This window comes from Pseudoalteromonas sp. GCY, assembly GCF_016695175.1.
Lineage (GTDB): Bacteria > Pseudomonadota > Gammaproteobacteria > Enterobacterales > Alteromonadaceae > Pseudoalteromonas.
Window position 1 is genome coordinate 1858187 of record NZ_CP068023.1, and the last position, 57671, is coordinate 1915857.

The 57671-nt window shown below is 42.0% G+C and carries 49 protein-coding genes and 4 tRNA genes (2 of these 53 running past the window's edge); 39 read left to right on the top strand and 14 right to left on the bottom strand.

Annotated elements, in window-relative coordinates:
- Together JJQ94_RS13490 and JJQ94_RS13495 are read left to right on the top strand one after the other, a co-directional pair.
- Positions 1-1976 carry the 3' portion of a TonB-dependent receptor gene (locus tag JJQ94_RS13490; protein ID WP_099029671.1) on the top strand. 265 nt of this gene lie to the left of the window's left edge, so the window shows 1976 of its 2241 coding nt (coding positions 266-2241); its start codon lies off the left edge, out of view; the stop codon is at positions 1974-1976.
- Between the two features lie 104 nt (positions 1977-2080).
- Complete coding sequence (locus tag JJQ94_RS13495; RefSeq protein WP_099029670.1) at positions 2081-4762, top strand: ATP-binding protein; 2682 nt, start codon at positions 2081-2083, stop codon at positions 4760-4762.
- A gap of 70 nt (positions 4763-4832) precedes the next feature.
- Here JJQ94_RS13495 and JJQ94_RS13500 read toward each other — a convergent pair whose 3' ends face one another.
- Complete coding sequence (locus JJQ94_RS13500) at positions 4833-5669, bottom strand: hypothetical protein (protein ID WP_099029669.1); 837 nt, start codon at positions 5667-5669, stop codon at positions 4833-4835.
- Between the two features lie 134 nt (positions 5670-5803).
- Between JJQ94_RS13500 and JJQ94_RS13505 the strand changes: the two genes are divergently transcribed.
- From JJQ94_RS13505 to JJQ94_RS13515, 3 genes are read left to right on the top strand one after another with little or no spacing between them, the layout of a single operon-like run.
- Positions 5804-6193 (top strand): hypothetical protein, encoded by a 390-nt coding sequence (locus JJQ94_RS13505; protein ID WP_099029668.1) that lies wholly within the window; start codon positions 5804-5806, stop codon positions 6191-6193.
- On the top strand, positions 6175-7167 hold the full coding sequence (locus tag JJQ94_RS13510) for an NAD(P)H-quinone oxidoreductase (protein ID WP_099029667.1): 993 nt from the start codon (positions 6175-6177) through the stop codon (positions 7165-7167). The genes JJQ94_RS13505 and JJQ94_RS13510 overlap by 19 nt, the downstream gene beginning before the upstream one ends.
- Before the next feature lie 57 nt (positions 7168-7224).
- Positions 7225-7653, top strand: a complete 429-nt coding sequence (locus JJQ94_RS13515; RefSeq protein ID WP_099029666.1) for a GNAT family N-acetyltransferase — start codon at positions 7225-7227, stop codon at positions 7651-7653.
- 226 nt (positions 7654-7879) lie between these two features.
- On the opposite strand, the gene JJQ94_RS13520 is transcribed toward JJQ94_RS13515, so the two are convergent.
- From JJQ94_RS13520 to JJQ94_RS13535, 4 genes are all read right to left on the bottom strand, one after another.
- A tRNA-Val gene (locus JJQ94_RS13520) sits at positions 7880-7956 on the bottom strand.
- A 12-nt stretch (positions 7957-7968) separates the two neighbouring features.
- Positions 7969-8045 (bottom strand) — tRNA-Val (locus tag JJQ94_RS13525).
- A 124-nt stretch (positions 8046-8169) separates the two neighbouring features.
- Positions 8170-9165, bottom strand: coding sequence for a DUF3080 family protein (locus JJQ94_RS13530; protein WP_099029665.1), 996 nt, complete (start codon positions 9163-9165; stop codon positions 8170-8172).
- Entirely contained in the window at positions 9140-10498 is a 1359-nt protein-coding gene (locus JJQ94_RS13535) for an MATE family efflux transporter (RefSeq protein WP_099029664.1), read from the bottom strand. The genes JJQ94_RS13530 and JJQ94_RS13535 overlap by 26 nt, the downstream gene beginning before the upstream one ends.
- 175 nt (positions 10499-10673) lie before the next feature.
- Between JJQ94_RS13535 and JJQ94_RS13540 the strand changes: the two genes are divergently transcribed.
- Complete coding sequence (locus JJQ94_RS13540) at positions 10674-11315, top strand: riboflavin synthase subunit alpha (protein WP_099029663.1); 642 nt, start codon at positions 10674-10676, stop codon at positions 11313-11315.
- 124 nt (positions 11316-11439) lie between these two features.
- On the opposite strand, the gene JJQ94_RS13545 is transcribed toward JJQ94_RS13540, so the two are convergent.
- Both JJQ94_RS13545 and JJQ94_RS13550 read right to left on the bottom strand, forming a co-directional pair.
- Complete coding sequence (locus JJQ94_RS13545; RefSeq protein WP_010604612.1) at positions 11440-11643, bottom strand: CPXCG motif-containing cysteine-rich protein; 204 nt, start codon at positions 11641-11643, stop codon at positions 11440-11442.
- Between the two features lie 70 nt (positions 11644-11713).
- Positions 11714-12568: a fructosamine kinase family protein gene (locus JJQ94_RS13550; protein WP_099029662.1), complete on the bottom strand. Its 855-nt coding sequence runs from the start codon at positions 12566-12568 to the stop codon at positions 11714-11716.
- A 125-nt stretch (positions 12569-12693) separates the two neighbouring features.
- Here JJQ94_RS13550 and JJQ94_RS13555 point away from each other — a divergent pair, with 125 nt between their 5' ends.
- The gene (locus tag JJQ94_RS13555; RefSeq protein WP_099029661.1) at positions 12694-13386 is read left to right on the top strand and encodes a DUF445 domain-containing protein; all 693 of its coding nucleotides are present in this window, start codon (positions 12694-12696) and stop codon (positions 13384-13386) included.
- A gap of 71 nt (positions 13387-13457) precedes the next feature.
- Here JJQ94_RS13555 and JJQ94_RS13560 read toward each other — a convergent pair whose 3' ends face one another.
- The gene (locus JJQ94_RS13560; RefSeq protein WP_099029660.1) at positions 13458-13802 is read right to left on the bottom strand and encodes a DUF3718 domain-containing protein; all 345 of its coding nucleotides are present in this window, start codon (positions 13800-13802) and stop codon (positions 13458-13460) included.
- 452 nt (positions 13803-14254) lie between these two features.
- Here JJQ94_RS13560 and JJQ94_RS13565 point away from each other — a divergent pair, with 452 nt between their 5' ends.
- The 5 genes from JJQ94_RS13565 to JJQ94_RS13585 all read left to right on the top strand — a co-directional run bounded on the left by JJQ94_RS13565 (position 14255) and on the right by JJQ94_RS13585 (position 19431).
- Positions 14255-15637 carry an amidohydrolase gene (locus tag JJQ94_RS13565; RefSeq protein WP_099029659.1) on the top strand — a complete coding sequence of 461 codons (1383 nt, stop codon included), beginning with the start codon at positions 14255-14257 and terminating at the stop codon, positions 15635-15637.
- 12 nt (positions 15638-15649) lie between these two features.
- Positions 15650-16879, top strand: coding sequence for an amidohydrolase family protein (locus JJQ94_RS13570; RefSeq protein ID WP_099029658.1), 1230 nt, complete (start codon positions 15650-15652; stop codon positions 16877-16879).
- A 517-nt stretch (positions 16880-17396) separates the two neighbouring features.
- Entirely contained in the window at positions 17397-17696 is a 300-nt protein-coding gene (locus JJQ94_RS13575; RefSeq protein WP_099029657.1) for a hypothetical protein, read from the top strand.
- A 644-nt stretch (positions 17697-18340) separates the two neighbouring features.
- Entirely contained in the window at positions 18341-19042 is a 702-nt protein-coding gene (locus JJQ94_RS13580) for a hypothetical protein (RefSeq protein ID WP_099029655.1), read from the top strand.
- A 35-nt stretch (positions 19043-19077) separates the two neighbouring features.
- Complete coding sequence (locus JJQ94_RS13585) at positions 19078-19431, top strand: hypothetical protein (RefSeq protein ID WP_099029654.1); 354 nt, start codon at positions 19078-19080, stop codon at positions 19429-19431.
- Between the two features lie 68 nt (positions 19432-19499).
- Here the strand turns inward: JJQ94_RS13585 and JJQ94_RS13590 are convergent, their stop codons facing one another.
- Genes JJQ94_RS13590 through JJQ94_RS13610 form a run of 5 tightly spaced genes read right to left on the bottom strand, consistent with a single transcriptional unit; the run spans position 19500 to position 21515 of the window.
- Entirely contained in the window at positions 19500-19829 is a 330-nt protein-coding gene (locus JJQ94_RS13590; protein WP_045989037.1) for a TusE/DsrC/DsvC family sulfur relay protein, read from the bottom strand.
- A 5-nt stretch (positions 19830-19834) separates the two neighbouring features.
- Positions 19835-20089 carry a hypothetical protein gene (locus tag JJQ94_RS13595; protein ID WP_099029653.1) on the bottom strand — a complete coding sequence of 85 codons (255 nt, stop codon included), beginning with the start codon at positions 20087-20089 and terminating at the stop codon, positions 19835-19837.
- On the bottom strand, positions 20086-20445 hold the full coding sequence (gene tusC, locus JJQ94_RS13600; RefSeq protein WP_099029652.1) for a sulfurtransferase complex subunit TusC: 360 nt from the start codon (positions 20443-20445) through the stop codon (positions 20086-20088). The genes JJQ94_RS13595 and tusC overlap by 4 nt, the downstream gene beginning before the upstream one ends.
- Positions 20442-20795, bottom strand: a complete 354-nt coding sequence (tusD, locus tag JJQ94_RS13605; protein ID WP_010604621.1) for a sulfurtransferase complex subunit TusD — start codon at positions 20793-20795, stop codon at positions 20442-20444. The genes tusC and tusD overlap by 4 nt, the downstream gene beginning before the upstream one ends.
- 54 nt (positions 20796-20849) lie before the next feature.
- On the bottom strand, positions 20850-21515 hold the full coding sequence (locus JJQ94_RS13610; RefSeq protein ID WP_010604622.1) for a Bax inhibitor-1/YccA family protein: 666 nt from the start codon (positions 21513-21515) through the stop codon (positions 20850-20852).
- Between the two features lie 297 nt (positions 21516-21812).
- Here JJQ94_RS13610 and JJQ94_RS13615 point away from each other — a divergent pair.
- The 22 genes from JJQ94_RS13615 (at position 21813) to JJQ94_RS13720 (ending at position 51357) form a co-directional block, all read left to right on the top strand.
- Positions 21813-21903: transfer RNA gene (locus JJQ94_RS13615), tRNA-Ser, on the top strand.
- Between the two features lie 42 nt (positions 21904-21945).
- Positions 21946-22036 (top strand) — tRNA-Ser (locus tag JJQ94_RS13620).
- A gap of 182 nt (positions 22037-22218) precedes the next feature.
- Positions 22219-22596 (top strand): hypothetical protein, encoded by a 378-nt coding sequence (locus tag JJQ94_RS13625; RefSeq protein WP_099029651.1) that lies wholly within the window; start codon positions 22219-22221, stop codon positions 22594-22596.
- Between the two features lie 121 nt (positions 22597-22717).
- Positions 22718-23176: a GAF domain-containing protein gene (locus tag JJQ94_RS13630; protein WP_099029763.1), complete on the top strand. Its 459-nt coding sequence runs from the start codon at positions 22718-22720 to the stop codon at positions 23174-23176.
- Positions 23176-23454 carry a hypothetical protein gene (locus JJQ94_RS13635; RefSeq protein WP_010371557.1) on the top strand — a complete coding sequence of 93 codons (279 nt, stop codon included), beginning with the start codon at positions 23176-23178 and terminating at the stop codon, positions 23452-23454. The genes JJQ94_RS13630 and JJQ94_RS13635 overlap by 1 nt, the downstream gene beginning before the upstream one ends.
- A gap of 15 nt (positions 23455-23469) precedes the next feature.
- Entirely contained in the window at positions 23470-24120 is a 651-nt protein-coding gene (gene proQ, locus JJQ94_RS13640) for an RNA chaperone ProQ (RefSeq protein ID WP_099029650.1), read from the top strand.
- Positions 24121-24130: 10 nt separating this feature from the next.
- Positions 24131-26170, top strand: coding sequence for a carboxy terminal-processing peptidase (gene prc / locus JJQ94_RS13645; RefSeq protein WP_099029649.1), 2040 nt, complete (start codon positions 24131-24133; stop codon positions 26168-26170).
- A gap of 233 nt (positions 26171-26403) precedes the next feature.
- Positions 26404-27891, top strand: coding sequence for a Na+/H+ antiporter NhaC (gene nhaC / locus JJQ94_RS13650; protein ID WP_099029648.1), 1488 nt, complete (start codon positions 26404-26406; stop codon positions 27889-27891).
- A gap of 130 nt (positions 27892-28021) precedes the next feature.
- Positions 28022-30607: an aminopeptidase N gene (gene pepN, locus JJQ94_RS13655; protein WP_099029647.1), complete on the top strand. Its 2586-nt coding sequence runs from the start codon at positions 28022-28024 to the stop codon at positions 30605-30607.
- Positions 30608-30829: a DUF2835 domain-containing protein gene (locus JJQ94_RS13660; protein ID WP_099029646.1), complete on the top strand. Its 222-nt coding sequence runs from the start codon at positions 30608-30610 to the stop codon at positions 30827-30829.
- A gap of 249 nt (positions 30830-31078) precedes the next feature.
- Positions 31079-33178 (top strand): DUF1302 domain-containing protein, encoded by a 2100-nt coding sequence (locus JJQ94_RS13665; RefSeq protein ID WP_099029645.1) that lies wholly within the window; start codon positions 31079-31081, stop codon positions 33176-33178.
- 11 nt (positions 33179-33189) lie between these two features.
- Positions 33190-34557, top strand: coding sequence for a DUF1329 domain-containing protein (locus tag JJQ94_RS13670; protein ID WP_099029644.1), 1368 nt, complete (start codon positions 33190-33192; stop codon positions 34555-34557).
- 78 nt (positions 34558-34635) lie between these two features.
- Complete coding sequence (locus tag JJQ94_RS13675; protein ID WP_236596627.1) at positions 34636-35637, top strand: WD40/YVTN/BNR-like repeat-containing protein; 1002 nt, start codon at positions 34636-34638, stop codon at positions 35635-35637.
- Positions 35637-37958 (top strand): efflux RND transporter permease subunit, encoded by a 2322-nt coding sequence (locus JJQ94_RS13680; RefSeq protein WP_045989048.1) that lies wholly within the window; start codon positions 35637-35639, stop codon positions 37956-37958. The genes JJQ94_RS13675 and JJQ94_RS13680 overlap by 1 nt, the downstream gene beginning before the upstream one ends.
- Positions 37959-38169: 211 nt before the next feature.
- Positions 38170-43008, top strand: coding sequence for an NAD-glutamate dehydrogenase (locus JJQ94_RS13685; RefSeq protein WP_099029642.1), 4839 nt, complete (start codon positions 38170-38172; stop codon positions 43006-43008).
- Positions 43009-43145: 137 nt separating this feature from the next.
- Positions 43146-44156 (top strand): quinone-dependent dihydroorotate dehydrogenase, encoded by a 1011-nt coding sequence (gene pyrD / locus JJQ94_RS13690; protein ID WP_099029641.1) that lies wholly within the window; start codon positions 43146-43148, stop codon positions 44154-44156.
- A gap of 121 nt (positions 44157-44277) precedes the next feature.
- A complete protein-coding gene (locus JJQ94_RS13695; protein WP_099029640.1) occupies positions 44278-44805 on the top strand; it encodes a cell division protein ZapC domain-containing protein in 528 nt (175 codons plus the stop codon).
- Between the two features lie 90 nt (positions 44806-44895).
- On the top strand, positions 44896-45279 hold the full coding sequence (locus JJQ94_RS13700; protein WP_099029639.1) for a zf-TFIIB domain-containing protein: 384 nt from the start codon (positions 44896-44898) through the stop codon (positions 45277-45279).
- 92 nt (positions 45280-45371) lie between these two features.
- A complete protein-coding gene (gene rlmKL, locus JJQ94_RS13705; protein WP_099029638.1) occupies positions 45372-47483 on the top strand; it encodes a bifunctional 23S rRNA (guanine(2069)-N(7))-methyltransferase RlmK/23S rRNA (guanine(2445)-N(2))-methyltransferase RlmL in 2112 nt (703 codons plus the stop codon).
- On the top strand, positions 47476-47706 hold the full coding sequence (locus JJQ94_RS13710; protein WP_045989052.1) for a glutaredoxin family protein: 231 nt from the start codon (positions 47476-47478) through the stop codon (positions 47704-47706). Before rlmKL ends, JJQ94_RS13710 begins: the two co-directional genes overlap by 8 nt.
- 1 nt (position 47707) lies before the next feature.
- A complete protein-coding gene (uup, locus tag JJQ94_RS13715; RefSeq protein WP_010371512.1) occupies positions 47708-49624 on the top strand; it encodes an ATP-binding cassette ATPase Uup in 1917 nt (638 codons plus the stop codon).
- 8 nt (positions 49625-49632) lie between these two features.
- Positions 49633-51357, top strand: a complete 1725-nt coding sequence (locus JJQ94_RS13720) for a DUF3466 family protein (RefSeq protein WP_099029637.1) — start codon at positions 49633-49635, stop codon at positions 51355-51357.
- Between the two features lie 115 nt (positions 51358-51472).
- Here the strand turns inward: JJQ94_RS13720 and JJQ94_RS13725 are convergent, their stop codons facing one another.
- Entirely contained in the window at positions 51473-51982 is a 510-nt protein-coding gene (locus JJQ94_RS13725; RefSeq protein ID WP_099029636.1) for a DUF2062 domain-containing protein, read from the bottom strand.
- Here JJQ94_RS13725 and JJQ94_RS13730 point away from each other — a divergent pair, their 5' ends adjacent.
- The 5 genes from JJQ94_RS13730 to kdsB all read left to right on the top strand — a co-directional run.
- Positions 51983-54208, top strand: a complete 2226-nt coding sequence (locus JJQ94_RS13730; protein ID WP_236596629.1) for a DNA internalization-related competence protein ComEC/Rec2 — start codon at positions 51983-51985, stop codon at positions 54206-54208.
- A 62-nt stretch (positions 54209-54270) separates the two neighbouring features.
- The gene (gene msbA / locus JJQ94_RS13735; protein ID WP_099029635.1) at positions 54271-56010 is read left to right on the top strand and encodes a lipid A export permease/ATP-binding protein MsbA; all 1740 of its coding nucleotides are present in this window, start codon (positions 54271-54273) and stop codon (positions 56008-56010) included.
- On the top strand, positions 56011-56994 hold the full coding sequence (lpxK, locus tag JJQ94_RS13740) for a tetraacyldisaccharide 4'-kinase (RefSeq protein ID WP_099029634.1): 984 nt from the start codon (positions 56011-56013) through the stop codon (positions 56992-56994).
- Positions 56984-57181: a Trm112 family protein gene (locus tag JJQ94_RS13745; RefSeq protein WP_010371492.1), complete on the top strand. Its 198-nt coding sequence runs from the start codon at positions 56984-56986 to the stop codon at positions 57179-57181. The genes lpxK and JJQ94_RS13745 overlap by 11 nt, the downstream gene beginning before the upstream one ends.
- Positions 57169-57671 carry the 5' portion of a 3-deoxy-manno-octulosonate cytidylyltransferase gene (gene kdsB / locus JJQ94_RS13750; RefSeq protein ID WP_099029633.1) on the top strand. It continues 259 nt past the right edge of the window, so 503 of the gene's 762 nt are visible here — the first part of the coding sequence; it begins with the start codon at positions 57169-57171; its stop codon lies beyond the right edge, outside the window. Before JJQ94_RS13745 ends, kdsB begins: the two co-directional genes overlap by 13 nt.

Sequence of the window (57671 nt, forward strand, 5' to 3'; positions counted from 1 at the left end):
CTCCAGCAGTCAGCATTCGAGGTGTTGGACTAGTCGATTACAATACGGCTAACACTTCTCCGGTTGGTGTGTATTTAGACGGTATATCTGTTGGGTCGGCGAATAACCAAATTATCAACTTGTTTGATATTGAACAGGTTGAAGTGTTGAAAGGTCCACAAGGTACACTTTTTGGTAGAAATACAACTGGGGGGGCAATTTTAGTGCGCACGGCGCGCCCAACAGATGGTGACTTTGCTTCTGTCAGTGTGGGGGGCGGTTCTGATTCTTTAACAAGAGCACGGACAATGCTCAATTATAGCCTAAATCAAAATAGCGCGATGCGACTTGCCGCGAGCCACAATAACTATGAATACACAACGTATAACCTCCAGCCTGACGCTCCTGAAGCGTATATGGAACAAAATGATGTTCGATTAAGTTATTTTGGCGAGTTTGATAAGTTCAGTGTTTTTGTGAAATTAGATTATGCTCATTGGAATGGACTGGTTCAGCCAGTCGGGAATATCGGATTATTCTCAAACCCTTTGAATGGTTCATTATGTTCTCCAGCGCAAGCGGGCACTAGCAACTGCGTTGATGCGCTTGGCTTTAATATTGGCAGTGACGATTTTTGGGCTGTGCGGGTCAATAATTATCAAAAACATCACAGTATAAGCAAAGGCGTTACAACAGAGGTCGGGTATGTACTGGATGATCGGTCTCAACTTATTTATCTTGGGGCTTTCAATCGCTTAGATAGGATACATGGATTTAATTGTGATGGAAGTCCATTTTCATTATGTGAAGGTGAGTTAGGGCTTAAAAATGAAAAGCTGGTGAATGAGCTCAGATTTGAGCAAAGTATGGAGACCGGCTTTCTAACGGTAGGCTTATTTCAACTAGAAGAGCGTATTTACCAAGATAATTTCAATGACTTATTACGTGATTTTAGGGGAACCCCTAATGGTGCAAGTGCGGCGACCTTTTTCTATGACAATGATATCAAAGTAAAATCAATAGCTTTGTTTGGTCAATATGAATATGAAATCAGTGAACATACTGATGTACTTGTAGGAGTAAGGTACAGCGATGAAAAGGTGAATTATGACTCTTTCTCTTACCTAAATGTGCCATTCGGAGATAACCTCGCTGGCATTTTAGTCCCTGCCTACGACATTGAGGGCAAAGAATCCGATAGTAATTTGTCTGGAAAATTGTCAGTTATCCATAAAGTTAAACCGGATAAAAGTGTTTATTATAGTTTATCTAATGGTGTAAAAAGCGGCGGCTATAACGGTGGCTTCCTTATTTCGAAGGATGCTGCGATACAGGCAAGTTATGGCCCCGAAGAACTAATCGCTCATGAAATAGGAGCAAAGCTGTTATTTAATGAGCTTAAGCTTCGTACAAATTTGGCCGCTTTTTACTATGATTATAAAGACCAACAGGTATTTATGAATCAGGCTTCAGAAGTACCTGGAGCACCGCCTTATCAGTTACTTGAAAACGTAGGTAAGTCAAAAATCTATGGTGCTGAGATAGAAAACACTTGGTATCTATCGGAGCAAACTCAAATAGGCTTGGATATAGGGTATATACCTGAAGCTAACTTTGAGGAGTTTATCGATCCAGTTGGTGTTGTATTGACCGACAATCGCTTACCGTTTACATCCGAATGGAATATCTCTGGACAAATAAATTATGCATTTAATTGGGATGAAGTTAGTATAAAAAGTAGAATAGCATTTGATTATCAAAGCGAATATTACTTTGACCAAAACGAATCTCCCTATGCTAAGCAGCCCAGTTATATGCTTTGGAATGCCAATCTACAGATGGAATATAGAGACTGGCAGTTAGGTATTTGGGGTAAAAATCTTCTAGATAAAGAGTATAGCCACCTTAAATTTGACCTAAGTAGCTTTTTGGGAATGTTGGAAGACTTTAAAGGTGAGGGAAGAAGGATAGGCATGGATGTAACATATCGCTTTTGATTTTGTTTGAGCACTATATAGAGATAAGTCACCTGACTTGGGGGTAGAAAACTTGCAGATCAAATACCGAACCACAGGTAACTTTACTAAGGTAACTGGCTAGAATGCGTTTACTACTGATCATTTTCAGCATAATTCTGTTTTCTAGTTTCGCCTATGCAGAACAAGCTGTGTTGAAATTGACGCAGCCTTGGCAATATCAAAATCTACACCATGTTGGAAAGGCTTATGAGGCAAGTTCCAGTACAAGGTTTCCTCAAAGCTGGGATGAGTTGAGTGCATGGGAATCTATTCACGAGCCACTAAAGAAGAGAGCGCTGTTTTCTGGTCGTTATTTCTTGGTTACTAAAGTCAGAAATGAAACGCCATTGAATGAATTTGTGCTCTATCCATACAATACGGTGTTGAGCAAAATTGAGTCAAGGATATATACACCAGAAACGGTCTTGCGAGTTTTTTCTGGGGGGAAGGTCGAAAATGAATTTGCATTTCATTATGGTAATCAAGTCACGTTAGAACCGAACCAAGATTATTATATCGTTACGCTCTTCGAGAGTGATTTCTTTTACACCCCTGTAAAATTGACCATTGAGCCTCTGAGAGACTTTCAGCAGAAAGTGGTCTATGAAAACCTTATCATGACGCTTTGTTTTGGTGTCGGCATTGTTCTTGGGCTATATAACTTATTAATTTACATCGGCTCTAAAGATATTACTCATTTTTATTACGCATTATTTACTTGTGTGTGGGTGTTTGCGTGGAGCCATTTCTTTCATATTCCCGACGAGTTATTTGGGTTTTACTCTGCAAACTTGCATTGGTTAGGTTTTGCGCTTGCGCCATTAACCAACGCGTTATTTTATATCCATCTTTTAAAACTCAAGGATGTTCATCCAAACTATGTGTCGATTTCTATCTGGCTCGGCGTGATAGCGGCGCTTGGACTACCGTTTTGTATTCTTTTCCCTGGTTTTGGCTTTATTTGGGCAACATTAGTAACGGGGTTAGCGCTCTGTTTCGGACTATTTGTCGGTATTAAACGCTGGGTTGAGGGCTTTAAGCCAGCTCGCTATTTTGTGATGGCATATATCGCAATGGCGATCCCCAATATGGTGGGCAATTTAACTAACTTAAGTTTGCTGCCTGAATCGTCGAGTAACTTATATCTTTACGGTTTAATAGGTACTGCGCTTGATGCATTACTGTTGGCTTTCGCGGTTGCGGACAAATTTAGAATTACCAGTGAAGAAAATATAGAACTCAATAAAAACCTTGAAGCAAAGGTGTTAAAACGTACTTATGAGTTAGAGCAGGTGGCCTCAGAGCTTAGAGATGCTAGTGAGGCAAAAAGTCGATTTTTGGCGAACATGAGCCATGAAATAAGAACACCAATGACGTCAATTATTGGTTACGCCGATGGCATTATGCTCGGAGATATTAAGCCGCATGAGCGTAATCACGCAATCTCCGTTATTTTACAAAACTCACGTCATGTACTTGGACTAATTAATGACATTTTGGATATGTCTAAAATTGAGGCTAATAAACTAGAAGTTGAGTTGGTGGAGTCAAACCTTTTTCAAGCAATTGCGCATGTCGATTCGTTATTGGGTAAGCAAATTAGAGATAAAGGGCTTGAGTTTGCATTGAATTATCACTTTCCACTGCCTGATTTTGTGGTTATTGATCCCACTCGATTGCGGCAGATATTACTAAATCTCACATCTAACGCAATGAAGTTCACGACGGTTGGTAAAATCTCGATTGATGTGGCGTGTCAAAACGAGCGCCTTATGATCACGGTACGAGATACCGGGATAGGAATGACAGCGGATGAGCAAAAAGAATTATTTAGTGCGTTTTATCAAGCCGACTCTTCCACATCAAGGAAATATGGTGGGACAGGACTTGGACTAAATATCTCCAAAAGCTTAGCGAGAAAGTTAGATGGTGATATTTCGGTAGAAAGTGAGGTAGGTTCAGGTACTGCCTTTACTCTTACTGTTGGCCTATATACCACCGAGAAAACAAAGTGGGTGCAAAGTCTCGCTCAAATTGGCGATGTTCGTGAACAAGGCACAATACCTGATGAAATAAATCAAGAGCTTAAAGGCGAAGTGTTATTAGCCGAAGATAACACAGACAACAGTAAGCTTATTAAGCGTATTTTAGAGCGTATGGGCTTATCTGTGACGGCGGTTGAAAATGGTCAGCTAGCGGTACAGGCGGTACTAGATGGTGATTTCGATTTGATATTAATGGATATCCAAATGCCGGTAATGGATGGTGAGCAGGCATTTAGCTTTATCCAAGCAACTGGGTGTAGCACACCTGTGATTGCATTAACTGCCAACACCATGCAGCATGAAATTGATCGCTATTTAAAGCTTGGGTTTAGTGATCATTTAGCAAAGCCAATAGATAGAGTTGTATTTAGCCAAAAGATTGCCTATTACTTAGATATTCAAGTTGATGAAGATGTAGATCTACCTGAAGCGGAATTTTATCAGTTAAAACAGCAATATATTTCAGGGTTGCATGAGCAAATCATTCAGATAAAAAATCAAGCGAAATATCAAGACTACGAAGCTTTGGCAAAGACCATTCATGCAATTAAAGGTACGGCTGCAATGTTTGATTGCATTGATATTCATAAAATAGCAAACGAGTTGGATGTTAAATTAAAGAATAAGCAGCTTGAGTGTATCGACGAGCGAATAGCGGAATTACTCAATGCAATGTCTTCTGCGATTGAGTCAGAAAAGCAGGAAACCAAACAAGCTTAGTTTTCTATGGCATATCAATATTTATAGCGGATAGGGATGATAGGAGAGTGAAAGGGTTTTATACAACACTTTATCTTAATGGCTGCAGACTATAGATTTGAGCTTTATTTAAGTCAGGGAAATCCTTCCGCTGCTTATAGTTCGCGTATAGATTGGAAAATATGGTGGTTTTGGACAGTTTATCTAGGCTCGCAATAAATAAACGCCCACTGTTACTGTCTCCCGATATTACAGTGCTTTTACAGCACTGCTGAAATGAGGAAATAAGTGTTCTGATTGTGTTCCTATTGCCCATATCCTGTAGTGCAATTTCTGCTTCTATAAAGAATGCAACCCCACTCCAATAGACTCTTTGCTGTGCATTTAATGACCACATTTGTTCGCTCACTGTTTTAAGCACTCCTTTATTCAGTCGCGTATTTTTTGCGCCTCGGCTGAGCCCTGAGATTAATCTTGTACGAAACTCTTCAATATTAAAAATATCGTCCTCTAGCATAATGACATTTTGTAAATAGGTAGCAAGTCCCTCTGCAAGCCAGAAATCTGAGTGGTCCAGCAAAGGATGATAAAGGTGAGCAATTTCATGGTACAAGGTCCAATCTTTAATCAGCACTCGGCTTGAGGTAAATCGTTTGATTTGAACTAGAATGGCGTCGGGTTTGCCTCGTTGAACTGTGCCCCATGGTACTGGCTCAGATGCGAATAAGACCGGTTCGATGATAAATGGAAGCGTTTGCTGTTGTAGTACTCCCAAGGAATGCTCTGTTGCTTTAACACCGCGTTTTAGCCAAGTTTCCACATGTTGTCGATCACTGCTACTTATCCAGCCTCTGTATTCGATTTCAATTTCGGTTGCCTGTGTAGATACAATTAAATTGAACGACAGTATTAGCATTAATAATTTCATTATTTTCTCTACAAGGGGTACTTCGTAAATAGACCTGAGAACGCATCATTTCATTCTTGATGTTGAGATTATCTCAACTGATCTCTTTAGTTGATTGTGTAAAACTGAACAAAACAACGTTAAAGGGAAATAAGATGAAAATCACCGCACTTAGTTTATTGTTATTGAGTCCAGTTGCTTTGGCAAACCCACTTTTAGGTACTTGGGAATTTGTTGAGGGAAAATATGCCACCACAGATGGGATTGTATCAGCGCAAGCGCCTAGCTTGACGTCGATAAAGCTAATCACTGAGGCTCACCACAGCTACATTACGCAAAGTGAAGGAAAGTTTAAATACGCTGGTGGAGGGAGTTACAAAATAGAGGGAGATAGATTTATCGAAACCTATGAATATGGAAATGTTACTTCCTTACTTGGTCGAACGATGTCATTCAGCTTCAAGGTTGATGGTAATTTATGGCATCATGAACTGTATGAAGATGGTAAGTTCGTTGAGAAGGAAGTATGGAAAAAAGTTCAGTGATCCCAAAGAAGATGCGTTATATCAGTCACGCATCTTCTCAGCTTCAAATCCGATACACCGAAACACCAACGTTGAGTGCAAAGCAAGTGCTAATCAAGGTGCATGCGTTTGGGGTTAACAGAGCAGACATTTTGCAAAAACAAGGGAAATATCCTGCGCCTGAAAGCGATAGTGAGATATTGGGCCTGGAAGTGTCTGGAACGATAGTTCAAGTGGCGTCTTCTGAGCTTGAACATTTACTTGGTGATCAAGTGTTCTGTTTAACCTCTGGCGGCGGCTATGCTGAGTATGTGGTTGCACAAAGTGAATTACTCATGCCGCTAACAAAAGGCTTGTCACTGAGCTATGCGGCAGGCTTAGCAGAAGTATATCTTACGGCCTATGATGCGATTGTGCGAACTGGGCAGCTAAATTCTAATGGGGTTTTACTTTGCCATGGCGGTGCTTCGGGTGTTGGCAGTGCTGCCATAAGGATTGCAAAAAGGCTTGGCGCAACGGTCATTACTACCCAAAGTAGCAAGGAAAAGGCCGACTACGCAAAGTCTCTGGGTGCAGATCACACTATTAATTATTTAGACTATGATTTTGCTGAAGAAATGAAAAAACTTGGTTTGAAAGCGAATGTCATTCTTGATCCAGTAGGCGGTGAATACCTCAGAGCGAACCTAAGAGTTGCAGCAATGGATTGTCATTGTGTGATGCTCGCAATGCTAGGCGGAAGGTATACAGAACTAGACTTTGCCAAGTTACTTGCGAAAAGGTTCAACTTGCATGGAAGCACATTAAGAAATCGCTCTTTGGAATATAAAAGGGAATTAGTGAAAGATTTTCTGAATGAATTTGGCCCAGACCTGGCAGATCAGATGATGACGATACCAGTGTATAAGGAGTTATATTGGGAGGAAATTGAGCAAGCCCACGATATTCTTGAACACAATCAAAATCTCGGGAAGGTAATAGTTAGAGTTAGTTGACTGTTTATTTATACAGTTGTTATTCTATCCCTCTTAGTGATTAGAGGAGTGAATATTTTGACGTTCAAAATTGAAGAAAAGGCACCGTGCCCAGAGGAATATTGTAGTTTGCGAATTGCCGCGGGATTATCCGCAAAATCTCTAGAAGCAGCTACAAGGGGGCTGCCCAACTCATTATATGGGGTTGCAATTCGACATAACGAACAACTTGTGGCAATGGGCCGGGTGGTTGGAGACGGAGGTTGTAATTTTGAGGTCGTCGATGTTGCCGTCAATCCGCTTTATCAAGGGCAGGGATTAGGGCGTACAGTAATGGAATATATTGATGGTTACTTAGCAGCAAATGTTTTGCCGGGCTCTTATGTTTCAATGATTGCGGACGAGCCTGCTTTTTATGAAAAACTGGGTTATCGCCTTGTATCTCCAGCGAGTCAAGGAATGACAAAGAAGTTCACAGTAGACCCCATTAAAAGCTCTAAAATTTGAATTCTCAACTTTTTTCTTGGTATATAAGAAATTGCGAGTGGCGTTACTTCTAGATATAGATAACTTTTGAAGGGTTACAACTGAGTGGATCCGAATTATCGACCCTTGGTGCGGGTTATAGAGAATAGGTAGTGCTTTTTCTTTAAGAGTGGTACAACCGAGTGGATTCGAGTTATCGACCCTTGGTGCGGGTTATAGAGAGTAGGTAGTGCTTTTTCTTTAAGAGTGGTACAACCGAGTGGATTCGAACCACCGACCCCTACCATGTCAAGGTAGTGCTCTAACCAACTGAGCTACGGTTGTATAATATGATGTTGGTACGACCGAGTGGATTCGAACCACCGACCCCTACCATGTCAAGGTAGTGCTCTAACCAACTGAGCTACGGTCGTACAATAACATTTGCTTATTAATTGTTTTCAGGTCTGTGCCTGTCAACGCGTTGTAATATATAGTGACTGAGCTAACGGATCAAGCGGCTTTCCGTAATTTTTTGATTGTTTGCCTTTTTTTTGTTCATACTGGAGGGATTTCACACAGCTTGTAAAATTTTTGCCACCATTTTACGTGTACTTTTGCAGAATCTTTAAGATTATCCAAGTGTTGTTGAAGCGTGAGCGGATCGGCAAGGTTATTATTTTGATACAATAGGTGAATAGGCTGCCAGGCAGCGATCAACTCTTCCATAGAACGAGAGAGCATCGCCTGATAAGGCTGAAGAACGGATAAATAATATTTGTTGAAGATATTGTTTATGATCTGTGCCTGCTTTTTATTTCCACCGCTTTTGCAAATGCCATCTCTTAGCCTAAGTTGTTGTAATTGGCGTGTAGTCGCATTATTCAGCTGAGTCTGTTTACGGACGCTTGTAACCAAGGATGAGATAAATCGCTGAGAGAGCACCTTTAAAGCGGGTGTGAGTGTGGTTGGGCTGAGATTTTCTGGCGTGTCCATGTTTATTGCAAGCTCTGCGAGTTCGTTAACGGCCTCTAGCATGTTGCTGTGGGCTGCTGGCAGCTCTAGTGGTACTTCTTCAGCGATTAACAAGCTCAAACTTGCCAACTCTCTTTCAAATGTCATCATATGAAGAAAGTAACGTGGAAGCTGTTGTTTCTTTTCCTGTAATGCTTGAGTTAGTGTTTGTTTCAGCTCGTCGCTTGTGTTTGGGTGCTGAATGCAGTGAGGCGCTTGCTGAATAAATAAGATGTTGTATTTCAAGCGCTCGCTTGGGTAACTTACTTTCCCTAATTGATTATTGTGCGCAGCGATAAGATTTGTGACTTTGCAGTGTCCAGCGGTCGCGATGTCTAACATAGAGATAGTTAGCTCACTTGTCGGCAATGGTACTTTTTGTACCTCCGGATTATAAAGTGGCACTGGGAGTACCACCTCTATGTCAGTTGCGCTCGCCAGTCGTTGTTGATAATCAACAGCAATATCGGTCGGCTGCTTGCTGCAACCGGCCAAAGTAAAAAGTAATAGCGTACTAGCTATTCGCCTGACTAATCTCAAATTTCACCCGTTTGTTTACGCATGTCACCAATAATACTGCCGCCGTACTCAAGCCAATAATAATACCAATCCAGAAGCCTTGAGGACCCATCGCAGGCGTTATTAAATCTGTCTTTGCTAATACGTAGCCTAAAGAAAACCCAATTAGCCAATATGATACAAAGGTAACCCAAGATATTGGTTTAGTATATTTGAGCCCTCTTAACACACCATTTGCCGAGACTTGTAATGCATCGGGTAATTGATACAAACAAGCGAGCACCATAATGCTGGTTGCAAGAGCGGCTACTTCAGTATTGTTTGTATAGAGCCAAACAATCTGATCTCTTCCTATATACGTAATGAGTGCGACAAATAGAGCAATTAAGGTGGCCAAAAGAAACGCGGTATTCACTGAAAGCTTAAGTTGGTCTAAGGCACCTTGTCCAGTTAGATTGCCGATCCGTATTGCAATAGCCATCGACAAACTTAATGGCATCATAAACAGCATTGTAGTGACGCTAGCTGCAATTTGGTGACCGGATACGGAAATAGGACCTAGATCTGCAATAAATAATGGAATACAAGCAAATAGCGTAACTTCAAAGAAGGTTGCCAATGCAATTGGAAAACCAAGTGCTGCAACATATTTCATCATAGATAGACTTGGCTTGGTAAAACCGCTGATGAGCGCCTTTCCATCTATGTATTTACTTTTCAAGCTATACACCCATTGAGCAATTGCCATTGACCAAAGCACGATAGATGTAGCTAGGCCACAGCCCGCACTACCAAGCGCTGGCGCGCCAAATTTACCGTAGATGAAAATATAGTTAGCAACGACATTGATACAAAGACCAACAATACTGATGTAAAAAGCAGGCTTTGTTTGCCCGACCCCTTCGGTGACATTGCGGTATACCGTAAAGATCAAAAAGCCCAATAGACCCCATTTCACAAAATCAATATAGCCTTGAGCCAGGGTCTGAACATTCTCGCTTGCCCCAATATTTGAAAAAACCATAGAAGTAAAGTTCGCTAAAACTAAACCGACGGTAAAAAGTGCTAAAGCAAGATACAAGCTTTGCTGGAAAAATCGTTTGATCCCTGCGGTGTCATTAGCACCATGGCAATGGGCAACAATACTCGTAAGTGCTAGCAAGATCCCTTGTAAACTGAAAATCAAAGGGTTCCAAACACCCGTAGCAATAGAAAGAGCCGCTAAGTCCTCAGCACTGACTTGACCTGCCATCATCGTATCAACGACGGTCATTAAGACTAAAGTAACTTGAGCGAGAAAAACGGGGATCGCAAGTTGAAGCAAGCGTCTGGCTTCCCAAGTTGAAAAATTCATGGTGAGATACTACTTAAGGCGTAAAAGCGTTAGTTTATTTTAGTGCTTTGTTTTTAGCAAAACTTTGCGGCTAGCAGTCACAACTATTTTTATCTAGTCGGATATTCAATACAAATTAAGTACATCTCTTAGTGCGATTTCGCTACAATCTCAAGGATAAATTAAGAGGGTAGATATGTTTACAGGAATTGTTCAAACAAAAGCGACGGTGGTGTCGGCAAAGCAGGTCGATAATATTTTAAAATTAGTTATTTCTGTTGGTGCTAAATACCTCGATAAGCTGACCTTGGGTGCGAGCATAGCAATTAACGGATGTTGCTTAACGGTGGTGCACTTCGAACAGCCAGAAAATGACGTGGTAGGGCAAGTTTGCTTTGATGTGATTGATGAAACATTGAGACTCACTAATCTAGGTGAAGTACGCAGAGGGTCACAGGTAAACTTTGAGCGCTCGATGACGTTTGGGACAGAACTCGGCGGACATATAATTTCAGGGCATATTCAAACAAGCGCGAAGATCAGTGAAATACATCAAAACGAAGGCAACTGTAGGATGCACGTAGCCTTGCCAGAAGCGTGGCAAAAGTATGTTATGTACAAAGGCTTTATCGCGGTAAACGGTGCGAGTTTGACAGTGGGGGAGCTTGATCACACCGGCTTTTGGTTACACCTAATACCTGAAACGTTAGCGCTTACAAATTTGGGTACTATGGGTGTGGGAGATACTGTGAATATAGAGGTTGACCAACAAACCTACACGATTATTAATACCGTTGAAAACTACATGAAGAAGCAAACTTTATTGAAGCACAGCTAGTACCTTGGCCGAGTAATACCCTTTGCGTCTATCTTGAGGCACAAAAAGTACTGGCTGAGGTTGTGCCAACTTGATAGGCAGCCCGCAAATGAGCTGCTCATCATCTATAGTGCTTCTGCTTTGGTTAAAACACTTGTTCGTCGTCGCTATCAACCCTAAGTTCAAGCTTATTGTGCAGTTGGTCTAAGTGCATATTTAGGTGTATTGGATTGCAACAAGCCGCACAGTCTTCGTAGTAGTCCTGATCGCCTTCACTCGTATCAAGATTGACAAAAATATGATGTCCACAATGAGGACATTCAATACGTTGTTGATATAGGTTTTTCATTGGCCCTCCACATGAATTGGCCAAACTAAATACCTTTTAACTATAGCGCATTGTGACGAAAATATGGCAGTTATTTGAGCAGCGCTTGTACTTGTTCTGCCGCGTCCCGTATGTACTTGCCAGCAAACAAGTTTGCTTGCACTAGAAGAGGATATAAGCGATAAATGTCTAAACGCTCAGCCGCATTTTCTGCGAGTGGATAGATAGACTCGTAACCACGATAAAAGTCATCTGGTAGTGGAGCGAATAACGAAGCCATCGCAATATCAACTTCTCTATCACCATAATAACAAGCAGGAGAAAATAGCACGGGTTTTTGATGGCTAAAGCCAATGTTACCATGCCAAAAATTACCATGAACCAGAGACGGTTGAACTTGGTGCGGAAGGAGTGGCTTAAGCTGCTCCACAAATGTGTCAATATCAGTGAGGATAATCCCTTTTTCAGCAAGCAGTTGCAGTTGCCAACCAATTCTTTCCTCAGCAAAAAAAACTTCCCATTTTTTGTGCCACTGATTTGGTTGCGGCAGCTCATGAATATAATTATCTTCTTCTAGGCCGTACATTTCCTGTTCATGACGTTGGTGCATTTTAGCAAGGCTTTGACCGCACTCAAGCCAGTTTTCATTGCGATGATCAAGTTCTAACCATTCCAGCACAATAAAGCAGAACTCAACACTCGTACCTAGGGTAATTGTATCGGCCACAAGGAAATCAGAGTCGCGAATAAGCTTTTCACGATTAGATGCTTCACATTCAAATCGCTCTAAAGCCTGAATTGGAGCAACTTTGACCAAAAATTGATGGGTATCGTCTGCAATCTTATAAAGTTTTTTAGACCCATAACTTTTTAAGGTTTGCTTTGAAGTAAACTCAAAAGTGTCATGGAGAGATTCAGAGATTTGTTGGTTGACTTTGTTCCACATAAGTTAGATCCAACATATTCACTTACTCTAAAATATGGTTGAAATTCTCAAGATCACAAATACTTGAGGCCTTTTTCTAAAAAAAATAAAATATCGCGTCTGTCATTTTATCCAAGGGAAGTACATTGAATAAAAATATCATCACCAATTTACTCGCGATACTGCTAACAAGTACTGGCTTCGCACTAGAAAACGACGTGTTGTTTTCGGTTGGATTGTTTGCACTATCTGGTGCACTGACGAATTGGTTAGCGGTACATATGTTATTTGAGAAAGTGCCTTTCCTCTATGGTTCAGGGATTATTACGCTTAAGTTCGAATCGTTTAAAGCGTCGATTAGAGCGCTCATTTTGAGCGAGTTCTTTAGTAGAGAAAAACTAGAAAAGTTTCTCGACAAGGAGCATCCAAAGTTTGACTTGGCGCCGATCGCCAATAAAGTCGATTTAAATCCTGCGTTCGACCGTTTGTTAAGTGTGATTGAAGCGTCTCAATTTGGCGCGATGCTGCAGATGTTTGGTGGGACTGAAGCTGTACAACCGCTGCGAGAGCCATTTATAGAGAAAATGCGATTAGCAATAGTGGAGCTCGGTGAACAGCCAGAGTTTGATTCTGCAATTGGTGAGGCGCTCAGTAATGGCCTACTTGGTGATGATTTACATCAAACCATTGAAAAAGCGGTGGATGAGCGACTTAATGAGCTAACGCCGAAAATGGTAAAGGAGATTGTACAAAACATGATTAAGACTCACTTAGGTTGGTTAGTTGTGTGGGGAGGCGTCTTTGGGGGTCTATTTGGGTTATTGGCTACAATTGTGTAGCTGAGCTGAGAAAAAGGCGCAGTCAGGGATTGCTACGCCTTGCTTTTTTGTTTACAAACATGTCGACATGACTACTTAGATCCTGAGACAAAAATGGTCTTTTTATCTAGTTTAGCGATGTCTTTAATACTGGTTTCTACATGACTGTCTACACCAAGGAAGTCCGCAGCCTTATTAAACCCGTAGGTTGCTGCAAATTTGCCAACTGGCATATCATTGCAGTGTAGTTTTTCTTCTACAACACGTCTTTTTAGGTGGTTCTCTTTAATGGTGTGGAACAAGTGAATCTTATTGTCTTTGACTACCGACATACAAACTTTAGTCGCTTTACTATTATCCGCAGCAACAAAGTCTGCAGCAGATGCGGTACCTGCGATCAGAAGCGAGGTTGCACATACTAAATTGAACAGTTTCATGGTTAGCTCCTTGGCTATCTCTAGGACACGTTCTTAGTATTACTAAAGTTGCCGCAGAATGCTGTAAATCAAGTAATTCCGAATGTAATAGAGTATGTCAAATGTGTGCAGGCTTTCTATCTATCTGTAAAGTATTAAATTATTTTGTTTCTTAGGATACAAATAGCAAAAACTTTTTTCACCATAAAATACTATTATCGATAATTTAACATTTCATTCTTAGATTTACTTCCTCTTTGTTACTTGTGCCTCTTGATGTGTCAAAACGTGTCAATATTGACGCTAATTTACATTCCGTTGTGGCAACTAAGGCTTTTCTAAATTACTCACTGATGACAATATGCGATATAATATCCGGACGTTCGTCGTAATTACTTGTCACTAAAACTCATAATTGCGTAAAGTGCGATGGCATGAGTTAAAGTCACAAAAAAACAATAGAGATGACAAAAATGTATAAATTTGCTCCCTCCATAGTCGTAGCTGGCATTGCCGCGGCTTTGATGGGCTGTCAGGATAACGGCCCACAAAAAGAAAAAGTTACCATAGAGAAAAACCCTTATCCAAGTACTTACAAGCCTGTACCTTCTCAGTCAACCCTAATCACTAATGCTACCGTTCTTACCGGAACGGGTGAAAAAATAGAACAAGGTGATGTATTTATTGTTGACGGTAAAATCAAGCAAGTTGGTAAAGACCTATCTGTCACCGCAGATATTACCATTGAAGCTGAAGGTAAATGGGTAACACCTGGCATTATCGATGTACATTCTCATTTAGGGGCTTACCCCAGCCCAAGTGTAGAATCGCACAGCGATGGCAATGAAATGATTAACCCTAATACTTCTCAGGTATGGGTTGAGCACTCTGTATGGCCGCAAGATCCAGGCTTTAACCGAGCTAGAGAAGGTGGGATCACCACGCTACAAATCTTACCTGGCTCTGCAAACCTATTTGGTGGTCGTGGTGTCACCTTAAAGAATGTACCAGCACCAACAATGCAAGCAATGAAATTCCCAGATGCGCCATATGGGTTAAAAATGGCATGTGGTGAGAATCCAAAGCGTGTATATGGCTCCAAAGGTGTCGCCCCTTATACTCGTATGGGTAACATGGCAGGATACCGTGAAGCTTGGATTGAAGCTGGTGAATATAAGCGTGCGTGGGAACAGTACGAAGCCGAATATGCTGCTGGATTGAATCCGGATGCACCAAAACGTGATATCAAGTTCGATACGCTTCGTGGTGTGCTAGATGGCGAAATCTTGATCCATAACCATTGTTACAAAGCGGAAGAAATGGCAATGATGATCGACTTGTCTAAAGAGTTTGGTTATCACGCTGGGACCTTCCACCACGGTATTGAAGCATACAAGATTGCAGATCTATTAGGTGAAAACGGTAACTGTGCTGCGCTTTGGCCAGATTGGTGGGGCTTTAAGATGGAAGCCTATGATATGGTTCAGGAAAACGTTGCAATTGTTGATGCAGTGAAAAACTCATGTGCAATTGTTCATTCGGATTCAGATACCACAATCCAACGCTTGAATCATGAAGCCGCAAAAGTGATGAACACGGCTAACCAGTCTGGCTTTAACATCAACGAGCAGCATGCAATTAAGTGGATCACCTCGAACGCTGCTAAATCGTTAGGCATTCAGGATAAAACTGGGTCGCTTGAGCAAGGCAAACAAGCCGATGTAGTAATTTGGAACACCAACCCGTTCAGCGTGTACTCTCGTGCAGAGCAGGTCTTTGTAGATGGTGGTAAAGTCTATGACCGTCACGATGAAAAATATCAAGCGGTTAGTGATTTTATGTTAGGTCAAAAGTAAGGAGTTGATGAGATGAAAACCATGAAACTAACCATGATCACTAGCGCCTTGCTAGCTCACTCTGTTGCTTTTGCCAATGTTACCGCAATTACTAATGCAACGATCCATACCGCGACAGATACTGGCGTACTTGAGGGTGCGACTTTAGTTATCGAAAACGGTAAAATAAAAGCGATTAACCCAGATAACGTGACTGCTGATGTAACGATTGACGCCAGCGGTAAGGTTGTTACTCCAGGTTTTATCGGCTCAATGAACCAACTTGGTTTAGTTGAAGTTGGTGCTGTTGCTGCTTCTCGAGATGCTGGTGATGACGATGCCGGCGTAGACTTTGACGCAAGCACCGCGTTTAATCCACGTAGTAGTTTAATTGCCTATGCAAGAAAAGGCGGTGTAACGCAAAATTTTGTTGCACCTTGGGGTGGTAAAAGTGAGTTTGCAGGGCTTGGTTTTGTTGTTGACTTATCTGGTGAATTTAACAGTGTGACCGACAAGCAAACAGCGTTAATTATTCATCTGGGTGCCAAAAGCAAAGGGTCTCGTGCAAAAGCGTTAGATAACGTTGTTAAAAAGCTTGAAGCACAGCAAGAAAAGCTCGCTAAGAAAGATAAAAAAGACGAGGGAAAACCGAGTTCAGAAGAACAAGTGTTAACTCAAGTGCTTGCGGGTGATATGCCTGTGATAGCAACACTTTCAAGAGCGTCGGATATTCTTGAAGCGATTAAGCTAAAAGAAAAGTTTGGTTTAGATCTGATTATTCAGGGTGCAGATGATGCGGTAGTGGTCGCCGAGCAATTAGCTGAGGCGAAAGTACCTGTTATTTTGAGTGCGGTATCAAACTTACCAGCTAGCTTTGACTCAATGCATGCAAGTCTAGATAACGCAGGTAAGCTTGAAAAAGCGGGTGTCAATGTCATCCTGTCAATTGGTGGTGACGGTAGTCATAACGTCTACCAGCTACGCTTTGATGCGGGTATTGCTGTAGCAAATGGCATGAGTCATGAAGGTGCACTTAAGGCGCTTACCGCCAACCCTGCGAAAGCACTGGGCATTGATGGCGGTGTGATTGAAGCTGGTAAACGTGCAGACATCGTAATGTGGAGTGCGGATCCTTTCGAATTCAGCACCACAATCGATAAAATCTGGATCAATGGTGAGGAAGTGTCTACTGAATCACGCCACGATAAACTAAGAGACAGATATACGACAGATTCTGATATGCCAAGGGCGTATACGAAGTAACGTTGTCAAGAGTAGCTTAAAAAGCCTAAAATTATCTAAGGTTTTAGGCTTTTTTAAATTATGAATAACTCTGCATGGTGTTGCTATTTCTCAAACAGGTTTTTGTACTCGCGAATTCAAGTCCGAAGTGCTCTACTCGCTAAATTAGGCTGCTTTGCGTAATTCATCGAATATCACCGCTGATTTCCTAAACCCTAGACATTTTCTCGGCCTCGCATTGAGCGCCTGTTTTATATGCGCAATTTGCTTAGACTTTCACCCCAGTTTGCGCACTTTTCCATTAGCCTGAAAAGCAACTATATAGGCGCCTGTTTCTTTCTGTTACTAGTCGCGAAGTTTAGATTGAGATTATCAGGTGTCGCCACAAAGAGTTGAAATCTCTATCTTAATTATATTTTTGTACAAGCTGTAATAATAATCTCAAATCTTTAATTTTCTCTTTTTATTAATATTGACGGTGTTTGATTTTTAGTCTATTTTTGGTTTGATTTTGAAATAAATATTTAAGGATAAATATATGGAAAAGACATTTGAAATCAATAATTTTTTAATCTACTTTGCTTTTGTATTAGTCTTCAGCTGTAATACTCAGGCCAACTCTGAACAAAACACTGATCTTAAACATCTCATGACAGCCTGTCATGGGTGTAGTGAAAGCTATAGTCAATCTGCCGCTAAAAGTGCATGGGAACCGGGGGAAAGTGGCACTGTTTTCGTATTTAATTACCCTGCAAGAACACTTAAAAAGTATTATGTATATTATGAGTGGATCCAAGTTGACCCTTATCAGCGAGTTCCAATAAAGAGTGAGAGCTGAAGTATTATCGTCTGGAGAAAGAGAGTATGGGCAAAATATTGTTCAAGTCTTTAATGATTTTAAAGAACGCTCTTTAACCTATGAAGTATACCAAGGTTCTCTCCATACTGATATAGTTGTTAGCTCAAGTCCTTATGGTAATAACGCTTTTGACTTTGTTCGGAGTTCACAAATGCGAGATGAGCTATTTGATACGCACTTTCGGCTTGGATACAATAGAGTGTCAACCTTAGTTAATAGGGTTACTTCTGCTCTAAACATAAAAAGGTTTGCTATACTTTCAGAGAAGTTTGATTTTAATATCATTTTTCCAGATGGCTCATATGTAAAAGTTGAACCTAACCTACATAGACAAACCTATAACATAGTTGAAGTTAAAGATGGAGACGGCAACACCATCCCTGTCACGCCCCCCAATACACCACAGTATTATCAGCATAGGCAATGGGCTCGTTATGAAAATTTTAAAGAGTATATGTCAGAGCTAGGCCTAAGAATGCGACAAGCTGAATTGTCTCGTTCTTGCCCGAGAATAAAGACGAGTTGCACTATTTCCTCTGACAATAGTCGGATGACCTGCTTAGCGTCTTGTAGTTAGTCAGGGACTTTGTAACTCATTAATATTATATATAAAAGGAATAATTATGAATATTAACTTTAAGATCTCATTTGTATTTATCTTATTTTTCAGTTTTATTTGCCATTCAAGCACAGAGAAACTGAGTAGTAATCAATTTAGATTATTAGGTGGTTGCCATGGATGCCAAGATATTGAGGCTAGAAGTGTTGCAATAGAAATATTAGGTATAGGCAATAATGGCATTGTTTTTATTTATGATTTTGTAAATAGAAACCTGAGCAAGGTCGAAATTTATCATGATAAAGCGAGTGTTGAGGGTGAGCAAGTTTACATACCACAATACAGAGTGCTTTCATTAACTGAAAAAGAGTCAATGGCGCTTGAACCACTAGAATCATTATTTCTGGAAAGCTTGAATTATGGTAGCTATTTGAGCGAGTCTCCCTACTTGATAGCAGCTCATCAGGTTGAAGGGGATTGGAGCAAGGATAATGCAAATGATTTTATCTTAACATCGGCGATGAGAAGTAGCTTAAATAAGGAAATTATTGTTAATCTAAAAAGTCGTATCAAGCCTTTGCTAATTTCAATTAGAGATATTTTGGATATGGATACCAATGAACTTGTAGATTTAAAGCTCCTTCATAAATTAGTGTTTACCGATGGAAGTTATGTGCTTGCGGTTGAAAGTGAGCAAAGTGACGGCGAGGATTTTAAAGTACTTAAAGCTTACGATAGCCAGCATAACGTGTTGAAAACGTACTAAGAGAACTGATTCCAAATGCTTAATTAGGAGCTAATATGAAAAAATATCTTTTAGGGCTACTATTAATATTTCTCTCATTAGTGAGCTTTATAGCATACTGTGGTTTTCAAGCTAAATATAATGTCTTAACCAGCTGTCATATGTGCTCCGAGCTAAAAAAACAAAGTGAGGCAATTAGAGCGCATAAGGGGCAATTAGGAGAAAAGGTTTATGTCTATGACTATAGCTCACGAAGCTTGTCAAAATATCAAATAGCATCTAAGTTGGTATTGACGGACAATGGCGTTGTGGATATTGATTATGCAGTGCCTGAACCATTGTCTATAGATGAACGGTTGGCTCAAGTAATGATTGATAAAGTTTTTGATGGGGTAATTGCTTCAAACTAATTTTAACTTATTATGATTAAATATGAAGCTTATGGAGTAATAAGCTTCATATTTTTTATCAAGTATTATCAAATACATTTGGCGGGTTTTGGCAATCCTGCTATTTTTGTTGCTTGTTTGGCTGGGCCTTTTGGAAATAACTTATATAAATAGATGCTATTACCTTTATCTTCGCCTAGTGCTTTAGCCATTGCCTTTACCAGCATGCGGATCGCGGGGCTGGTGTTGTATTCGAGATAAAAATTTCTCACAAACTCAATGACTTCCCAATGTGCATCTGAAAGCTCAATATTTTCTTCTGCGGCTAGAAGTGGTGCTAAATCTTTAGTCCATTGAGTATGATCTAGCAAATAGCCTTGTTTATCTGTCTCGATAGTTTGGTTGTTAAATTCTAACATGATGATTACCAAGTAATTGAATTGTTCATAGTAATGCTCAGCTCAACCCAATCTTTGTCAGAAATAAGCTTTACTCCGGCTTCTGGGACAATGCCTCTGGCATTCGCACAGGTTTGCAACATCACCACATTTGCATCCCCAGCTGAGATACGCGTTTGCCCAAAGCAGCCATCATTACATAATAAAATTGTGTCGTGATGGGATACAAACTGCAGCTGATCGCATGCTTCGATACTAGAAATAATATGTAGCGTACTCATAGCGTCACCACAAAGTCATGTTGTTTGATTAACGCAAGGATTTCACGTTGATTTTTGATTTCAGTAGCAACAGCAAGGGAGTGTGGCGATATGTTAAATTCCTCCATCGCTGACTGACAGGCATAAACCCGCTCGACATCATAAATTTCCAGAGTTTTTAATTGCTTAAACATGTCTTTTAAACCCAGTGTGGGCGCATTGAGGGTTTTCTGGAGCGATAGCACAGCAGAACCGATAAAAAGCCAACTTACTTGTTGATCAATCGCTGCATAGATTAGTGCGACATCGAGCGCTTCTTTCAGACTATTTTGGTCAAATGGACTGGTCTGAGAAATAATTAACACGTTTTTACTCATTTAAACTGCATCCACTTATCAGACTTACTCGAGATCATGGCAAACTCCGCAAGGCCAGCAACGGTGAAAGGGCTAACGTCTTCGATGCTAACGCCGCGTTTTTCTGCTGCTGTGACACACAACAAGAGGGGGATCCCTTTATCTTTGATGCGTTGCCAAAGTGCGTTGACTTGCAATTCGTCGGAAGCGTGTACGATGTTTTGACTAGCGTGATAAACACCATCTTGGTATAGAAAGATACACGCGATTTGATGGTCACTTTTAATAGCGGCATCGACATACCGTTCTAGTAAAGTTAACTTTGACTGTGCAGCTACGCCAAAGTGCACTGATATGGCTATTTGACTCAAATTTTACTCATAAAAAAAGCCCCTAATGGGGCTTATTTTATCAGAAATTCTGAGTTAGTCATCCGACGCGCCTAAAAGGGCAAGGATACTGGTAAATAAGTTATAAATACTTAAATACAAGCTCACAGTTGCAAGCACGTAGTTTGTCTCGCCGCCGTTGATGATGCGGCTTGTATCATAAAGGATAAAGCCAGACATTAATAAAACAACTGCCGCGTTAATTGCCATAAACGCGATGCTCGATCCAATGAACAAGTTTACTAGGCTTGAGATAATAACCACGATTAAACCAACCGTTAAAAAGCCACCCATAAACGAGAAGTCTTTTTTCGTAGTTAGTGCATAAGCTGATAAACCGAAGAAAATTAACGCTGTTGTGCCAAGTGCTTGTGCTATCAACATGCCACCATTTGGTAGTGCAGCATAGTGATTAAGCATAGGCCCAAGACCGAAACCTAAAATACCAGTAAATAAGAATACAAGACCGATAGCAGAAGATGAGTTTGCTTTTTTACCGATAACAAATAGCAAACCAAATGCAACTAATGAACAAACGATACCAGTAAACGCTGGTAATGCCATCGTCATTGAAATTGCGGCTGTTACTGCACTGAACGCTAATGTCATTGCCAATAGGAAGTAAGTGTTTTTCAACACTTTGTTTGTTTCCATTGTCGACATGACAGGTTTTGCAGTGTTGTATGAATGATTGAATGCCATGATTCAAGCTCCTTAATAAAACATGCTGATCCCAAATATAACTGAGATAAGAGTATCAATTGTTATATGTTGGGGCAATGGTTTCTGGATCAATATCTGTCGTTAATTGGGTCTCTACGGTAATATTTACTCGATACGTAAGACTTTGAATATTTTCAAAAGTTCGCTGAAATATCAAAAATACGCATAATTTTGACTGGTTCTTAGACGATTGAGCCAAATTTTACGCAAACGATCAAATAATTGAAAAAAAAGCTTCACAACCGCATAGGGATTCTCTATTATTCGCCCCGCTGCGGAGAGATGGCTGAGTGGTTGAAAGCACCGGTCTTGAAAACCGGCATACGTTAATAGCGTATCTAGGGTTCAAATCCCTATCTCTCCGCCACTTATTTTAGATTCGTGCTGTTAAGCGTGGATAATAGGTTTTGGAGAGATGGCTGAGTGGTTGAAAGCACCGGTCTTGAAAACCGGCATACGTTAATAGCGTATCTAGGGTTCAAATCCCTATCTCTCCGCCACATTTAAAGCCCTCAAATTTGAGGGCTTTTTTGTTTCTGATATCAGAAATCTCCCGTATTGCAATTTCAGCTATATATTCTCGATAAAAATACCTATTAGACCAAAGTCGGCTAGTGCCGAGGCACTGCTTGCACAATACTCAATAGTGTTGAATGAATAATAAGTGTAGAGAGTGTTGAATATGAAACAAGTTGGCAAAGGGGTTGGGTTCTCTTTATTATCACCGTTAATCGTGGGTGGTGTGCTTGGGATTTACTACAGCTTTACACTCGGCCGCAGTGAGATGTTCTTTAACTTACTACTCAGCGCAATATCTAACGCATACATCGTTGGTCTTGCAATGTGCCTATTCGTTGTTCCCGGATATATCCTTATGTTTAGGTACAACAAGGTGCAGTATGGTGGTTTGTTAACACTGGGCTTACTTGGTGGCGCGATATTTAGCTATCTTTTTGCTGCACAATCTGGTGTTGGTTTTATTGTTAACGCTTTAATGTCAATGCTCGCCGCGGGGCTATTCTTGTTTGGTTTGCGGGCAGGTCATCGTAAAACTGAGTGATAATTAACCGAGCAGTGTCAGTTTTACAGATAATTAATACTTTTTCAGTCGAAAAGGTTTTAATTATTTCTCCGAAAGAGTACCTTTAGCTTTTGTCGTTCAATTCGTGAATTTGATGGTAATGCAAAAGCTAGACTTTTATCAGACTTTAGTTAAACAAGCTCAAGGGCTAATCAGTGGTGAACACAATGTGATTGCCAATATGGCAAACTTGAGTGCGCTTTTATTTACAACTCTTGAAGATATCAACTGGGCAGGCTTTTATCTTATGGATAGCACTGAAGAGTTGGTTCTTGGGCCATTCCAAGGCAACCCAGCCTGCATCCGAATTCCTGTTGGTAAAGGTGTATGTGGCACAGCAGCTGCAACTTGTGAAACGCAATTGGTTGAGGATGTTCACGCGTTTGCTGGTCACATTGCTTGCGACGCAGCATCAAATTCAGAAATTGTGATCCCTGTTTTTAAAGATAATAAAGTGATCGCCGTGCTAGACATTGACAGTCCTAGTCTGGCAAGATTTGACGAGCAGGATAAAATCGGATTAGAAGCGTTAGTTAAAGCGTTTGAGGAAACGCTTTAATGAAAGATATGCTTCAGGTACAAGATTATTTGTTTTCCTACGCCGATGTTGGTGATTGGGAAGGCGAAGAAGAAGTTGTTGCAGAACGCTTAAATGAACTTATTCATCACGCATGGGATTTGCTTCCCGAAGATTTAGACTGTGACACAATAGATAGGCTCATAGAAGGTATTTGGGAACATCTTCGCGGTGATTTAGCGCTTCTTGAAGCAGATATAGAAGAGCTAATTGACTGGGTTACACACTATATAAACTCGTCGCTCGATGAGCAGATGTAATTAATAGGTTTAAAAATGGAAACCACAAACAAGCTAAAAGACACAAATGAAGTATTAGACTTCTTATTTTCAGAATTTCCTAACTGCTTCAAGCAAAAGGAAGGGATTAAGCCATTAAAGGTTGGTATTTTCAAAGATATCGCTGAGCGTATTGAGGGGTCTGACAAAGTCAGTAAAACTCAAGTACGTCAAGCGCTTCGTAAATATACTTCAAACTGGCGTTATCTCGAAGCAGTCACTAAGAACGAGTTTCGTGTAGACCTAGACGGCAATCAAGCAGAAAAGGTTGAACAAGAGCACGTTGAGCACGCAGAAAAAGCATTGGCCGAGAGCCGTGCAAAAATGGCTAAGCGTAAAAAGCCTCAGCGTCCAAATAATCGCGATGGCGAAACAAAATCTTACAAAAAGAAACCTCACGCTAGGGATCGTCAAGATCAAAAACGCCCTAAAATGAGTAATAAACCTGCTGAAGTTAAACCAAAGCGCAGTGGTAAAGTTGAACCTTTACCGGCCGAACAGGTCAAGGTTAATAACAAAGTTAAAGTTAAACTTGGTCAAGCGCTTGTTAACGCTACTATCACTGAAGTCAAAAATGATGAAGTGCACGTAGAGCTTGTAACAGGAATGCAAGTTAAAACTAAAGCAGATAGCCTATATATCCAGTAAGGAGTTGTATATGAGTAAAAAGTTACCACTCATTTCCCTAGTCGCCGCGTTCGTATCGAGTGTTACTTTAGCCTCAACAAGCACAGTCACTATTAAGGACTTGCCGGTTCTTAAACCTGAAGCGCAACACACAACGGCTAGTAAACGAGTGACTAACCTATTTACTCGACAACACTACAAACGCTTTAGCTTTGATGACAGCTTATCGGATAAAATTTTCGATCGTTACGTAGAAGCCATCGACTTTAATAAGTCTTTGCTTCTACAGTCGGATATCGATAGTTTTCAACAGTATCGTAAACAATTTGATGATGCATTGATCTCAGGAAAACTGGGTTTTGCTTATGATATGTTTAATCTAAGCATGAAGCGTCGCTTTGAGCGCTATGATTTTGCCATTGGTTTACTCGACAAAGAAATGAACTTTGACAAAAAAGATGAGTTCATTTTTGATAGAGAAGAGCAAAGTTATGCAACCGTGACAAGCGAACTTGACGAATATTGGCGCCAGCGTGTTAAATCTGATGCGCTGCGTTTAAAGTTGACTGGCAAAAATTGGGAAGAGATCAAAGAAGTCCTTACCAAGCGCTACAAAAACGCGCAAAAACGCCTAGTCCAAACGAATAGTGAAGATGCATTTCAAGTTATCATGAATGCGTTTGCACGCAGTATTGAAGCGCACACTTCCTATCTCTCGCCACGCCGAGCCGAACAGTTCAAAATGGATATGGACTTAGAGCTGGAAGGTATTGGTGCGGTATTAAGTTACGATGAAGATTACACCGTGATCCGTAGTTTAGTTCCTGGCGGCCCTGCGGACAAAACCGAAAAGCTTAAGCCGGACGACAAAATCATCGGCGTAGCACAAGATGACAAAGAGTTTGTAGATGTTATCGGCTGGCGTTTAGATGATGTGGTCGATCTCATCAAAGGCCCTAAGGGGACCAAGGTTCGACTTCAATACCTTAAAGGCACGGATAGTCATGGTACACCTAAAGTCGTTGAAATTGTTCGTGACAAAGTAAAATTGGAAGACCGCGCAGTTAAGTCTTCTGTTTTTGAAGCCAAGTATTCTGAGCTACAAAGCAAAATAGGCGTGATAGAAATCCCGAGTTTCTACAATAATCTTTCTCAAGATGTAAAAACTGAAATCGCTAAACTTAAAGAAGCCAAAGTAGATGGGGTTATCATTGATCTTCGCCAAAATGGTGGTGGCTCACTTTACGAAGCGACCCAGCTATCCGGTTTATTCTTTGACCAAGGTCCAGTTGTTCAGATCCATACCGCTTATAACCGGGTTGAAAGTCAACAAGATAGAGATGGCATTACCTTCTACGATGGACCTTTGACTGTTTTGGTTGACCGCTACAGTGCATCGGCATCCGAGATTTTTGCTGCTGCGATGCAAGATTATGGCCGAGCAGTGGTGATTGGTGAGCAAACCTTTGGTAAAGGCACTGTGCAACAACATCGTGGCCTAGGTAAAAATTACGATTTATTCGAAAATCCTTTGGGAAGTGTAACCTACACTATTGCGAAGTTTTACCGTATCGACGGTGGTAGCACACAACATAAAGGCGTGATCCCTGATATCTTGCTACCATCGGCAATCAATCCTGAAGAGTGGGGAGAGAGCCAAGAAGATAATGCACTGCCTTGGGATAGTATTGTTCGTGCAAAATATGCGAGTCTAGATAACTTGTCGCCAACTATCCAATACTTGAGTAAGCGCCATGATGAGCGAGTAAAAGCAGAGCCAGAATTCGAATATATTTATAAAGATATTGAAGAATATAAAGCGCGCAAAGACGATAAGGCGATTTCATTAGTTGAAGGCGAGCGTATCAAGGAGCGTGAAGAACGCGATGATCTGGTATTGAAACGCACGAATGAAAGGCTGAAACGTCTAGGTTTAGAGCCGGTTAAAGATTTGGATGATGCACCAGAGATTATTTCGGAGTTAGACCCTTACCTTGAAGAGGCTGCGCTTATCACGCAGGATCTAATTTCATACGGGCGGATAGCCAAAAACGAAGTTAATAAACAATAAAAGGCGCTTCAAGCGCCTTTTATTATGCCTTTTATTATGCCTTTTACACTTACTTTTACTTTACAAATTTTGTTATCATCTGCCAGATTTTCTAAGCTGATACTCTTTTGAGGCTTTTTGAGAATGGTGCGTGGCTCGACCACTGGCAATCTAGCTACTCAAAACGGCTCAAAACGGTATACTGCAAATAAAATAATTATAAGCATGGGTCGTCGTGCGTAGGAGTATTCCTTTTGAAACAACAAAAACAGCCGTCACTTATTGACGCTCTTATTCCGATCACATTGTTGGTCGCCTTGCTCGGTGCTGCGGTGTACCTCTATGGTGACAGTTCATCATCAGGTCCAAACCAAATAGCCTTGCTATTTGCAACATTCACTGCTGCACTCGTTGGCCTAAAAAATGGTTTTACGTGGAAGACGCTTGAAGAAGCGATGATCAAGGGGATCACTATTTCTCTCGGTGCCATTATCATTTTATTGATGGTTGGTGCCCTAATAGGGACTTGGCTGTTGTCTGGCACAGTTCCAACACTGATTTATTACGGACTACAAATTATCAATCCGAGTTGGTTTTATGCCGCGAGCTGTTTGATTTGTGGGATTGTAGCGATGAGTATAGGCAGCTCATGGACGACAGCCGCAACCATAGGTGTCGCTCTACTAGGTGTGGCGACGGGGCTTGGCTTAGATCAAGTCGTAACCGCGGGTGCAGTCATTTCAGGTGCCTATTTTGGTGATAAGTTAAGCCCATTATCTGAAACCACAAACTTAGCGCCTGCGGTCGCTGGTAGTGATTTATTTGATCATATTCAGCATATGCTTTGGACCACTGTACCTAGTTTTGTAATCGCACTTCTTATATTTATTGTCATGGGCTTTAATGCTGAAGCGTCAAGTGAGGCGGGGCGAATAGATGAAATTGTTTCGATACTACAAACTAATTTCAACATTAACCTGTTAATGCTAGTTCCTTTGCTGGTGCTGCTTGGGCTTGCTATCAAGAAAATGCCTGCTTTTCCGGCGATTTCAATCGGAGCGGTGATGGGGGCGATATGGGCAGTGCTGTTCCAAGGTGATCTTATTGCAAGTCAAATTGATGCTAGCCAAGGTGAGTTAGTGGGCTATGTGAAATTGGTGTGGGCGACTTTCTTTGATGGTTTTGCGTTGCAAACAGGCGATGCAAAAATGGACGACTTGTTAAGTGGCGGTGGCATGTCATCAATGCTAACGACAACTTGGCTGGTGATGACGGCATTGATGTTTGGTGCCATTATGGAAAAAACTGGTTTACTTGATGTCTTCGTACGCAGTATTCTTAAAATTGCAAAGAGCACAGGTTCATTAATTGCTTCGACTATCGCAACTTGTATCGGTACAAATTTAGTTGCTGCGGATCAGTACATCGCGATTGTTGTCCCTGGTCGTATGTTCAAAGAAGAATACAAAAAGCGCGGTTTGAAGAGTGTAAACCTCTCTCGTACGCTAGAAGATGGTGGCACTATCACCAGTCCACTGATCCCCTGGAACACCTGCGGCGCGTATATGCAAAGTGTACTCCTGATCAATCCGTTTGATTATGCCATGTACGCATTTTTCAACTTGATCAACCCTGTGCTGGCTGTCATCTACGCGTATCTAGGTATCAAGATCCTTAAGATTACGCCATCAACGGTAAACGCGGAAGAATCAAAAGGAGAGAGCGGACTGAGCGTAAAATAACGCATTTGCTATCTTGCTCAGGCGCTTTCGATCAGGTCAAATAAAAATAAAACGCCTATCATTAGAATTGGCGATATCAAGTTTGTTTTATCACTCGCCCCTTTTTGGGGCGTTTTTGTAAGGACTATATATGACTCAAAAACCACAAGCCAAATTTCTTAAAGATTACCTTGCACCTAGCCATACCGTTGATACGCTTTGTTTGACCTTTGAGTTAAGCCCAAGAAATACAATTGTGACTGCAGTAAGTCAGTTTGTCGCGGTGAACAATGCGACACAATTAATATTGGATGGTGTCGACTTAGAGTTAGCATCTTGTCAGGTAAATGGTGAAGAGTGGCAAAGCCTTGAAAAATCTGACTCTGAATTGATTCTTTCTAACTTGCCAAAGGCCTTTGAGCTCAAAATTGTCACTAAAATTTCGCCGCAAACAAACACGTCACTTGAAGGTTTATACCTCTCTGATGGCGCTTACTGTACGCAATGTGAAGCGGAAGGTTTTAGAAAAATCACCTACTTTATGGATAGACCTGATGTACTGACGACTTATACGGTGACGGTCATCGGTGAGTCAAAGTATCGCTACTTACTATCAAATGGTAATAAAATTGAAGAAGGGCGCTTAAGTGACGGCAGGCATTTTGCAAAATGGCACGATCCGCATAAAAAACCAAGCTACTTGTTTGCACTAGTTGCAGGCGACTTTGACGTATTAGAGGATAACTACATCACTAAGTCGGGTAGAGAGGTAAAGTTGGCGCTGTTTGTTGATAAAGGCAACTTACATAAAGCGCCCCATGCTATGACGTCACTAAAAAAGGCCATGGAATGGGATGAGTCAAGGTTTGATTTGGAATACGATCTCGATATTTACATGATTGTCGCGGTTGATTTTTTTAATATGGGGGCAATGGAAAATAAGGGTCTGAATGTTTTTAACAGTGCCTGTGTGTTGGCAAGCCAAGAGACTGCGACAGACCGAGACTTTCACACCATTGAGTCGATAGTTGGACATGAGTACTTCCATAACTGGACTGGGAACCGGGTTACTTGCCGTGATTGGTTTCAGCTTAGTTTAAAAGAAGGCCTAACCGTATTTAGAGATCAGGAGTTTAGCAGCGATCTAGGTTCTCGAGGCCTAAACCGAATCGACGCAGTAATGGCGATGCGTACGCATCAGTTTGCAGAAGATGCAGGACCAATGGCGCACCCAATAAGACCGCAGCAAGTTATTGAAATGAATAACTTCTATACCGTCACTGTTTATAACAAAGGTGCTGAAGTGATCCGCATGATGCATACTTTATTGGGGGAAGCAAACTTCCAAAAAGGGATGAAGCTCTACTTTGAGCGTCATGACGGACAAGCTGTGACGTGCGATGATTTCGTTAATGCAATGATGGATGCTTCTGGTGTTGATTTAACGCAATTTAAACTATGGTACGAGCAGTTCGGCACGCCAAGAGTAAAAGTGGCTACCGAGTATGACGAAAAGGCACAAACATACGCAATTACGGTGAGCCAAAGCCATGCCGATTGCGACCCCGTAAAAGCGCCACTGCATATTCCATTTAAGCTAGAGCTTTTGGATGAGCAAGGTGAAAGCATCCCGTTGCTAACAAAGCACGGAGAAATACAACGAGCGTTAGATATTACTGAATTTGAACAGCGGTTTGAGTTTGAGCAAGTTGCAAGTAAACCAGTTCCTGTATTGCTAGAAGATTTCTCAGCACCAGTGCTTATGGAGTACAGCTACACCATTGTTGAGTTACTACATATATTGCGCTTTGCACGTAGTGATTACGCTCGTTGGGAAGCGATGCAGCAAATCTTCATGATTGAAGTTAAACGAGCGGTTACGTCAGACGATTTCGAACTGGATTCAAAAGTCCTCAGTGCGCTGTCCTCATTGGTGGAAACGTTAGATGGAGACCTTGCGCTACTGGCTGAGTTATTGACTCTACCAACGTTTGATACGCTAGCCAGCCAATTTGAAATTATCCCAGTAGACAAACTCGTTTCAATTTCCGATGCATTTGAAATGCAAATAGCCCAATCACTGCAATCGGTCTTTGAACTCGCTTATTTGTCACTGCAAGACTCAGGTTCATTAGACGCAAAGGATGTCGCGATCAGAGCCTTTAAAAATAAAGCGCTTTACTACTTAGCGAAAACAGATTCTGATATTGTTGATAACGCACTTGATAGTCAGTTTTCATCAAACAATATGACCACCAAGCTTGCGTCATTAAAGGCAGCTGTCGCCGCACAGCACACAAAGATGGAAAGCTTGTTCAGTCAATTCGATAGCCAATGGCGTCACGATAGCCTAGTTATGGACAAATGGTTTGCATTAAGTGCAAGCTTATCTAACGACGAGGTGATATCGAATATAAATACGCTTTATGCGCACCCTTGTTTTGACAAAGGCAATCCCAACCGTGTTCGCGCATTGATAGGAAGCTTTGCAAGAAGTAACCCCGCACAATTCCATCGTGCAGATGGTAAGGGCTATGCGTTATTGGGAGACTTATTAGTGGAGCTAAACAACATCAATCCACAAAATGCGTCTCGTATGATCACGCCGTTCATGTCATGGAAGCGTTATGATGAAACGCGCCAACAGCTGATGCGTGCGCAGTTGAGTCGTTTGGCAAACTTAGAAGACTTGAGCGATGACTTATATGAGAAGGTAGAGAAGGCGCTAGCGCAGTAGATGAAAGAGTACTTCTTTTACATGGATATGAGCTATGACAAGTGTCTTGGTTACTACTATGGACACTATACTTCAGTGCAAGTGATTGAAGATGGAGGGAAGAGTATTCGCTTCCCCGCAGAGCGTATTCGCCCCTTTATTTCATCAATTGGGATCAGGGGGAGATTCCGTCTCATCTTGGATGATAGCAATAAGTTTCTATCGTTAGAAAAAGTCACTTAATCGAAGTAGAACTGCAAAACATATTTTATTTTTGTTAAATGAGTTTGTTATAAGCTTGAAATACGTGTTATAAATTATCTGGTAGGACGTCTTACCAAGAGTAAAATACGCCCCTAGAGGCGAAAAAGCGTTGATTTAGTTGAGCAGTATTTGTATTTTCGCGGTTTCGCTTCTATCGTTTAGACAACAAAAAACAATAACTCTAAGAGCTTAAGCTCTAGACATGACCCGCCAAAAGGGGGAGAAATAATGATAAAAAGATCGCTCTTTGTGAAAAACAAAATCATGCTCGGTCTTAGCGCGGCAGTAATGGGAGTTGCCGCCACGTCAGTACACGCAGCCAGTTTTGAGGTTGGTGATTTCGAAATTACCTTCGATTCGACTTTTTCTTATGGTCAAAGCATTCGGGTTGAAGATCGTAACTTTGATTTCATCGGTAAAAGTAACCACCCGCAATTCGACTGGACAGGTTATAAAGCAACCACTGGCAATACGATCTATTCTTCGTCACAAATCTGGTCACAACAGGGTGTCTATTCAAATAATGGTGATGCCGGTAATCTGAATTTTGACTCTGGAGATACTTTCTCTCAGCTGTTAAAAGGTACCCATGATTTAGCAATTACCAAAGATAACTATGGTTTATTCACTCGCTTTATGTATTTCTATGACTTTGCGATGGAAGATGGTGATTTTGCGTATAGCAACCCTGTTTCTGGCAAAAAAGTTGACCCATGTGAAGACGACGATACCAGAAAACAAGTCTGTTCTGATTTACGCTTGCTAGATGCGTTTGTATGGGCGGATTTTGACCTGAATGATGGTAAAAACCCGCTTTCTGTGCGTTTAGGTCAGCAAGTGGTTAACTGGGGGGAAAGTACACTTATTTCCCATGGTATTAACGTCAACCCGGTTGATATTGACCGTCTGAAAGCGCCAGGCTCTGAAGTAAAAGAAGCCTTTATCCCTGTGGGTATGCTTTGGGCGTCGGTGGTATTATCTGAGAATGTAAATCTAGAGGGCTTCTACCAATATCAATGGCATGAAACCAGATTGCCAGCGACTGGTAGTTACTTCTCAACAAATGATTTTGCATCTGAAAATGGTTATATGCAAAACGTTCAGCTTGGTTTTACCTCAAACCCCGATATCGATTTGTATCATCTAACGGATGCATTAAACAGTTTGTACGCTGATGCAACGGCAGCATTGGTTGCTCAAGGCGTAGTACCTACAGCAGAAGCGGTAGGCAGTGCCGCAGCGTCCATGTATATGGCTTACCCGACTAAAGTGGCGCTAAAAGGAAAAGGGGATAACGGTAAGAGTGAACCTGATGATGGTGGTCAGTACGGTTTACGCTTGGGTATTTTTTCTCCAGAACTAAACGACACTGAATTTGGTTTGTATTACATTAATTACCACAGCCGTAGACCTCTGATTTCTGGTAAAGCTTCTAACTTTACAGGGCAAGCGATAATGGCTGATTTAGCTTACATCGCACAAAATCAAATTACTGCAGATAATGTCACTAACCTAAACGCCTTTACTCAAGCGCAAATTACCTACCCTGAAGACATCAAACTGTATGGCTTAAGTTTTAATACCGCGATTGGTGAAACCGCATTTGCTGGTGAAGTGGCATATAGACAAGATGAACCACTGCAGATAGATGACGTTGAACTACTTTACGCAGGTATGGTTGAGCAGTTGGCTGCCGCGGGTCTGCGTGATGATTTAGCCGGTTTATCTCAGCTTAGCCAAGGGGACGATATCGCTTATGTGGGTCCTGGTGAAGTGGCGCAAGGTTATATTTTGCGAGACACTATTCAAGCACAGTTTACTGCAACACATTTGTTCGGACCATCGCTAGGCGCAGATAGCTGGGCAGTGGTTGGTGAAGTAGGTGCTGTTACTATCAAAGACATGCCAGAGTACGATGAGCTTCGTTTGAATGTTTCAGGTACTGGCCGAAGTGGTACGATTGAGGGGCTTTCGGGCCGAGATTACAATCTTATCCACCAAGCGGTTTCAAATGGTCCAGAAACCAATCCATTCCCATCGGCTTCTGCTTGGGGCTATCGCCTTATTGCTAAGGGTGAGTATAACAACCTATTCAGTGGTGTGAATTTTTCTCCACGCGTAGTGTTCTCACATGATGTTAACGGTATCACCCCTGATCCTATGTTTTTGTTCATTGAGGATCGCAAATCGCTAGGCATTAATCTTAACTTTAACTACCTAAATTCGTGGTCATTTGATTTTGGTTATAACACGTTTTGGGGTGGTGGTAAGACGAATACCTTTGCGGACCGTGATTTCATCTCATTCAACATTAAGTATTCAATTTAAGGGCTTTCGATATGTTTAGAAAACCTACATTTATCGCAGCAACAATAATTACAATGCTGTCTGCCAGCAGCGCTATGGCTAAGATGAGCGCTGACGAAGTTGCACGCTTAGGTAAGGACTTGACGCCTATCGGTGCAGAGAAAGCGGGTAATGCTGATGGCAGTATTCCTGCTTGGAATGGTGGGATCACAACGCCTCCAGCTGGTTATGAAGTGGGCATGCATCATCCAGATCCATTTGCTGATGACAAAGTATTGTTCACAATTGATAAATCAAATTTAGATAAATACAAGTCATTGCTTAGCCCAGGTCAAATTGCGCTATTTGAAACGTATCCCGAAACGTTCAAAATGAACATTTACCCAACCAGACGCAGCGCGTCTTATCCGCAGTTTGTGTATGATGCAACAAAGAAATACGCATCTACAGCAGAGCTGATCGAAGGTGGTAACGGCATTAAAAATACCGCTATCGGTATTCCGTTTCCGGTGCCAAAAGATGGCTTAGAAGCTATTTGGAACCACCTATTGCGTTTCCGTGGCTTGTCGATTGCACGTTACGGCGGTCAAGCGATGCCGACAGAGTCAGGTGCTTACAACATTATCGGTTTCGATGAGCAACTATTGGTTAAGTACTCTGCAACAGACGCAACGCCTGAAGCGTTGCAAGAGTCAAATATCCTGTTTAAGTTTAAGCAGCAAGTTACAGAGCCTGCACGTCTTGCTGGGACTGCACTGCTTGTACATGAAACCATGGACCAAATTCTGACACCTCGCCAGGCTTGGACCTATAACGCAGGCCAGCGTCGTGTAAGACGTGCACCAAATGTTGCATATGATGCACCAGGAACTGCGTCAGATAGCTTACGTACAACAGATGACTTTGATATGTTTAACGGCTCTCCAAACCGTTATGATTGGAAACTTGTTGGCAAAAAAGAGATGTATATCCCTTACAACAGTTACAAGCTACATAGCGACAAGCTGAAGTATGATGATATCTTGATGGCCGGTCATATTAACCCAGAGCATGTACGATATGAAAAGCATCGCGTATGGGTAGTTGAAGCTAACCTGAAAGAAGGTACTCGCCATATTTACAAAAAGCGTGTGTTTTATATTGATGAAGATAGCTGGCAAATCCACGTAACGGATATCTATGATAACCGTGACCAGATGTATCGCGTTGCGATGGCACATGGTCTTAATTACTACGAAGTGCCGACGCATTGGAGTACGTTAGATGTCTATCATGATCTAAACTCTCGTCGCTACCTTGCGATTGGGTTAGATAACGAAGAAGACATGTACGACTTCAGTCAGTCTTTCAACGATAACGAGTTTACTCAGGGTGCGCTGCGCCGTGAAGGTCGCCGTTAATCAAATATTATCAGGCTGAAGCAACCTCGCTTCAGCCTTCTTCCTCCTTTCCTCTCACAACTCGAGTGTTTTCTCATGATGAAGAAGTTAGTAGCAGCCTCGATTTTAACTATGGCGCATGTAGCAGTAGCCGAAAGTAGTGATCAGATCTCAGCAAAATCAGCCCTGATGGTCGCTCACCCAGAGCAAACGCTTTTCACAGATATTACAGATAACGGTGATGCGTTAATTGCGGTAGGTAAACACGGCACAATAATTATTAAACAAGAAGGGCAAAACTGGACGCAGGCAGAGGTGCCAATTCAATCACTGTTAACCTCTGTGACATTCAAAGGCAAAGATATTGGTTGGGCTTGTGGTCACGATGCCAGCATAATCAAAACTACAGACGGTGGTAAAACATGGACGCTAAAGCAATATCTACCAACATTGGAAAAGCCTTGTCTGGATATTGAGTTTATTGACCAACAACACGGCTTTGCTGTGGGCGCTTATGGCATGTTTTTTGAAACCACTGACGGTGGTGAGTCTTGGACAAAACGTTTTATCAGTGAATTTGTTCACCCCGATGATGTCGACTACTTAGCCGATTTAAAAGAGCAAGACCCCGCGGCATACGAACAAGAAACGGCGTTTATTCTTCCCCATTTTAATCGCCTGTTGATCGCCGAAGGCATGATGTACCTTGCCGGTGAAATGGGACTTGTGGCACAAAGTGATGACTTAGGAAAAACATGGCAAAAATTTGAGCCTTTTTATCGCGGTTCATTTTTTGCTGTTGATCAAACCTCAGATAACCAACTTATTGTTGCAGGCCTTAGGGGCAACGCATTTATTGGCAATACACAGCAAGTAGTGCAACTTGATACTCAAAAAACGGCGACAATAAATAGTATTACCCACAAAGATAATGTGACCTATATGTTTGCTAACAGCGGCGTAATATTCACGTTGAAAGCAGGTAAGCTAACCTCAAAACAACTAAAAAACGGCCACTCTATTTTAGCAGGTGTGGTTAAAAAGAATCAGCTAATTCTAGCGACGGAGCAGGGGATTGCTGAGGTAGAGGTGAACAAGTAATGCAAGCGTTTTTAAATCAATTGGTATACGCCATCTTTAGGCATCGTATTACCGTCGTGTCTTTTTTCGTACTGACGACGATATTTTTGGGTTTCAAAGCCACACAAATTCAGCTCGATGCGTCATTTAACAAAAATATTCCACTAAATCATGAATATATGAAAGTGTACTTGAAGCACGAAAAACAGTTTGGTGGTGCAAATAGTATTCTTATTTCTGTTTGTGATAAAGATGGTGACATCTTTAATGAGCCATTTTTCACTCAGCTAAAGGCTGTGCATGATCAGCTCTATTTTATCCCAGGTGTTAATCGTCCACTGGTGAATTCAATCTTTGCACCCAGTGCGAGATTCGTTGAGGTGGTAGAGGACGGCTTTGCCGGTGGGCCTATTATTCCGGCTAATTTTCAACCTACTGAACAAGGCCTAGCGGTTGTAAAGCAGAACATTGAAAAAGCAAAAGTTGTGGGTCGTATGGTTGCGAGCGATTATTCTTGTGCCATGGTAACTGCTCAGCTAATGGAAACCGATCCGCAAACTCAAGAAAAGCTTGATACCTTAGCCTTTGCGCAAAAATTAGAGTCTGAGATCCGAGCGCCTCTTAGCACTGACAAAGTGAGCATACATATTATTGGCTTTGCGAAAATGGCCGGTGATATTGCTGATGGTGCGAAAGGTGTAGTGCTTTTCTTTGCCTTAGCAATTGCTTTTACCTTTATTATGGTTTGGATGTTCTGTAAGAGCTTTAAGCTTACGCTGCTTCCGATTGTTTGTTCATTTATTGCTGTGATTTGGCAGATGGGCTTACTTAGTACTTTGGGTTTTGGTGTTGACCCTATGTCTATTTTGGTGCCTTTCTTAGTCTTCGCCATTGGCGTGAGTCACGGTGTGCAAATGATCAACGCGATAGGTAAAAAAGTAGCTGAAGGGGTAAGCTGCAAAGTGGCTGCTGAAGCGAGCTTTAAAGCATTACTTATCCCTGGTGGCATTGCTCTACTTTCGGACACTGTAGGCTTCTTAACCTTACTGGCAATCGACATCGGCATTATTCGTGAGCTTGCTATTACTGCCAGTTTAGGGGTTGCAGTTATTATCTTTACCAACTTGGTACTGCTTCCTGTGATGGCGTCGTTTTTTGAGTCTGCAAATATTAAGCGACTTGGTGATGGTAAAAACGCTAGCCATGGTATGTTTGAGGCAATGCGAGAGGCCTTGGTGAAAACCACAGACAAAAAAGTGGCCAGAGTGATTTTACTTATCAGTGCAGTATTGTTCGCATTTGGCTACTGGCAATCTGAAAAAATGCGTATTGGTGATTTACATGCTGGTGCACCGGCGCTACATGAAGATGCCAGATACAACCAAGACACTTTCCTTATCTCAGACCGTTATGCCATTTCTTCTGATATCTTGAAGGTCATTGTAGAAGCGACACCTGCGGCTTGTACTGAGCACGATACAATGGAGCGTATTAGTCGTTTCCAATGGCGAGTAGAAAACTTACCGAGTGTACAATCGGCTGTTTCTTTAAGCTCCGTTGCACAAGCGGTTAATGCTGGGTACAACGAAGGTAACTTAAAGTGGCAGACGTTACCAAGAAATACCGCTTCTTTAGTTCAAGCTACCTCTCGAGTGGAGACAAGCTCAGGGCTACTTAACGGTGATTGTTCGGTGATGCCTATTATCATCTTTATGGCAGATCATAAGGCCGAATCTATCGACCATGTGATTGCGAAGATCAAAGCGTTCTCTGAAGAAGAAGGAACCGATGATGTTGCCTTTAAATTAGCATCAGGTCCAATCGGTGTGATGGCGGCAACAAATGAATCCGTTTCCGAGGCACAGGTTCCTATGATGATCTACGTGTACGGTGCGGTGATTCTGTTGTGTCTAGCGAGCTTTAGGAGCGTTCGAGCGACTATTGCAGTGGTACTACCTTTATATGTTGTATCAACGCTCGCTCAGGCGCTTATGGTGCAGCTTGAAATCGGTTTAACGGTATCGACCCTACCGGTAATTGCTTTGGGTGTGGGAATAGGTGTCGATTACGGCATTTATATTCTATCCTCTATGATGGGACAGCTTAAGCAAGGTATGCCGTTGTCGGTTGCCTACCGAAATGCGCTTGCTGAACGAGGCAGTGCGGTACTGTTTACTGGTATCACATTGGCTATTGGAGTAAGCACTTGGATTTTCTCTGCGCTTAAGTTTCAGGTTGATATGGGTATCCTTTTAACCTTCATGTTCTTGGTAAATATGCTGGGTGCTGTGCTGCTTTTACCGGCAATTGGAACGCTTATCTGGTCTGACCAGAAAAAATAATGTGAATAATTGTGCTCCTTTTTATTTGGTATTGGCGATTTATATCTATTTTTTGTGAATAGATGAGCAAACAGCTGAAAAGCTTGAAATGTTTTCGTCAAAAAGGCTGTTTATTAGCGTCAGAAAGGTTAGAATTTACCTGACTCCACGCTAATAAATGGCTGTACAAATAATCTACCGTTCAAAGGTGGTATAGATTAAGGAACACATAATGACACAAAATGAAGGCACAGCTTCTGTTATCCTAGATAACGTCTGCAAGCTTATCCATAAAAAAGTCCATGCTGACAAAGTGTCACTTGTCGAAACGTTTGCCAAAACCTTGTACAGCAACATGTCTAAAGAGGATTTGGCACATCGTAACGACAGTGACTTATACGGCGCAGCATTGAGCCTTTGGAATGCCCTTGATAAAAACAAGTCTGACGATGCCGTCATTCGGGTTTTTAACCCTGAGGTTGCAAAGGATGGATGGCAATCATCGCATACGATTGTCGAGATAATCGCTAAAGATATGCCGTTTTTGGTTGATTCAGTGCGCATGGCGATGAATCGCAAAAACATAGTCTCTCACCTATTACTTCATTCTCCACTTAAGTTACAAAGAAACGAGGCTGGTGCAATCACCGCGGTTTCTAACTTAAAAGCAGAACAAGAATCTACGTCTACTAAGACCGTATTCTTTATCGAAATCGACAGGCAAACAGATGATTCGGTGATCGCTGATTTTACAGCTGAGCTTGAATCTGTCTTAAATGATGTTTCTGTTGCGGTTGCTGATTGGCTGCCAATTCGCGATAAATTGGTGAGCGTAAGTAAAGAGCTGCCGACCCGTCATTATAGTTGTTCAAAAGAAGAAGTTGCTGAAGCCGTCGAGTTTTTAGACTGGCTGGTTAGCGACAACTTTACCTTTATGGGCTACCGCCAATATGATTTGACTCCAGTTCAAGGTGACTATGAGCTGAAGCCAGTTGAAGGCACAAGTCTCGGCCTGATGAAGAACTCAGGTGATGACCACAGTCGTTTATTGTCTGAATTGCCTGAAGTTGCGCGCAAAGAAGCACGTAGTAACAACTTGTTGATCTTAACCAAGACAAACTCACTTTCACGCGTTCATAGACCAGCATATATCGACTATGTTGGTATCAAGCGTTTTGATGATGAAGGTAACGTGATTGGTGAAGACCGTTTCATCGGTTTGTTTTCTTCTAGCTTCTACAACAACAGTGCGGTAGATGTTCCGGTACTTAAGAGTAAAATTAACCGTATCATGGAGCAATGTGACTTTGCTAAAGGCACACATGCTTACAAGGCGGTACTCAATATTCTTGAAACCTATCCTCGTGATGAGTTAGTACAGGCACGCGAAAGCGAGCTACTTGAAGTGGCAATGGGCGTTCTACAAACTCAAGAGCGTGACATGTGTCGCTTATTTGTGCGTAAGGATGTGTATGGTCGCTTCTTCTCTTGTATGGTTTATGTGCCAAGAGAGCGATACAACACTGCGCTACGCCGTGAAACTCAACAACTGCTAGGCCGTGCATTTAAGTCTAGCGACAAAGTAGAGTTCACCACCTTTTTCTCTGAATCAACACTAGCGCGTACGCATTACATCGTGCGTGTTGATGACAACAACATAGATTACAACGTGAAAGAAATCGAAAATAACTTGGTAGAAGCCGCTCGTACTTGGGAAGACAAGCTACAATCTGCACTTCTTGAAAGAACGGGTGAGTCTCGTGGTAACGAGTTAAACCGTAAATACACGAATGCATTCCAGTCTGCTTACAAAGATCAAGTGTTGCCAAGCGCAGCAGTCGTAGACATCGAAAAGCTAGAGCAACTAAACGATGACAACAAACTTGAGATGCTATTCTACAGACCTCAGGAAGAAGCAACGTCACAACTTGTTCGTTTGAGCCTATTCCATAAAGCAGAGCCTATTCACTTATCAGACGTGATGCCAATGCTTGAGAACTTTGGCCTACGTGTTATTGGTGAAACACCATACGCGGTGAAGACGACTGATGGCCAAGTAAACTGGATCATGGATTTCTCTATGCTTATCGACAGCAAAGGGATCACTGATTTTGACAAAGTATCAGCACGTTTCCGTGCGGCATTGACCAATGTGTGGAATAACCGCCTAGAAAACGATGGTTTCAACCGTTTAGTGTTATTAGGTGGTCTAACAGGTCGTGAAGCATCTATCCTACGCGCATATGCTAAATACATGCGCCAAATTGGTGTGACGTTCTCGCAGTCTTACATCGAAAATACATTTGACCGCTACCCGCACATTGCAGCGATGATCGTTGATCTATTCGTGAAGAAGTTTGCACCGAAGAAAGTTGCCACTGAAAAGGCACTTCAGAAGGTTGTTGATGCTATCTACCTAGAGCTTGAAAACGTAGCGAATCTAGATGATGACCGTATCATTCGTTTGTACGTTGATATGATCAATGCAACGCTGCGTACTAACTTCTATCAAAAAGAAGCTGATGGCACGAATAAGTCGTACACGTCATTCAAGATCCAGCCAAGCGCAGTGCCAGATATGCCATTGCCATTACCAGCGTTTGAAATCTTCGTATACTCTCCACGCGTAGAAGGTGTTCACCTACGTGGCGGTAAAGTGGCTCGTGGTGGTCTACGTTGGTCAGACCGTCGTGAAGATTTCCGCACAGAAGTACTTGGCCTAGTTAAAGCACAGCAGGTTAAGAATACGGTTATCGTACCTGTGGGTTCTAAAGGTGGTTTTGTTTGTAAACAACTTCCAACTGAACGTGAAGCATTCTTCAAAGAAGGCCAAGAGTGTTACAAGATCTTCATCCGTGGTCTACTAGACATCACAGATAACATCGTACATGGTGACATTGTGCCGCCAGTGGATGTTGTACGTCACGACGAAGATGACCCATACCTAGTCGTTGCAGCGGACAAAGGGACTGCGACTTTCTCTGATATCGCAAATGGTATCGCAGAGTCTTATAACTTCTGGCTTGGTGACGCTTTCGCGTCAGGTGGTTCAATTGGTTACGATCACAAGAAGATGGGGATTACTGCTAAGGGCGGTTGGGAATCGGTTAAGCGTCATTTCCGTGAAATGGACATTGACTGTCAGACAACTGATTTCACTGCAGTTGGTATCGGTGACATGGGTGGTGACGTATTTGGTAACGGGATGCTGTTATCTAAGCACATTCGTTTACAAGCGGCATTTAACCACATGCACATCTTTATCGATCCAAACCCAGATGCGGCAAGCTCGTATGTAGAGCGTGAGCGTCTATTTAATCTGCCACGTTCAAGCTGGGAAGATTATAATAAGGATCTAATTTCTGAGGGCGGTGGTATTTTCTCTCGTGCAGCGAAAGCAATTACGCTAAGCGCTGAAATGAAGAAGATGATAGGCACTAAGAAATCGAGCATGACACCAAACGAGTTGATCAAAGCATTGTTGAAGATGCCAGTTGATTTACTGTGGAATGGTGGTATCGGTACTTACATCAAGTCTAAATCTGAAACTGACGCTGAAGTAGGCGACCGTGCAAACGACGCGCTACGTATCAACGGTGGTGAGCTTGGTGCTAAGGTATTTGGTGAAGGTGGTAACTTAGGTGCCACTCAGCTGGGTCGTATTGAGTTTGCTTCAAACGGCGGTCGTATCAACACTGACTTTATCGACAACGTAGGTGGTGTTGCCTGTTCGGATAACGAAGTTAATATCAAGATCCTACTTAACGGCCTGGTTGCTGAAGGTGAATTGACGAATAAGCAGCGTAACGAATTACTATATTCAATGACTGATGAAGTATCAGAATTGGTACTGAAAGATTGTTACCGTCAAACGCACACGCTTTCGGTTACTAAGTCTAAAGGTCCAGCGACGCTGAAAGAGAAAGTACGCTTTATCCATGCACTTGAAAAAGACGGCAAGCTAAATCGTGCAATCGAATTCTTACCAACTGATGAAGAGCTAGCAGAGCGCGCGGCGGCAGGTAAAGACCTAACTCGTCCTGAGCTATCTGTATTGGTTTCTTACTCTAAGATGGTATTAAAAGAGACATTAGTTGTTGATGAGATCTCAGAAAATCCATACTACCGTCAGTTGCTAGTGAACTCGTTCCCAGCACCGCTGCGCGAGCGTTTCAATGCTGCGATGGATAATCACCCGCTACGTAAAGAGATCATCGCAACGAAACTTGCAAACAATATTGTTAACGATATGGGTCTTAACTTTATGGTTCGTATGCACGAAGAGACAGGTGCAACGGATGCAGAAATTGCGGTTTGCTACTCAATTGCAAGTGCAATCTTTGAAATGAAGGAAACGTGGTCAGCGATTTCTGCGCTTGATAATAAGATCCCAGCGGCAGTTCAAACGGAAATGCTATATCAATTACGTCGTACGGTTCGCCGTTCAACGCGTTGGTTCTTGCGCCACCGTGATAAGTCTCAAACTATAGAGCAAACCATCGCGTTCTTTGCACCAACATTTAAAGATTTAAGTGCAAATCTACACAACTACATGGTTGCAAATGAAAGCGAGCAGATCGTCGATAAAGCACGTGACCTTGAATCTCAAGGTGTACCAGCTGAGATTGCACTGCGTATCGTGTCACTTTCAAGCTTGTTCTCGGTCATGGACTTAGCGGAAGTTGCACATAGCTCAGGTCGTAAGATCGGTGTTGTGTCTAATACCTACTTCACGCTTGGTGCAAACATGGGTCTACATTGGTTCCTTGACCAGATCACGGCTCAACCTGTTGCAAACCATTGGCAGGCGCTTGCTCGTGCTTCATATCGTGAAGAGCTTGATTGGCAACAGCGTTCATTGTCAGAGGTTGTATTAAACAGCTTTGCTGGTGATGACAGTGATATCAATGAACAGATTGAACAGTGGATGGATAAGCAAGCAGGCTTATTACACCGTTGGCAGCAAATGCTAACTGAGTTTAAGACGTCGCAAAGTCATGACTTTGCTAAGTTCTCAGTTGCACTTCGTGAGCTAATGTTACTAAGCCACAACTGCGATACTTCCAAATAATCTAGAAATCGCTACAATACCCCAGCTTTGACTGGGGTATTTTTTTGTCTAATGCCATTGGCATAATCCATTTAGCTAAAGTTACGCTTGGGTAATTTTAACTAAGTCGATTACGTTACCAATACTGAGGAGCTACCATGTTTTACGATCTTGCGCGTCGTTTTATGTTTAATAAAGATGCGGAGTGGGCACACGATTTTGCCCTAAGCAACCTGCGCCGCTTTGCGAATACGCCAATGAGCCTTGCATGGTCTCAATCAGTTCAAGACAAACCTGTTAATTTTCTAGGGTTAGAGTTTAAAAATCCAGTAGGATTGGCCGCCGGTCTTGATAAAAATGCTGAGTGCATCGAAGCATTTGCGCAAATGGGTTTTGGTTTTATTGAAGTAGGGACTGTCACGCCAAGACCACAAGCGGGCAACGATAAGCCTCGGATCTTTCGTCTACCTGAAGCAAATGCGATTATTAATCGCATGGGGTTCAATAACAAGGGCGTCGATTACCTAGTCAACAATGTAAAAGCAGCAAAATACGATGGGATCCTTGGGATCAACATTGGCAAGAATAAAGATACACCGAATGAACAAGGTAAAGATGACTACATTCACTGTATGAGAAAAGTATTTGAACATGCCTCATATATCACCGTGAATATCTCTTCACCAAATACACCAGGTCTTAGAGATCTACAATATGGCGAAGCGCTAGATGATCTATTGCAAAGCCTGAAAAATGAACAGATGGATCTGATCGCCAAATATAACAAGTCAGTACCTATGTTGGTAAAGATCGCTCCAGATGTTGATGGCGTTCAGTTAACCCAGATCGCAGAATCGTTAGTTAATAATCGTATCGATGGTGTTATTGCAACTAATACAACATTAGCCCGTGATGCGGTAGAAAACCTAGAGTACGGTAATGAAGCAGGTGGTTTGTCTGGTAGACCGGTTCGTGAAAAATCGACGCATGTTGTCAGCGAATTGAAGCGTATTACCGACGGTAAGCTACCAATCATCGGTGTAGGTGGTATTGACAGTGCTGAATCTGCAAAAGAGAAATTTTCAGCTGGTGCTGATTTAGTACAAGTCTACACAGGCTTTATTTATGAAGGGCCAGCGCTTGTTAAAAAGATCGTTTCGTCCTTATAAGGATCGGTCATATAACCAAATGATCCAAAACAAAACGTTATTATAAAAAATTTCATCATTGCGTTTTTCGCGTTATACTCCCACTTACTAGTTGAGCTAATTGGTTGGTGGGAGAGAAGTTTTGCAAGCTTCAAAAGAGTGGCAATGGATCCGCTGCACAGAAAGGAACAGGTTGTTAATTGATTTGGGTGATGAGCTTCAACTTTGCACGCCTTTTCGTTTGCGCCACCTTACTGAAGACTCAACCGTTAATCCCAATTTTAGTCTCAGCGAAGCTGAATTTTATCAGAGTGTATTTTCCTACCTTTGCGGTTTTGGTGTTTGGAGCGAGCCCAGATGCTGCCAAATCGCTTTAAATGCAACTGCGGCAAAGTTTCATCTGCAACCGATGCAAGCAAAGAGCTGGTTTTTTAAGCCATACTTTGGTGGCGAACCTGTGAGTGAGGCGGTTGTGTGTTTAAATTCCAAGTTAAGCCGCGGCGAGTTTTTAATTATCGAGCATGATGGTCAATCAAGTCTTTGTTTAAGCTTGAACGAGCAATTTATTCTTGATGAGGGAATAGAGCTTGAACAATTTCAAGCGATAAAAGTACTGAACGATCGGTTAGCGCCTCTTGTGTTAACACACCGAGTTCATCAAAGCGCATAGCCAAGTTCATCCCATCGTTTTATTGACCAGCAATTATTTCCTGTATTAATCTGTACCTAATTTGAGTTGTTTGCTGATCTAGGGAACAGAATGCACTGCCTTTGCGATAAAACGTTAAAACTACGTTATGCCGACGCTGAAGGACATTGTGGTTATCAATGTCAGTCATGCTCTGCCATTTGGCTGCCGCGCAAATTTATTGATTCCATTAAACATACTTATCACTTTAGTTATACCGACTTTATTACAAAGCGGTTGTTAGTTGAGCGTGACGTTTTACAATTATGCCCTGATGATGGTTATACACTTAAAGACTATACGCTCTTTGAAGCTAGTTTTAGTGAGTGCGGGTGCTGCGGTGGCGTGTGGTTTGAAAAAGGGGAGCTCCATAACTTACTACAAAATTACCAACGAATGAGTTCGGATTTAAGCGCGCTAGATAAGTTAGATTTTCTGAACTTGCTAAATTTTTAACGTAATTTATCCCCATACAACCAAGCTCAACTAATAACTAACGATAACTTGTGTGTTATACTGCGCCCAGTTGAAATTTAAGGGTATTCAAATTGCAATTTATCGCATTGACATCTATTGGTGTAGAGCAGTTACTGGTTGAAGAATTAACCGAGTTTGGTTTTGAAATAAACAAGCAAACCGTTGGTTCAGTTAAGTTCACAGGCGCTAATCTAGACGTACAAAAGTTCTGTATGATGACACGATTTGCAACACGCGTGATGTTGCTTATCGATGACAAACCAGAAGTGAATGACAAAGATTCTCTCTACAAGTTTGTTCGTTTTCAGGCATGGCAAGATTGGTTTAGCCCAAAGCAGACCTTTGCAGTAGAGTTTAATGGTACGAATAATGCGCTTAAAAATACGCAATTCTCTGGTCTGGTGGTTAAGGATGGGATCGTTGACTACTTCAATGACCTGTTTGAGCAACGTCCAGATGTTGACAAACAGACACCGGATATTCGCATCATAGCGAAATTATCTAAGCAAGGCTGTGCGCTATATATCGATTTCTCGGGACCTCGCTTATCTGATAGAGGTTATCGTGACAAACAAGGTAAAGCGCCAATTCGTGAACATTTAGCGGCAGCGCTGGTTAAACGTAGCGGTTGGCTTGAAGATACTAATAAGCCGCTTTTTGACCCCTGCTGTGGTTCTGGCACGTTATTGATTGAAGCGGCTTCTATGGCGCTTGGTTTACCTACTAATCTTAATAAAGACTTTGCCTTTAAACGCCTGCCGAGTTTTCGTGAAAGTAAGTTCACCGAGCTTAAAGAACAATTAAAGGTACAACCAGTGCAAAAGAGCTTATGGCTGATCGGTAGTGATATCGATGAACGTGTGCTGTCAATTGCCGAGCGTAATGCCAAGCGCGCAGGCGTTGAGTCACATATTAAGTTTAAGTTTGAAGATGCCAATCAGCTTAGCCTTGCTGCTAAACGTCCCGGCACTGTGCTGAGTAACTTGCCTTATGGTGAACGTCTAGGTGGTATGGCTGAAATTATTACGCTATATCGCAATATGGGGATCGCCTTTAAAAAGCACTATAAAGACTGGAATTTGGCGTTACTTGCAAGTGAAGAAAGCCTGTTAAAAGTGCTAAAACTAGCGCGTAAAAAGTCTTATAAATTCAAAAATGGCCCGCTCGACGTTCTGCTTAACTTGTATGAAATGAATGAAATGCAGGTACAGCAAAATAAACAAAGCAGTGGGCTTAATTTTGAAGGCTCGACTGCGTTTGGCAACCGTTTGAAGAAAAACCTGCAAGGCTTAAAATCTTGGCTGAAAAAAGAAGACATTAATGCGTATCGTGTTTATGACGCGGATATCCCTGAATACAATGTTGCAGTTGATATTTATAACGATAACGCAGTCATCTTTGAATACAAAGCGCCAAAAGAAATTGACGATAGCGTTGCGCAAAAACGTTTGCAAGACGTGATCACACTTACCGCCGAGCAGCTGAATATCGATCCGCTAAACATCGCGGTAAAAGTAAGAAAGCGCCAAAAAGGTCAAGAGCAATACAAAGCCCTGGACAAGCAAAACCGCACTGAGGTAGTAGAAGAGTACGGTGCTAAGTTTAAGGTTAACCTATTTGATTATCTTGATACTGGTCTATTCCTTGACCACCGTTTAGCCCGCAAGTTTATTCAGCAACATTCGAAAGATAAACGCGTGTTGAATCTATTTGCATACACAGGTAGTGCTTCTGTGCACGCCGCAGTTGGCGGTGCTAAGTCTGTTACCACAGTAGATATGTCAAAGACCTATCTAAAATGGGCTGAGGAAAACTTTGAGCTAAATGGTTTGAAGAATCCACGTTTCAGATTTGAGCAAGCGGATTGCTTAAAATGGCTTGAAAGAGCCGTTGGTCAGTATGATCTCATTTTCTTAGACCCACCAACATTCTCTAACTCTAAACGTATGTCTGACGCATTTGACGTACAAAGAGATCATTTAAAACTATTTGGTTGGGTAAAGAAGATATTAGCACCGAATGGTGTACTGCTGTTTTCTAACAATAAACGCGGATTTAAAATCGATGAAATGGGACTTGCAGCACTTGGCCTAACCGCTGAGGAATACTCATCGCAAACTTTGTCTTTGGATTTTAAACGTAACAAGCAAATTCACAACAGCTGGTTGATCCGTCATGATTAAATGTACCTTATTCCACACCGATGGTTGTCATCTTTGTGAAGAAGCGTTGGCGATGTTAATTCAATTTTTGCCTGAAGCCGAAATTGAACTCGTTGATATCGTCGATAGTGAAGAGACGATGACGGAATATCAATATAGAATTCCAGTGATTAAAAAAGGCGAGACAGGTCAGGAACTTGGCTGGCCTTTTACTCAACAACAACTACAAGAATTTATAGACTAATATGGATCTCATTCGAATTGCTAAAGCCCAACTGGCTTTTGGCTCACACCCTATACTTGACCAAGCTGATGCCGTTATTGAATCAGGCGAGCGCGTTTGTATTGTGGGCCGAAACGGTGCCGGTAAATCAACGTTACTGAAAGTGCTTGATGATCAAGTTCAACTTGATGATGGTGAAATCAACCGTGTTGGTGGATTAAAAGTTTCAAGGCTAGAACAAGACCCACCAAAGGGCGCAAATGGCTCGGTTTTTGATTATGTTGCGAACGGTTTGCCTGATGTCGCAGAGCTGCTCATTGAATTTCATGAAGTGAGTGAAAAACTACAAACCAGCCAGTCAGATAAACTGATGACCTCGCTTGAGCGCCTGACTCAGCGATTGGAAAGCGAAGATGCGTGGCGTTTTGAGTCAAGGATCAAGCAAGTGCTTAGCCAGTTGCAATTAGATGCGAATATGCGCCTAGAAGAGCTCTCAGGTGGCTGGCTACGCAAAGTCGCGCTGGCCAAAGCGTTGGTGAGCGATCCAGACTTGCTGTTACTCGACGAGCCGACTAACCACCTTGATATGCAAAGTGTTATCTGGCTTGAGCAATTCCTGAAAGAGTTTAAAGGGGGGATCGTGTTTATCTCTCACGACCGTGCCTTTATTCGCGCAATGGCGACCCGAATTTTAGATTTAGACCGTGGCAAGTTGGTTTCATACCCTGGAGATTATGCGCAATATCTAGAACAAAAAGCCCATGATTTAAAAGTGGAAGAGCAACAGAATGCCTTATTTGATAAAAAGCTTGCCGAAGAAGAAACCTGGATAAGGCAAGGGATCAAGGCCCGCCGAACCCGTAACGAAGGGCGTGTGCGAGCACTAAAAGCGCTTCGTGTTGAGCGCAAGCAACGCATCGAGCAGCAAGGTAAGACAGACTTCAACATCGAGACGGCGGATCGTTCCGGTAAGCTGGTCTTTGAAGCGAAACATTTAGACAAAGCATTCCAAGAAAAATGCATTGTGAAGGACTTTTCAACGCTGGTGATGCGTGGTGACCGTATCGGCTTGGTCGGTCCTAATGGAGCGGGTAAAACTACGCTGTTAAAAATGCTTTTTGGTGATATTAAACCTGATGCAGGCAGCGTAAAACAAGGCGTGAATCTGGAAGTTGCGTACTTCGACCAATACCGTGAAAAATTGGATGAAGAAGCAACTGTGCAGGATAATGTCGCTGAAGGTAAGCAAGAAGTAATGATGGGTGGCCGCTCGCGTCATGTGCTTGGCTATCTGCAAGACTTTTTATTTCCGCCTGCGAGAGCTCGAACCCCTGTAAAGGCATTATCAGGCGGTGAAAAAAACCGCTTATTGCTTGCAAAGCTCTTCCTTAAGCCTTCAAATATTATTGTGCTGGACGAGCCGACCAATGACTTGGATATTGAGACGCTTGAGCTACTTGAAGAAATCTTAAACCAATACCAAGGCACCGTGCTGGTCGTCAGCCACGACCGAGAGTTTATCGATAATACCTGTGGCAGTGTGTGGGCGTTCGAGGGCGAAGGCCTAGTGACAGAAATTGTTGGCGGCTATAGTGACTTTGAGCTGTATCAGCAAAGACGAGAGCAGCAAAAGAAAGAAGCACAAAAGGTTCATCAAGAAAAACAGCAACAAGCCGAGACTAAAAAGGCAGCTGCGCCTGCTCGTTCAAATAAGCTGAGTTACAAATTAAAACTTGAATTAGAGTCGTTGCCCAGTAAAGTAGAGGAACTTGAAGAGGCAGTGAACAAACAACAAGCACTGGTCAGCGATCCAGACTTCTTTAAACAAGATCAAGAAACGACCCATAAGGCATTGAACCATTTGACTGAGCTAGAGTCGAAGCTGGAAGCCGCGTTTGAACGCTGGGAAGAACTAGAAGCATTACAGAATCAGCAGTAAGGATTAAAATGAAATTTAAACTTTTAGCCGCGAGTGTCGCCGTAGCCCTTTCACAACAGGCGGCCGCTGCCACCTATCAGTTAACTGAATTACCAAGACATGATAATAGCAAATATAGCTACGTGTCGGATGCCAATGAAGCTGGAGACGTGATTGGTCACGCTTCCAATTTATTTGGTGTAAAGATTGATGTGTCGTATATCGACTTCGATGATTCAACACTCAAAAATTATTACGACAGTACAAAAAAGCAGTACGAGCTGATCGAAGAAGAAATCACCTTCACACTAGAAGATATTCAAAACAATGATGCAGCTAATACGAATGCTCAAGCTCATGCATTTATGCTGTCTTATGTTATGAATTCAAGTAGAGTAGTTAGCCAAGAATATCAAAGAATTGAAAGAGCAATTTCTTTGACATATAACAATAATACCGCAGAAGAGTTTGTGGTATTTGATGAACAATCTCCTGATTACGAAGGACTCACTCGCTCGGTCACTAACTATCTAACAAGCATCGCAGAAGACGGGACAATAGTGGGCTGGGGTTCTGCACCTTTTAAAAAGATAACTTTTACTCCTGAGGGTGAAACAGAAGAAGAAACTTATTTTGTACGTGATTGGCGAAATAAAGGTATTTTAGTTACACCAGCTGGAGAGAAAATTAGGTTAGAGCCTGCCTTTACAGAATACGGCGGCCTTTCTCTTGCCACTGATATCAAACAAACCGCTGATGGCGGCTATATTGTTGTGGGACAAAGTTCAACTTCGTTATCGCAAAGAGCAACAGAAAATATAGAAGATAGTTGTGATGGTGTGGATGAACCAGTCGATGTGTGTATTCAAAGGTTGACCTCACCGTATCATACTCGAGCCTACAAGTGGACGTTTGATAACGATTTTAACTTAGTCAGCGCAACCGATCTTGGGCTTGGCTTTACACCAGATGAAGATGATGAACGAGCCTATTCAAGCTTGGCTTTGGCAACTAATGGGGACGGCTTAACTGTTGGTGAGTCCCGAATGCGCCGTCAAAGTAATAATGATTTATTGCCATATGGACAGGCTGTTTATTATAAAGATGGTGAAATTAAGCGCATCAAAGAAGTTGAGAGTTATATCGAATACAGCCAAGCGGTTGATGTCAATGATAATGGGATTATTGTTGGTATGTTTGGTCGTTCATCGAATGGCTCAAGAGATTATGACTCAACAGGTTTTTATTTTAATGCGAATACCGCTGAGTTCAAAGAAATGCCTGCATACTTCGAGGGGTCGGCGACAGCAATCACAGATATTAACAATAATGGCTTTGTTGTAGGCCAAGGTGTTACAGAAAAGAGTGGTTCTAACCGTCGTCGCGAAGCGTTTTTATATGAAATTGGTGCAGAAAAACTAGTGAATATAAACTCCCTTCTTCCTTGTAAGAACGATTCTTTCCCTTACACCATTGCAGAAGCTGTGAAGATCACTGATGACAACAAGATATATGCGATTGCGACCAAAACGGTTGAAAGACGCAATACCTTGGGTGAAATTGAGAAGGACAGTAAGGGCGAGACTGAGTATGAATCGGTAAGCTTACCTGTTCTACTTACCCCAATTTCTGGTGAACCAGAAAACTGTACACCACCTGAAGCAGAGACATATGAGCGTCAATCTGCAAGCTGGTCTTGGCTTAGTTTACTCGCGTTACCACTAGTGGCGCTGAGAAGACGTCGTAAAGCCTAAAGTACAATTTAGACGATAAAAAAGCCCGGAAGGGCTTTTTTGTGTTCGAAAAGAAATATTAGCAAATTCAATTCGATATTTAATTCAACCGCTATAAATCTTAACTATACTGGTATTAGCTTTGGCCGCGACTTTGCCACGCTTTATTCACTGAACGTCGCCATAGGTAATCGATACCGAAAAAGCCGATAATGGCGGCAAGTGTTGCGCAGATCAAAGAGCCGACGATAAATGCAGGCCCAATCGTTGTTAGGCTTTGTGCAAGCCATTCCCAACTCGCCTCAAAATGGAATGGTTGTTGTTTTTGGCCAAGAGCAAACACACCGACTAAGTACGAGCAATAAAATATAGGCGGCATCGTGAGTGGATTGGTGATCCACACGAGTGCAATAGACAAAGGCAAGTTGACGCGAAATGGAATCGCAAGTGCTGCTGCCAGTACCATTTGAAAAGGAACAGGGATGAATGCGAAAAATAGCCCCACCGAGAATGCGCCACGTGCTGAGCGCCGGTTTAAATGCCAGAGGTTGGCATCATGCAGTAACTTACCAAAGATTTTTAATGATTTCTGTTGTTTGATTTTATTATGATCAGGTAAAAAGCGTTGAATCGTTTTTTTCGCCATTTGCAGCTGCCATCTACTTGGATTCTGATATGTTTTGGAATAATTCTGGGTTGCTTCAGTGCGGTATTTCTTCTCGACAATTGGCGATTAGCCGCAATAAGCATATTCCTCTACTTCATGGGCCGCTATTCTAAGCTTTTTTGTCCTATATTGGCAGGATTTATTTTAGGGATTTCCATTGTTCTTAGCCATTACTTTGTTTTTTATCAGCTAAAAATACCAGAAATGTGGCAATCGCAGCTTGTTACTGCTTCGGGTAAAGTTATTGAGGTTGATAATTCTGTGATTGGTGAAGCGTTAAAGGTACAGCTAGAGCAAGTTGACGGCTACCAGTTTGCGCGTTGGCGTACTGTAAATGCAAAGCTTTATCGTGATTCATCAACGCCTATGTTGACAGTTGGTGACCGCATTGAATTTACAGTGAAGCTTAAGCGTTATCGTAGCCGGGTTAATATCGGACTTTTTAACGCTGAATTGCATGCGTTTAGAAAGTATATGTATTTCAAGGGCAGTATCAAAACAATCAATTCGGTAGTGAAGGACACTACGTGGCGAGATAACTACCGCTTATTCATAGATAAAAAGCTCAGTGGGCTCAGCTATGCTTGGCTGTATTATATTTTGTTAACCGGCGATACAAGCAAAGTCGACTTCAAAAACAAAACACAATTTAGAAGCCTTGGTTTGAGTCATCTGTTAGCGATTTCAGGGCTTCATATCGGAATGGTATTTGCCATCGCGTTTTTGCTGATAAAAGTCGTGCTGTATTGTGCCCCGATAATAATTTCCCAGGCTGCCAATTTGCATCAGTGGTGTTTAGTTTTTGCGTTACTGTTGTGTTTTGGTTACGTCGTTCTTTGCGGTTACAGTGTATCGGCGACTCGAGCTTTAATCATGGCGATGGTGTGGGTTGCTTGTTACCTCTTTGCCGTGCGACTTAAAGCGCTTCAGGTGCTAACGGTTGCGTTGACAATCGTCTTGATGGTGGACCCGTTTTCATTACTCAACCCTGGTTTATATTATTCCTTTTTTGCAGTTGCGATTATCGTAACGTTAGTGACAAAAGTTGGCCGAGGTTTAGGTGCAAAGCTACTTGCCTTAATCAAGTTGCAGCTTGCGTTATTTATCTGCTTATTACCGCTTAATCTGTATTTCTTTTCCGGTGCGAGCATCATTTCATTGGTTGCGAACATCATAGTGATCCCGTTGATTTCTGTCGTGGTATTTCCGCTACTACTGCTTCATGTTACTGCGTTACACGCTATTGGTTGGCAACTTCCACTTCATTTAGTTGATAATGGGTTAGTGGTTCTTTTTGAGCTGTTGCAAAAGTCTCCAGTAAGTTGGGTAGATATACCCGGCGTTTCGTCCATGTTTCTAATAACCTGCTACTTAAGTGCTGTGCTACTGTTTTTATTCAGAAATTATTTTGGTTTATTACCCATATTGTTTTTCCTCGTTCAGTATCTGTTTCGAGTTTCTCCACTATGGCAAATCGATGTCTTTGATGTCGGTCACGGAACAGCAGTGTTAGTTTCTCGAAATAACAAAGGGCTGCTCTATGATGTGGGGGCCAAGTATTTTGGCTATTTTTCGATGTTTGAGTTTGTGATAAAACCCTATCTTTTGAATAATCGAATTACGCTACAAGATACCATCATTAGTCATAACGATGGTGACCATAATGGTGGCGTTGACGACCTCATAGCTTTTGATGGCGGGAAATCGTTACAGCGTTTTCACCCAGCAAGTGCTGCAGATAGCTGTGTGCTTGGAACACATCAATTTCAAGGGCTAGACATATCCGTGATCTGGCCTCAAGAAATGTCGAACAATGACAACAATAATTCTTGTGTGGTTAGTATCTCAGATGGGCAGTTTACGCTTTTATTACCAGGAGATATTGAGAAAGTCACTGAAACTAAGTTACTTAATCTAGAAAAAGAAGCACTCAAAGCCGATATATTACTGGTTCCACACCATGGTAGTGGCAGCTCTTCGAGCGAGCAGTTTATTCAAGCGGTTGACCCAGATATTGCGATATTTTCTCGAGCCTTTTATTCGCCTTGGAAAATTCCCAATGAGAAAGTGATTGAAAGATACCAAAGAGTTGGGAGTACGCTATTGGATACCGCCTTAGATGGCCATATAAGGATCTCAATTTTTGCTCAAGAAATTACAGTTGAACGAGCTCGAGAAGTGGAAAATTACTGGTTTCTCAGATAATCCATTCAGTTTTAACGAATTGAAAGTTACAATAATGCCATATAGAAAAGTAGAGGCTGGCAATGCAACCAACCGACAAGCAGATTTACGCTAGATTATTTAGCTATGTAAAAGACTTTAAACTCGCTGCCATATTTTCAGTAATTGGTATGATAGGGTACGCTGCGATGGATGCTTCGTTCGTCGCTTTAATGGATCCGTTTATCGATGAGGGTCTCACTGCAGGCAATCGCGATGTACTAAAACTGGCTCCCTTTGTTGTCATCGCGTTAGTCATTGGACGCGGTATCTTTAATTATATGGCATCGTATTGCTTGTCTTATGTTGGGTCTCAGGTTGTGCGTGCTTTGCGACAGCAACTATTTGAACACATGTTGTATTTACCAGTGTCTTTTCATGATCAACATTCTAATGGCGAATTGATATCAAAAATCACTTTTGATACAGAGCAGGTACAGCAAGCCGTCACTAAGGCGCTTCAAGTGCTGATCCGTGAAGGTGCATTTGTATTTTTCCTACTTATTACTATGTTTTATGCAAGTTGGCAGCTATCGCTCATTTTCTTAGTTGTGGTACCAATCGTGGCGGTGATAGTTACTGTGGTGTCTAAGCGTTTTAAGAAAATCTCCAAGAATATTCAAGATGCGATGGGAGAAGTGACGAAAAGCTCTGAGCAAATGATGGCGGGTCATAAAGTCATTCATGGCTTTGGTGGCCAAGATAAAACTATCTCTCACTTTGCTAAAGTTAATAATCATAACCGTCAGCAACGCGTAAAAATGGATGCGACTAAAGCGCTGAGCGTATCTATCATCCAAATCATAGCGGCGAGCGCAATGGCGGTGATACTCGCGATTGTCGCGATGCCTTCTATGGTGGATAAAATTTCATCGGGCACCTTTGTCACTTTGATCACCTCTATGATGATGATGCTGCGTCCTTTAAAACAACTTGCCAATGTGAATAGCGACCTGCAACGCGGGATCTCTGCGGCGAAAAGTGTGTTTGCGGTGATTGATCTTGAAAAAGAAAAGGACACTGGCACTCAGTCTTTATCTCGTGCTCAAGGTAACCTACAAGTCAAAGACTTAACCTTTACTTATCCGTCTAAAAACGATCCGGTGATTGAGTCATTAAACCTTGAAATCAAAGCCGGGCAGAGTATTGCGCTGGTAGGTAGAAGTGGCTCAGGAAAATCAACTATTTCTAATCTATTACCACGTTACTACGATATTGAAGCGGGCAGTATTGAGTTAGACGGCACGAATATAAATGATTTCCAGCTTGCGGATCTACGCGCGCAGTTTTCCATCGTGTCGCAGCAAGTGGTGTTGTTTAATGACACCATTGCAAACAATATTATGTACTCGTTAAAGCAACCCTTATCGCAAGAAGCCCTAGAAAAAGTCGTAAAACAAGCCCACGTCTGGGAATTTGTTAAAGATCTTCCTGAGGGCCTAAATACCCTTGTTGGTGAAAATGGCGTGATGCTTTCTGGCGGACAACGACAACGTATCGCCATCGCGCGTGCTATTGTAAAAGATGCACCTATCCTTATTTTAGATGAAGCAACATCAGCATTAGACACAGAATCTGAGCGTTTGATCCAACAAGCGTTAGAAGAGCTGATGGCCGACAAAACAACCATAGTAATTGCCCATCGGTTATCGACAATCGAGCGTTGCGACTGCATCTATGTGCTAGATAAAGGCAAGATCATCGAACAAGGCAAGCATGCTGAATTGGTCGCGCAGGAAGGGGTTTATCATGCACTTTGCAAAATGCAGTTTGGTGAGCAATAAATGGCATCAAAAATAGAGCAAAGTTGGTATAAAAAACTGGGACTACTAACACTATTATTGCTTCCGCTAAGCCTGTTATTTGGACTTATTAGCTCGATAAGAAAGGGGCTTTATCAACTCGGTTTTTGCCCCGCGTACCGCTCACCTGTTCCGGTTATTATTGTTGGTAACATCAGTGTGGGCGGTAATGGCAAAACGCCATTTGTGCTTTGGTTAGTACCTTTTCTTGAAAAGCTAGGCTTTAAGGTTGGGGTTATCAGTCGAGGTTATGGTGCGAAACCTAGTTCAACCCCGTTTTTGGTCACTGCAGAGACCTCAACGGAAGAGGGCGGTGATGAACCTTGTTTACTCGCCAAGCGGTTGAAATGCCCTGTGATGATTGGTGCTGATAGACAAGCCAGTATCGAGAAATTATTGGATAATAGCGATGTAAACATCATCGTCAGCGACGATGGACTACAGCACTATAAATTGGCACGAGATATTGAGCTCTGTATTGTTGATGCTGAGCGACGCTTTGGTAATGGTTTGTGGATGCCAGCAGGGCCGCTTAGGGAATTACCTAAGCGTATTCAGAGTGTCGATCTTGCCATATATAATGGTGGATGCGAAAGCTATTCCTACACGTTAGAGGCGGTTGGCTTTTTTCGTGTTGCAGACGATAGTCCAGCATCCAATATAGAAATGGTTGGCGCTTCAGTCTGTGCTATCGGCAATCCCGCGCGATTTGAAAATACGCTACGAGATAGAGGAATTGTTCTGAGTGAAAGTCTACATTTTGCGGACCATCATCCATATCAAGCGTCCGACTTCTCGCAAATTGATAACGGCGCTATTTTTATGACAGAGAAAGATGCGGTAAAGTGTCGCACATTTGCAAAAGATAATTGGTATTACCTCAAAGTAGATGCCAAACCTACATCAGCGCTTGAAAAAGCGGTATTAAATTTACTTAAAAAGAAAGAGATTTATCATGGCCTTTGATACCAAATTACTAGAAATAATTGCCTGCCCAGTATGTAAAGGCAAATTAAGATATGACAAAGAAAACAAAGAGTTGATCAGCACTGCAGCCAAGCTAGCTTATCCAATTAAAGATGATATTCCAGTGTTATTGGAAAACGAAGCGCGCGAGCTGAGCAGCGATGAGGTTGAGCAGTGGAATTCGTAGTCGTTATTCCGGCGCGTTATGCTTCAAGCAGGCTGCCTGGTAAACCACTTGCTGATATTGGCGGCAAACCAATGATCCAGCGTGTTTATGAACAGGCTATTCAATCTGGCGCTGCAGCGGTTTATATCGCAACCGATCACAGTGCGGTATTTGAAGCAGCGCAAGGCTTCACTGATAATGTGCTCATGACGCGTGAAGATCACCAATCTGGTACTGAGCGACTCGCCGAAGTTGTTGAACAACTGGAGCTGAACGAACAAACCTTGGTGGTCAACGTACAAGGTGATGAGCCACTGCTAGAGCCTGATAACATCGCACAAGTGGCAGCACTACTGCACCATTCTGATGCACCGATGGCGACTTTGTGCGTTGATGTGGAAGATATAGAAGAGGTGTTGAATCCGAATGCCGTAAAAGTGGTGTCTGATATTCAAGACAACGCACTTTATTTCTCTCGCTCGTCTATTCCGTTTCAGCGTGACAGCATGTT

Excerpts from the sequence above, each read along its gene's own strand:
- JJQ94_RS13495 (WP_099029670.1), top strand. The coding sequence starts at position 2,081 with ATGCGTTTACTACTGATCATTTTCAGCATAATTCTGTTTTCTAGTTTC.
- JJQ94_RS13500 (WP_099029669.1), bottom strand. The coding sequence starts at position 5,669 with ATGAAATTATTAATGCTAATACTGTCGTTCAATTTAATTGTATCTACA.
- JJQ94_RS13505 (WP_099029668.1), top strand. The coding sequence starts at position 5,804 with ATGAAAATCACCGCACTTAGTTTATTGTTATTGAGTCCAGTTGCTTTG.
- JJQ94_RS13510 (WP_099029667.1), top strand. The coding sequence starts at position 6,175 with ATGGAAAAAAGTTCAGTGATCCCAAAGAAGATGCGTTATATCAGTCAC.
- JJQ94_RS13535 (WP_099029664.1), bottom strand. The coding sequence starts at position 10,498 with ATGAATTTTTCAACTTGGGAAGCCAGACGCTTGCTTCAACTTGCGATC.
- JJQ94_RS13540 (WP_099029663.1), top strand. The coding sequence starts at position 10,674 with ATGTTTACAGGAATTGTTCAAACAAAAGCGACGGTGGTGTCGGCAAAG.
- JJQ94_RS13545 (WP_010604612.1), bottom strand. The coding sequence starts at position 11,643 with ATGAAAAACCTATATCAACAACGTATTGAATGTCCTCATTGTGGACAT.
- JJQ94_RS13550 (WP_099029662.1), bottom strand. The coding sequence starts at position 12,568 with ATGTGGAACAAAGTCAACCAACAAATCTCTGAATCTCTCCATGACACT.
- JJQ94_RS13560 (WP_099029660.1), bottom strand. The coding sequence starts at position 13,802 with ATGAAACTGTTCAATTTAGTATGTGCAACCTCGCTTCTGATCGCAGGT.
- JJQ94_RS13565 (WP_099029659.1), top strand. The coding sequence starts at position 14,255 with ATGTATAAATTTGCTCCCTCCATAGTCGTAGCTGGCATTGCCGCGGCT.
- JJQ94_RS13570 (WP_099029658.1), top strand. The coding sequence starts at position 15,650 with ATGAAAACCATGAAACTAACCATGATCACTAGCGCCTTGCTAGCTCAC.
- JJQ94_RS13575 (WP_099029657.1), top strand. The coding sequence starts at position 17,397 with ATGGAAAAGACATTTGAAATCAATAATTTTTTAATCTACTTTGCTTTT.
- JJQ94_RS13580 (WP_099029655.1), top strand. The coding sequence starts at position 18,341 with ATGAATATTAACTTTAAGATCTCATTTGTATTTATCTTATTTTTCAGT.
- JJQ94_RS13585 (WP_099029654.1), top strand. The coding sequence starts at position 19,078 with ATGAAAAAATATCTTTTAGGGCTACTATTAATATTTCTCTCATTAGTG.
- JJQ94_RS13590 (WP_045989037.1), bottom strand. The coding sequence starts at position 19,829 with ATGTTAGAATTTAACAACCAAACTATCGAGACAGATAAACAAGGCTAT.
- JJQ94_RS13595 (WP_099029653.1), bottom strand. The coding sequence starts at position 20,089 with ATGAGTACGCTACATATTATTTCTAGTATCGAAGCATGCGATCAGCTG.
- tusC (WP_099029652.1), bottom strand. The coding sequence starts at position 20,445 with ATGAGTAAAAACGTGTTAATTATTTCTCAGACCAGTCCATTTGACCAA.
- JJQ94_RS13610 (WP_010604622.1), bottom strand. The coding sequence starts at position 21,515 with ATGGCATTCAATCATTCATACAACACTGCAAAACCTGTCATGTCGACA.
- JJQ94_RS13625 (WP_099029651.1), top strand. The coding sequence starts at position 22,219 with ATGAAACAAGTTGGCAAAGGGGTTGGGTTCTCTTTATTATCACCGTTA.
- JJQ94_RS13630 (WP_099029763.1), top strand. The coding sequence starts at position 22,718 with ATGCAAAAGCTAGACTTTTATCAGACTTTAGTTAAACAAGCTCAAGGG.
- JJQ94_RS13635 (WP_010371557.1), top strand. The coding sequence starts at position 23,176 with ATGAAAGATATGCTTCAGGTACAAGATTATTTGTTTTCCTACGCCGAT.
- proQ (WP_099029650.1), top strand. The coding sequence starts at position 23,470 with ATGGAAACCACAAACAAGCTAAAAGACACAAATGAAGTATTAGACTTC.
- prc (WP_099029649.1), top strand. The coding sequence starts at position 24,131 with ATGAGTAAAAAGTTACCACTCATTTCCCTAGTCGCCGCGTTCGTATCG.
- pepN (WP_099029647.1), top strand. The coding sequence starts at position 28,022 with ATGACTCAAAAACCACAAGCCAAATTTCTTAAAGATTACCTTGCACCT.
- JJQ94_RS13660 (WP_099029646.1), top strand. The coding sequence starts at position 30,608 with ATGAAAGAGTACTTCTTTTACATGGATATGAGCTATGACAAGTGTCTT.
- JJQ94_RS13665 (WP_099029645.1), top strand. The coding sequence starts at position 31,079 with ATGATAAAAAGATCGCTCTTTGTGAAAAACAAAATCATGCTCGGTCTT.
- JJQ94_RS13670 (WP_099029644.1), top strand. The coding sequence starts at position 33,190 with ATGTTTAGAAAACCTACATTTATCGCAGCAACAATAATTACAATGCTG.
- JJQ94_RS13675 (WP_236596627.1), top strand. The coding sequence starts at position 34,636 with ATGAAGAAGTTAGTAGCAGCCTCGATTTTAACTATGGCGCATGTAGCA.
- JJQ94_RS13680 (WP_045989048.1), top strand. The coding sequence starts at position 35,637 with ATGCAAGCGTTTTTAAATCAATTGGTATACGCCATCTTTAGGCATCGT.
- JJQ94_RS13685 (WP_099029642.1), top strand. The coding sequence starts at position 38,170 with ATGACACAAAATGAAGGCACAGCTTCTGTTATCCTAGATAACGTCTGC.
- pyrD (WP_099029641.1), top strand. The coding sequence starts at position 43,146 with ATGTTTTACGATCTTGCGCGTCGTTTTATGTTTAATAAAGATGCGGAG.
- JJQ94_RS13700 (WP_099029639.1), top strand. The coding sequence starts at position 44,896 with ATGCACTGCCTTTGCGATAAAACGTTAAAACTACGTTATGCCGACGCT.
- JJQ94_RS13710 (WP_045989052.1), top strand. The coding sequence starts at position 47,476 with ATGATTAAATGTACCTTATTCCACACCGATGGTTGTCATCTTTGTGAA.
- uup (WP_010371512.1), top strand. The coding sequence starts at position 47,708 with ATGGATCTCATTCGAATTGCTAAAGCCCAACTGGCTTTTGGCTCACAC.
- JJQ94_RS13720 (WP_099029637.1), top strand. The coding sequence starts at position 49,633 with ATGAAATTTAAACTTTTAGCCGCGAGTGTCGCCGTAGCCCTTTCACAA.
- JJQ94_RS13725 (WP_099029636.1), bottom strand. The coding sequence starts at position 51,982 with ATGGCGAAAAAAACGATTCAACGCTTTTTACCTGATCATAATAAAATC.
- msbA (WP_099029635.1), top strand. The coding sequence starts at position 54,271 with ATGCAACCAACCGACAAGCAGATTTACGCTAGATTATTTAGCTATGTA.
- lpxK (WP_099029634.1), top strand. The coding sequence starts at position 56,011 with ATGGCATCAAAAATAGAGCAAAGTTGGTATAAAAAACTGGGACTACTA.
- JJQ94_RS13745 (WP_010371492.1), top strand. The coding sequence starts at position 56,984 with ATGGCCTTTGATACCAAATTACTAGAAATAATTGCCTGCCCAGTATGT.